Here is a 57671-nt window from a genome sequence, read left to right as displayed (position 1 = left end):
GAAATCGCTCCCCGCGGGCTTCTCATCCGCGAGCAGGTGCGCGGACAGTTCCTCGAGCGCCTGACGCGCGTAGCCCTGCCACAGCCTGCCGATCACCGGCACCGCGAGCGCGGCGGCACGGGAGGCCGGATGCAGCCGCCATTCCCAGGTCACACGGGTGCCGGTGCCGACCGGATCGAACGACCACCGGCCCGAGATGCGCTCGATGAGCGGTTTCAGCGGACCGGAGATGTCGGTGAGCTGGTAGGAGAAGGAGTGCGGCGCATCGACGGCGACCAGTTCTTCGTGCATGCTGCCGCCACCGACCTGGTTGACGACGCGGGACTGTCCGACCGTGCCCCACGGTTCGGGGCCGCTGGTCGACCGCACCGGCGCGATCGGTCCGTACCAGCGGCGGAAGATCACCGGCAGTGGAATCGGCAGCGTTCCACCGAACGCCGTCGCGACGTCGACCGGGATGGCGCGCGAACACGTGAGGACCGCCGGTGCTGTCATGGGCCCGATGATAGGCGCGGGCGAGGTCGATTCGGGGTTCTCCGGCCGACGACCTAACCTGTAGTCCATGTCCGACGCCCCCGCACAGCGCCCGGCTGCGGCGTCGCGCACGGCAGGCACATTCGCCGGTCGCGGCCAGATGATCCTGATCCTGCTCACCTCGCTGTTGGCCACGGCCGTCACGATGGCATGGAGCTACCACGCGAAGATCGCGTGCGGCGGACCGCCGTTCTTCCCGGACGGGCGGAGCAGGCGATGGCCCGTCGGTGATCCCGATGCCGTCATCCCCTGCTACTCGGACCTGATGTACCTGTGGGTCGGACGGGACATCAACAATCACGTCTTCCCGTTCATCCACGGCGGCATCACCCCGGACGGCAAACTGTTCGGCGGCGTCGTCGAATACCCGGTGCTGTCGGGCATGTTCATGTGGCTCGGCGCGATCGGCGCGGACACCGACGTCGAGTTCTTCCAGCATTCGGTCTGGCTGCTCGCACCCTTCGGATTCGCGATCACCATCCTGTTGGCCCTGATGACCCGCTGGTGGGTGCTGCTCTGGGCGGCGACACCTCCGCTGGTGCTCTACGCCTTCCACAACTGGGAACTGCCGGTGGTGTTCACGACGGTCGCCGCCGTGGCGGTGATGGCGTGGGGTGCGACGACCAGCCCGCGCACCGGGCAGCGACGACTATCGGTACGCACCGCCGCCGTACTGGCGGCGATCCTGCTGGCCGTCGGCTTCTGCCTCAAGCTGTATCCGGGGTTCTTCGTCCTGCCGCTCGCGATCTATGTGCTCACCTACACCGCCGAACCATCGGGCGCCGCAACGACTCCCGGCGATCGACGCGGGTTCCTCGACTGGGTCGGCGCGGCCTGGGTGGCCGGCGCGGCGACGCTCACGGTGATCGTCATCCAGGCGCCGTTCATGATCCTCGGCTTCGAGGGCTGGCGTGCGGCATTGTCCTTCCAGGGCAAGCGCAAAGCCGACGTCGACACCAACTCCATCTGGTACTGGGGGCTGCGCCATCTCACCGGCGGGCAGAACGACACCTATAACTCGCTGGTCGGCCTGCTCTCCCCGATGCTGATCATGTGCGCCTTCGCGGTCTCGGTCTATCTGGGCTGGCGGGTGTATCAGCGCACCGGCATCTATCCGTGGCTCGGCGTCGCGGGCTCGATGCTGGCGGGATTCATGGTGTTCCACAAGGTCCACTCCCCGCAGTACACCCTGTGGATTCTGCCGTTCTTCGTCCTGCTGCGCGTGCCGTGGCCGGTCATCTTCGCCTATCTCGCAGCCGATCTCGCACTCGACCTCACGATCTTCCGGCTCTTCGGCATCTACTCGTCCGGCTCGGAGATGAAGTGGTGGGTGATCACCGGAGTGAACCTCGGGGTGTGGGTGCACGCACTGCTGCTGTTCTACGGAATCCTGGGATTCGTGCGGACGCCGATGCGAGAACCCCTGGCCTCCTTCGGCCGTCGTGTACACCGTCCCGACCCCGCTCTCGTGCCGGCCTACCTGTCCGGGCGTTCATGAGTTCCTGGCTGGGTACCGAACCGATGACCGAGGGCCGGGTGTTGTTGCGGCCGTTCACCGTCGACGATGCCGAGGCGCTGGCCGGCGTCGTCGGCGATCCGGCACGCTTCCGGTGGACGAATCCACTGCCCCACGATCCCGCCTCCGCGCAGGCCTTCATCGAGACGGCGCAGGCACACCCCGAGCAGCGGGTGGCCTATGCCGTCGTCGACACCGCCGACGACCGGCTCGTCGGCAGCACCAGCTACTACGACATCGACGCCGATAACCTCACGGCCGCCATCGGTTACACCTTCTACACCGAGTCCGCACAGGGCACCGCGATCAACCCGACAGCGAAATACCTGTTGCTACGCCACGCCTTCGAGGACTGCGGTGCCATCCGGGTCGTCTGGCACACCCACGAGCACAACGCGCAGTCACGTGCCGCCATCGTGAAACTCGGGGCGAGCTTCGAAGGTCTGTTGCGCAAACACCGCCGCTTCGGTGACGGCTGGCGGACGACCGCTCAGTACGCCATGGTCGACGACGACTGGCCGGAGGCGAAAGCACGTCTCCTCGAACGGATTTCGCGCTACTCCTGATCGTCCTCCACGACGGAGGCGGCGAGAACCTGCCGGGCCTCGACGAGCCTGCGCAGGAATGCCCCCTCATCGAGTTTCTTGCGGCGCATCCACGTGGTGACCTCGGAATTGCACTTGCTGGCATTGCAGGACCGGCAGGCGGGCACCACATTGGTCACCGTGTATCGACCGCCGACCGACAGCGGCTGCACGCAATCCTTCTGCAGTACGACACCGCTGGTTCCGCAGTAGGCGCACGCACCCCAGGCCTGTTGCACCGCAAGCCATTCGGCGGGAGTCAGATCGTTGTTCGCGGCGCGCATACGCCGGGCCCGCTTCCGTCCTGCACGCGCACGACGGGATCGACTGACGGTCATTGCGGGACCTCGAAGGCGTCGACGGAGCCCGGATGCTGCGCAAGCGATGGCTGTCGGCGACCGATCTGCTTGCGGCTCACTCCGATTCGGTCCGGTGCGCCGTCGAGGACGCCGCCCGCGGGATCATCCAGCAGTCGGTCCGGCGCGGAACGCAACGGACGCCGCACGAGGTCGTCCTCGGGGTGCCAGATCTCCCAGATCACCACCGCACACAGGGCGAGAACCATGACGGCTCGCAGCACGATGGCCGCGGTGAACCATTCATCGGGCAACCAGCGACGACCGGGATCCAGGTACAACCCCATCCGCGGCACCCACACCAGGGCATCGATCACCATCCACGCCATCAACAACCGCGTGTGCGGAATCGCCAGCACCGCAAGCGGTACCAGCCACAGCGAGTACTGCGGACTCCACACCTTGTTGACGAGCAGAAATCCGGCGACGAGCAGGAACAGGATCTGCGCCAGTCGCGGACGCTGCGGCGCGGTCAGCCCGATGGCCCCGACGGCCCCCACCACGAGCAGCAGGAGTCCGACGAACAGCGCGTTGATCACGGTGGTGTTCCACGCGAATCCGGCGGCATCGCTGATGACCCGGTACAGGCTGTCCTGCTCGGGCGCGCGATCGGAGTTGAAGCCGAAGAACTCCCACCATCCGCGGCGGTAGAGCACGAAGATCGGCAGATTGACCAGCACCCAGGTCACTAATGCCGCGCCGGCGGCCGCACCGAATTCCCGCACCTTGCCCGATCGCAGACACAGGATCAGCAAGGCCACCAGCAGCAGTACCGGGTACAGCTTCGCCGCGGTGCCCAGGCCGATGAAAACGCCTGCCAGCCACGGCTTCCGGCGCGCCCAGCAGAGGATGGCGACGGCAACCGCGGCGGTGGCGATGGCGTCGAAGTTGGTGAACACATGGACGATCACCAGCGGCGACAGTGCGGCCAGCCACGTCGACCACACCCGCGTCCGGGCCGTCCGCGCGGTCGCCCAGATGGTCACGAGCCAGAACAGTGCGAGCCCGAGCGCCGCGAGATTGAAGAACAGCACCACGTCGAGCGCGCCCGGAACGCCCCAATTCGTATGTGCCGCACCCCATTGCTGCGCCAGCCAGGCAACGCCGTACATGTAGAGCCCGGTGATCACCGGATACTCCATGTAGCGCTTCACCTGGTTGCCGTCGGCATCCTTCTGATACCAGTAGGTGCGATACGGGAAGGCCCCCTGATCGAGTCGCTCGGCGCCGTACAGTCCGATCACGTCGGAGTAGCAGAGATTGGTGTACTGGCGCTGGTCGTCCCAGTCGAGCCGGAGCGACACCCCGGATTCGGTGTTCCGGTCCGCCGGCGCCTGCTGGAGACATCCGGCCTTGCCGAACCATCCGAGCGCGAGGGCGCACAGCGCGAGCGCGAACAGCACGCGCAGAGGCGTCCACAGCCGGCTCCGCCCGACGGCCGCGTGGCGACCTACCGGTCCGCCGACGGCGTCGGAGGCCTCACGAACCACCACATCGGTTCTACTCGGCAGCACCCGGTCGGAGTCGACACGCAGGTCCGACGCCAGGGGTGCCGGGGAGTCAACGGGAGTCGTCTGTGATTCGTCGTCTGCCACGGTCGCCGATCGGCTCAGCCCATCGGGGGTTCGGGAACGTCTCCGCCATTGGCACCGGGGCCCGCATCGCCTGCGCCACCGCCGTTTCCGTTGCCGCCGTTCCCGTTGCCGTTTCCGCCACCGTTTCCGCCGCCACCGTCGCCGTTGTAGTTGCCGGCACCACCGCCGGGGTTACCGGGAAGGGGGATGGTCACGCCGGGAGCCAAGGTGATGCCACCTCCGCCGCCTCCGCCGCCGTCACCGCCGGGAAGACGCGGGAGAGGAGGCAGCTGGGGGCCGCCGCGACCCGGGTTGCGGGTCGTCGGTCCCTGGTCGTAGGTCTGCGCGGGCGCCTCATACGGCACGCCGGCCTGACCGCCGACCGCCTCGGGCTCCGGGAATTCCTCGATCGGTTTGCCCTCGAGCGCACCGTTCATGCCCTGACGCCAGATCTGGGCGGGCAGCCCGCTGCCGTAGATCGATGCGCCGCCGTAGTTCACCAGTGCGGTGCCCTTGTCGGTGCCCACCCAGACCGCGGTCGCCAGCTGCGGCGTGTAGCCGACCATCCAGGCGTCCTTGTTCTGACCGGTGTCGCCGAGCTGGGCGGTGCCGGTCTTCGCGGCGGAGGGCCGGGAGCCGAGATTGGGATCGGACAGGCCGTTGCCGTTCGAGTACGACGCGATCGGCTGCAGGGCCGCGGTCACGTTGTCGGTGACCTTCTTGGGGAAGACCCGCTTGCCCTGATTCGGCTGATGCTCGAAGAGCACGTCACCGTCGGAGGTCTCCACCTTCTGCACCATGTACGGCTCGCGGTAGACACCGGAGGCGGCCAGCGTCGCGTACGCGGACGCCATGTCGATGACCCGGGACGGATACTGTCCGAGCACCACGCCGCCCTCGACGCCGCCGTCCTTCTGCTGCAGCGTCTGCGTGACGTTGCCGAAGCTCTTCGCCACACCCGCCTTGTGCGCGGCGTCGGCCACTGCCTGGGCCTGGCCGTCGAGGTCCATCATCAGCCGGTAGTACACCGTGTTGAGCGACATCTTCATGGCGGTGGCCAGATTGCAGCTGCCGCAGCTCTCGCCGTCGGAGTTCTCGACGACCAGTCCGCCGGCACCCTCGTAGGGAGCCGAGCTGTAGACCTTGGAGAGCGGGATGCCCTGCTCGAGTGCCGCGACGAGGGCGAAGACCTTGAACGACGAACCGGTCTGCAGACCGGCCTGCGCGTAGTCCCAGCCGCTGCCCTGGTTGCCACCGAAGTAGCCCTTCACCCCGCCGGTCGCGGGATCGATGGACACCGAGGCCGAGCGCAGCTTGGCCGGTTCGCCCTCGAGCTTGTCCTTCGACGCCGAGACCAGGGACTTCTGCACCTGCGGATCGATGGTCGTGGTGACCTTCAGGCCTTCGGTGCGCACCTGCTGCTCGGTGATGTTCAGCTTGCCGAGTTCGGCGAGTACCTGCTGCTTGATGAGTCCGTTCGGACCCGGGGTGTCGTCGGTCTGCGCCTTCGCCTCGAACACACGCGGGTACTTCTGGTTCGCGCGATCCGCGGGTGCGAGCGCACCGATGGACACCATGCCGTTGAGCACGTACTCCCAACGATCCTCGGCGGCCTTCTTGTTCACCTCGGGGTCGTAATAGGACGGCGACCGGATCGACGACGCGAGGACCGCGGATTCGGCGACGGTCAGCTTGCGGACGTCCTTGCGGAAGTAGGCCTGGGCGGCCGCGGAGACACCGTAGGCACCGCGACCGAAGTAGATGGTGTTGAGGTAGGCGGCCATGATGTCGTCCTTGGACCATTCGTTGGACATCTTGGTCGCGATCGCGAGCTCGTTGAATTTGCGTTTGAAGCTGCGTTCGTCGCCGACGAGGGCGTTCTTCACGTACTGCTGGGTGATCGTCGAGCCGCCGCCGGCCTCGCCGCCGTTGCCGGTGATCTGGCCGATCACCGCGCGCGAGAGTCCGCGGATCGAGAAGCCGGAGTTCGTCTTGAATTCGCGGTCCTCGGCCGCGATCACCGCGTCCTGCATGGACTTCGGGATGTCGGAGATCTTGACGTCGCTGCGGTTGCCCTCGGGCGGGACCACCCGCGCGATCGTCTTCCCGCTGCTGTTGAGGATGGTGGCGACCTGGTTCTGCTTGATGTCACCGGGTGCGGGCACGGATGCGCCGAGATAGGTGAAGGCGAAGACCAGGATGCCGATCAGCATCACGGCGGGCACGATGCCGCCGATGAGGCCGAACACCCAGGCGATGAGCCGATGGCGGCTGCGGGTCTTGTCGTCCGGGGAGGCCGAATCACGGCCCGCGTTCCCCCGCGACGACGTCGGTGTGCTGCTCATCGCCCCACCGTTCCTTTCCTGCGACTTCCTGCGACCGGCCCGCGCATACGCACGGCGGTCGCGATGAACCTTCTCGTCAGGTCACTGCGCCTCGCCCGACCACGGACCGTCACCAATTTGTTATCTACCACTGTGACGCATGCGGGGCCGGTCCGGCAAAACTCTTCACACGTCGACGGACCTGGTGCCGACTACTTCGCCACGCGCCGGGTGCGCGTGGATCGTGGCGGCAATCCCGCAACGTACGACAGAACGAGATGGTTCCAGCTGCAGGTCCGGCACACCTCGACGACGTGTACCGAGAACTCTTCGGCCGTGGCCGCGAGGCGACCGATCTCCTCGTTGGTCCGCGCGGAACCCGACACCTGCCCCAGCTTGTCGCCGAAGACCCAGGACACCAGGGTGACCTGTTCCTTCCGGCAGATGGGGCACACGGTTTCCGATTGCCTGCCATGGAATTTCGCGGCTCGCAGCAGGTACGGACTCGCATCGCACACGTCCGCCACGGCCGTCCGGCCCGCGTGGACATCAGACAGCCGTGACCGCCGTTGCAGGGCGTAGTCGACGATCTGGCGTTGCACGTATTTCAGGGTACGTGGTCGGTCGGCACCGGTCTCGACGACGGCCGACGCGTCCCGGCGTTTCCTCATCCGGCACCCCATAGTGGCCACGGTTATATCGGTGCGATACATTGGGAACTACATCACGACGAGATGTCGTGCCGATCTGTCACGGAGACCACGAGGAGAGGGGTGATCGTCGATGCTCGAACTGGCCATCCTCGGATTGCTCCTCGAATCCCCCATGCACGGCTATGAGCTGCGCAAACGACTGACCGGTCTGCTCGGCGCGTTTCGTGCGTTCTCCTACGGCTCGCTGTACCCGACGCTCCGCCGCATGCAGGCCGACGGCACGATCGACGAGGCCAGCACACCGGCCGGAGTCAAGGTGCGCCGCGGCCGGCGGGTCTACCAGCTCACCGATGCCGGACGGGAACGTTTCAGTGAACTCGTCGCCGACACCGGCCCGCAGAACTACACCGACGACGGGTTCGGCGTGCACCTCGCGTTCTTCAGCCGGACACCGGCGGTGGCGAGGATGAGGATTCTCGAGGGTCGTCGACGTCAGGTCGAGGAACGCCGTGAGGGGCTGCGCGAGATCGTCGGCCGCTCCAACCGCGCCGTCGACCGGTACACCCGTCAGCTCCACGAGCTCAGCCTCGAGTCGAGCGAACGCGAGGTCCGCTGGCTCAACGAGCTCATCGCCGCCGAGGCCTCCGAGACACACACCGACGACCTGCCCGCCGACCAACGGTCGGCCTCCGACGAACCCGGTCATGACCTGATGACCGACACCGTCGACACAGACTTCCGCGTCACCGGCTCGACGAGCCATGACCGGGAACACCAGAAAGAAACCGAGAAAGAACCGGTGGCGCAGCAGACTGCGACGCCCCGAGTAGAAGGAGAGCCCGACCATGGGTGAGCCCAATAAGGTGCGCGTGGCCATTGTGGGCGTAGGAAACTGCGCTTCATCCTTGGTCCAAGGCGTGCAGTACTACAAGGATGCCGACGAGAACTCGACGGTGCCCGGCCTGATGCACGTGAAGTTCGGGCCGTACCACGTGAGCGACGTCGAGTTCGTCGCCGCCTTCGACGTGGATGCCAAGAAGGTCGGCTTCGACCTGTCGGACGCGATCTTCGCGAGCGAGAACAACACCATCAAGATCGCCGACGTGGCGCCGACCGGTGTCACCGTGCAGCGCGGCCACACGCTCGACGGCCTGGGCAAGTACTACCTGGAGACCATCACCGAGGCCGACGGCGACGGCGTCGACGTCGTGCAGGCACTCAAGGACAACGAGGTCGACGTCCTCGTCTCGTACCTGCCCGTCGGTTCGGAGCAGGCCGACAAGTTCTACGCGCAGTGCGCCATCGACGCGAATGTCGCGTTCGTCAACGCCCTGCCGGTCTTCATCGCCTCGGACCCGGAGTGGGCGCAGAAGTTCACCGACGCCGGTGTGCCGATCGTCGGCGACGACATCAAGAGCCAGGTCGGTGCGACCATCACCCACCGCGTGATGGCCAAGCTGTTCGAGGATCGCGGCGTCGCCCTCGACCGCACGTACCAGCTGAACGTCGGCGGCAACATGGACTTCAAGAACATGCTCGAGCGTGAGCGCCTGGAGTCCAAGAAGGTCTCGAAGACCCAGGCCGTGACCTCGAACCTGAAGGGTTCGCTGGCCGGCAAGGTGCAGGACAAGAACGTCCACATCGGCCCGTCCGACCACGTCGAGTGGCTCGACGACCGCAAGTGGGCCTACGTCCGCCTCGAGGGCCGTGCCTTCGGCGACGCACCGCTGAACCTGGAGTACAAGCTCGAGGTCTGGGACTCCCCCAACTCGGCGGGCATCATCATCGACGCCGTCCGCGCCGCGAAGATCGCCAAGGACCGCGGCATCGGCGGACCGGTCATCCCGGCCTCCGCCTACCTGATGAAGTCCCCGCCGGAGCAGATCGCCGACGACGTCGCGCGCGCTCAGCTCGAGGCGTTCATCATCGAGGCCTGATCTCGCGGGCCTTCGCTCGACCGACCACGTCCCCGCCGCATCCCACAGGGCACTCCGCCCTCGACGGATCCGGCGGGGACGTCGTCATCTCATGACGACGACTCACCGCCCCCGAAGGCGATATCATCGAATCCGCCACTCGCGACAACCGGTTCCCCGATGTAATTCGATTGACTGACCACCGGAATTCTTGACAACCGGCCGAGCGCTCCGTCGTAAACCAAATGGCAATCACCCGATTAATGACAGACATCGATAGTGCGGCCGGGCAAACAGCACTCTGATTCGGAACCTGCTGGGGTGCAGACACTTTCAGAACCGACGGATGTCTCCGTACGCATCGCGAAAACTCCGGGGAAATTAATTTCCTGACTCGGGAACACGCTTCCAGTGGGGAAGCACTCTTCGTTTTGTCCCAACCGACACAAACGAAGGACCACTCCGATGACACAGAGCATCACCCGGCGGACCGGCCTCGACTGCGCCACGGACATCGCCATCCGGGCGGCACATCAGGTCGACGCCTACGGGCAACTCCTCCGCCGAGCCGGAATCGATCCCGAATCGATCCGCGGAGTCGAGGATTTCTCGCGGCTGCCCATCATGACCAAGGACAACTACCTGTCCGCACACCCACTGCCCGCGCGGGTGGATCGTGGCGCGGTCAGTACGGTCACCCACATCGCCGGCAGTTCCGGATCGACCGGCAAGTATTCGCTGTACGGCCGCGGAAAGGTCGCGCGCGACCAGGCCGCGACGATGTTCGACCGGATCTTCACGCGCAGCTACCAGAGCCACACCAAGTCGACCCTGCTGATCGTCGGATTCGCGATGGGCACCTGGATCGGCGGGGTGTACACACTGCAAGCGTCGGATGAACTCATCGAGCGCGGCCACATGCTGACGATCTCGACACCCGGCATCGACGCCGACGCCATCATCCGGGACCTGGGCGAACTCGGCCCGTTCTACGAGCAGGTCGTGATCGCCGGCTACCCGCCGTTCGTCAAGGACGTCCTGGACCAGGCTCCCGATCATCTGATGGCACAGGAGATCAGCCTGCTCCTGGCGGGCGAGGCGATCACCGAATCGTGGCGCGATCATGTGCTGGAGCGGCTCGGCCGGCCGGGCGAGGCCCACCGCATCTGCCTCAAGTACGGCACCGCCGACGCCGGCCTGATGGGTTACGAGACACCGGAAACCATTGCCATCCGGCGTGCCGCCACCCTCGATCCGCATCTGAACTCGGAACTGTTCGGCGCCTGCGGTCCGACACAACCCACCTTCGTCGAGTACCACCCGGAGTTCCGCTACGTCGAGACCGACCGGGACAACAACCTGCTCTTCACCGTGGACGGTCCGGCACCCCTGATCCGTTATCGCATCAACGATCGCGGACGAGTACTCGACGGCGTCCAGCTGCAGAACGAATTGCACGAACTCGGCTATACCGATCTCGCGCACCGGGTCGAGCCGACGGCCAACTTCCTGGTCCTCAGCGGACGCCCGGACGTCGCGGCGATCTTCTACTCGCTCAACGTCTATCCGGACAATGTGCGTCCCGCACTGGACGATCCGTCGGTGACGGATTCGGTGACGGGACGCTTCGCCATCGAGACGGCCTTCGACGACGAGCATTCGCAAACCCTGAAGGTCCGGGTGGAACTGGGCGCGCACGTCGCGCCGTCGGAGAACCTGCGGAAGCGCCTGACCATCCGGTGCCTGGCATCGATGCTGGAGACCAACTCCGAATACCGCGCTCTCCATGCACAACTCGGCGAGCGTGCCGAACCCCTCATCGAATTGCACCTGCACCGGTCGCCGGGCTTCGGCGACGGCATCAAGCAGACCTACATCAGGAGGAACCAGTGATCGAGATCCTGCACCCCGACACCGATCGGGCACGCATCGAGGAACTCCGCCTGCCGGACAGCGGATTCCGGTTCAGCGACGCCTGGGAGCACGCACTGCCGGAATTGCAGGAGCTCGCCCGGTTCTCCGGCGAACCGATTCCGGCCGAGGCGGATCTGGAGAAGGTCAGCCGTTACGTCGTGTATCCGTGGCGGGCCACCATGGTCCGCGTACCGGAAAGCGCACTGTTCCACCGGCTTCGCACGGCACGCAACCGGTGGCTGATCACCCAGGAGGAGCAGGATGCCTGGTCGTCGGCGACCATCGCGATCGCCGGGCTGAGTGTCGGCGCGTCGGTGCTGCATGTGTCGGCACTGACCGGGGCCCGGCGGTTCCGGATCGCCGATCCGGACGTGCTCGGGCCGACCAATCTCAATCGGCTGACCGGCTCGGTCTGCGACCTCGGAGTACCCAAGGCCGTTCTGGCACAACGCCGGACACTGGAGGCGGATCCGTACGCGACGATCGAGGCCTTCGAGGAGGGCTACTCCCCCGAGGCGTCGGATGCCTTCCTCGGCGGCGAGGGCACCGAGCAGGCCACGGTGCTGATGGAGGAGATGGACGACCTCGCGATGAAGGTCGCCATCCGGGTGCACGCCCGTGCGGCGGGCATACCGGTGATCATGGTGACCGATGACGGCGACAACGTGATCGTCGACGTCGAACGCTACGATCTGGACCCGGATTATCCGCTCTTCCACGGACGCGCGGGCGACGTCACCGAACTCGACGCCGACGCCCTCCGGGATCCGGCCCAGCGGGTGCGGTTGGCGGGGGCGATCGTCGGCGACGACGTCGCGCCCCGTCTGACCGCATCGCTCGCGGAGGTCGGGCACACCTTGCCGTCGTGGCCGCAACTCGGTACGGCAGCAAGCCTGGCGGGTGTCGTCGGTGCGATGGTCGCGCGAAAACTGGTGTGCGGGGACGATGTTCCGTCCGGCCGGCACCATATCCGGATCGATGCCGCGGCCGGTTTCTGATCCGTATCGCCTCGCTCGGCCGTCGACCCGACGGTGGGTCGGCCGGCATGTGCCGGTCGACCCACCGCGGCCTCGGTCCCGCTCCTCCCTTCGGGACCGAAGATCACGCGCAGTCGCGAATGTCGATGACACCCCCGATGCCCTCGAGCCGGATGGCGCCTCGCGTCTCGACCACCATCTGGCCGTCCAGCGTCTCGTCGTAATGCTCCCAGAGCTTGTGCAGCACATCGGGATCGTCGATGCCCTTCCGCATGAGTACATCACCGCGGAGCAACGTGCCGAGATGTTCGGTGTAACAGCGGAGTGCGACCTGACCGTCGATCGCGTGGCGCGATGTCTGGTCGGCCAGGAATGCATGCACGGTGGCCTCGCTCGCGAGCACGTCGTCGGCCGGATCGATCATCGCCGCCTGTACCACCGGGGGGATCTTCCTGATGAGCGTGCGTACCACGTCGATCACCCTGTGCGGCAGCGGTTTCACGCGGTAGTCGAGAAGACTGGTCGCCCAGCCAGCCGTGTAGCGACTGAGTGGATCGATCAGATCCGCGCACAGTCTGGACACCGCATTCCAGCCGTCGGCCTCGGCCGAGGCCATCTGCGCCTTGGTCAACAGCGTGGGAACCGTGGGATGCAGATCCCCGGACCACGGCCGCCTGCCCATGTGACCGGACCAGCTCTTGAGCTGATCGGCGTAGGACTTGGACTCGCGGATCGGGCGACCCACGCCGTCGCGCCATGCCATCAGCAGATCGTTGCGGGTCACGGTGGCGTCGTAGCCCGTGAACCACCAATCGCGCGCCGGCCGGGGCGCGGGAGTCGAAATGTCCGGCGGTCTGAGTATCACTCCGATCCCCCTCGGCTCGGTCAATGCCCGCACAGTGTAGGACTCCCCAGCGGCTGTGCACCGACTTGATCGAGAGGACTAGTACGAAAGTACTAACGCCGTGATTCACCCGCGTCGCGCTTCGTCCGGCACACGACTCCGGCGTCGGTTGCCGGAATCGCGGCCGGCGACACCGGCGCTGTCACACCGGAATTCGCAAGCGGGAGTTGAGAATGAGTGCGGTCGACTCAGTGAAAGTTCTCGGACAGCACATCGACGTGGCCGTGCCTGCGACACCAGCTGGTGATGTACCGGGCATGCAGTCCGCACCAGCGGTAGACCGCGGCCTGAGTCAGCGGCATGCGCTCGTCGCATTCACCGCGCTTGCGCATGATCGGTCCCAGGTAGTGGGTGGCGACCTTGTTCGCGGTATTCGGCGACACCTTCGCGGCCACCGCCAGCCCGGCATTGTCCGTGGCATTGCCCGATGCGATGGCGCCGGCGAGACGTGCCGCGGTGACGCCGCGGCGACCGGTGAACATCTCGTAGAGGGGCGCCCGCGAGGTGGGGATCTCGGTCTTGAGCCGCTGCCCGAGCGCCACCCGCCGGATCGCGTCCGTGAGCTCCGGCAGACCGTCGGACTTAGCGACGACCCCGCAGACCTCCGGGCGTAACCGCGCCTCCTCGAGGTAGTCCTGCTCCAGGGTGTGCCCCTGCGTCGCGAGCAGGATCGGCGCCATCCGATTCGACGCGAGGAGGCTGTCGATGACGTCGAGTCCGTCGAAGTGCCATTCCACGTCCGGGCGGTTCCAGACCAGGTCCGCCGCCACCACGTCGAAGCGAACCCGGCCGTTGATGCTGCTGACGAACTCATCGCGATCCCGGGTCACGACGACGGTGACGTCGTCCTGCGCTTCCTGAAATGCGAGCCGCAATGGTCCAGCCACCACATGACCCAACGGGGATGCGAGCAGAATACGAATGCCGATGGTCATATGCGTAATCATGCCTGAAACAGGACTCTCATGCACAATGCGACATTTAGGAAACTTAGCGTTGGGTCAAGTCACCCAAATTTTCCTTGCGCCTGTCGAATACTGCGCTGATCTACCGCCGATCTCTGACAACCATGGAGATTGCGACACGCGCCAAGGCTGTCGCGACGAGCGGAGGGACCAACACGTGACAAGTCGTACTGGCTTGGATACCCACGACGTGATCATCGCGGGAGATGGCACCGCAGTCGATCAGGCGGTGCTGGCCCTGGTGGAGAAGTGTGGCTACCGCGCAACCGTGGTGACAACCTATGCAGAACTGGGTGCGCGCCACGCGCCGGGCGTCGTCGTGTTCCGCGACGAGATCCAGCTGGCCCGCGTGGTGCGGGCACTGCCGTCGACCAATGCCGTCCTCGTCGGCATCGGCGCGCCGGCACGCTGGAAGACCGTCCGCGGACGCACGGTGCACTGGCTCACCGGCAGGCAGGCCGTCAACGGCCTCGGCCGAATCCTGCACGCCACCCTGGGTTCGGCGGGACCGGTCCGGGACCGCGTCCACATCACACCGCGCGAACGCGAGGTCCTGCGGACCTACCTGCTCGGTTCGACCGTCGCCGAGACGGCTGCCGAGCACGGCATCTGCCACAGCACCGTGAAGGCGCATTACCGTCGTGTCGCCAACCGATACCTGCTGGCCGACCGCCCGGTGAACAACCGGGTCCAGCTTCTCCTGGAGATGGTGGCCGACGGATGGATCAAGCATCGTTCGGTGCCGGGCAGCGCCAACCCCGACACAGACCTCATCCATGATCCCGAGATGACGTCGGTCGACGCCGAGTCCGACATGGACAGCGAGGTGCCCGATGATTACGGACAGCGCCTCCACGCACCAGCGGTCGGGTGATCCCAAGACCCCCGAAGACGCCGGATGCAGCTCGATACTGACATCACACCCCCGACCAGTGATGTCGACATGAGCTGAACCCCTCGATCCGGCACTTCTCGGGTTCCCCGAACGCCGGGACCGTCCCCGTCACGTTCCGTCCATGCGACGCGAACGTGGCGGGGGCGCCTCCATGTCACCAGGTGCGGCAATCACCCTCCCGACGCGCACTCGTCGTCGTGGCCTACCTGCCGACCCCCTATCGTCGATCCCGTTGCGCACCCGAGGGTCTCACACTCAGTCGGGGATACGATTGCCGTCGTCGTCCCAGTGCGCCGCGACCTTCTTGCTCGGCTGCACCCGCGGCGGTTCCCCCGGCATCTTCGGATAGCTCGGCGGATACGGCATGTCGCCCAGGCCGTCCTGGTCGTCGCGGGCGACCATGTCCAGCAACGGCGCCAGATCGCGCCGGTAATCGGCGATATCGGCCATCGGATCTCCGCGCCGCGCAACGAGATCCGGCACGGTGGCGATGGTGCAGTCATCCGGGTTCACATCCGCGAGCTCATCCCAGGTGACCGGAGTCGACACCCGCGCGTTCGGACTTCGTCGGGCCGAATACGGCGACGCCATCGTCCGGTCGCGCGCGTTCTGATTGAAATCGATGAAGATCCGCTCGCCGCGCTCCTCCTTCCACCACGAGGTCGTGACGGAATCCGGATCGCGCCGTTCCATCTCACGGGCGATCGCGATCACCGCCCGTCGCGTTGCGATGAAGTCGTGGTCCGGGACGATCGGCACGTACACATGGACCCCACGCCCTCCGGAGGTCTTCGGAAAGCCCGTGTACCCCAATTCATTCAGCAGCGGATTGAGCACCTCGATGGCGACGCGACGCACATCATCGAAGTCGGTCCCCGGCTGCGGGTCCAGGTCGATCCGCAGCTGATCCGGATGATCATTGTCGGGTGCTTTGGTCGGCCAGGTATGGAACGTCACGGTGCCGAGGTTCGCGGCCCAGACGACATCGGCGGGAACCGTCGGCAGGATCGCGTCGCCGGTGCGTCCGGACGGGAACACGATGCGCGTGGACTGCACGTGCTCGGGTCGCTTCTTGGCGATGTGCTTCTGATAGATCTCGTCGCCCTCGACGCCGTCCGGGAACCGTTGGAGGAAGGTGGGGCGATCGCGCAGCGCGGCCATGATCGGACCGTCATGGCCGTCCCGGGGCAGCGCCATCGTGCGGTAGTAACCGACGAGATCCCTTTTGCGGCCGCCCTTCTCGCCGAGTTCCGGAAAGTAGATCTTGTCCGGATTGCTCAGTCGCACGGCTATGCCGTCGACGTCGAGTTCTTCGGCAGGCGCTCGCGATGCCATGGTGATCAGCCTTCCAGCACGTCGTGCAGGTCGTAGGTCAGGGGAACCTCGAGCTGGTCGTAGCCGCAACTGCGCGGATCACGGTCGGGTCGCCAGCGCAGGAATTTCACGGTGTGCCGGAAACGATGGTTCTCCATCTGGTCGTACGCCACCTCGACGACCAGTTCCGGCCGGATCGGGATCCACTCCCCGGACTTCTCGGAGCGCCACCGGGTCGGCTCGCCCGCGGCGGGCTTGTCCGGGTCCAGCCTCATCGGTTCGAACATCTCCTGCAGTTCGATCCGTGTGGCGTCGGAGAACGCACCTGCGCCGCCGACCATCCGGAGCTCGCCGTCGTCGTGATACAGCCCGAGCAGCATCGAGCCGAGTCCGGTTCCGCTCTTGTGCACCCGGTACCCGAAGACCACGCAGTCCGCGGTGCGCTTGTGCTTGATCTTCACCATCTCGCGCTTGTTCTGCACATACCGGCCGGCCACGCGTTTGCCGACGACCCCGTCGAGTCCGGCGCCCTCGAAGGCCGAGAACCAGTCGCCGGCCACGTCCGGGTCGGTGGTGACCCGGCTGACGTGGAAGGAACCGCCGGTACCGGCGGGATCGATGGCTTCGGTGAGCACCTCTCGTCGTACCGAGAACGGTTCGTCGAGAACACTTCGCGACCCCGATGCCAGAGCGTCGAATCCGATGAAGATGGCGGGGGTCTGCTCGGCGAGCATCGTAACCCGCGACTCGGCCGGATGAATGCGCTGCGCCAACGAGTCCCAGTCCAGTCGGCGGGTCCCGCCGATGGTCGCCGGTACGCCGATCTCACCGTCCAGCACGACCTTGTCGGGCAGCTCCGCGCGCGCCGCGTCGACGAGCTCGGGAAAATAGCGTGCCAGATCTTTTCCGCCACGGGAGCCGATCGCCACCTCGTCGCCGTCCCGAAAGATCAAGGCCCGAAATCCATCCCATTTCGGCTCATACGACCACTCGATTTCGCCGGCGGGCTGCTCCGGGACGGAGGGCACGGCCTTGGCGAGCATCGGGGCGATCGGCGGCATTACCGGAAGATCCACCCCACCATGGTGTCACGGCTCGCGACGCAACTGTAGAGGTGACGTGCCGTGATGTTGCCGGACGGTAATGTCGCAGGCGATGAACCGCGCAGCACCGGCACCGACCGATCACCTATCGGCCGGGCGATTCGCCCCGTCCCCGTCGGGCGATCTACACGTCGGCAACCTGCGCACCGCACTCCTTGCCTGGCTGTTCGCGCGCCACGAGAACCGGCGGTTCCTGATCCGCATGGAAGACCTCGACCGGACGGCCGTCGGTTCGGACCGTCGCCAGCTCGACGACCTCGCCGCCATCGGGCTCGACTGGGACGGTGACGTCGTCTACCAGTCGGATCGCCTCGATGTGTACCGGCAGATCATCACCGAACTCACCGACGCCGGACGGACATTCGAGTGTTTCTGTACCCGTCGGGAGATCTCCGAGGCCCCGTCCGCTCCACACGCACCGCCCGGTGCGTATCCGGGAACCTGCCGTGATCTCGATGCGGCACAACGTGATCGACGACGGCGAGAAGGCCGTCCACCCGCGCTCCGCATCCGATCCGACGTCGACGAGTTCACCGTCGACGACCGGTTGCAGGGCCGATTCACCGGAGCTGTCGACGATTTCGTGATCCAGCGCAACGACGGCACTCCCGCCTATAACCTCGCGGTCGTCGTCGACGATGCCGCACAGCACGTCGACCAGGTGGTGCGCGGCGACGATCTGCTCTCGTCCGCGCCGCGGCAGGCCTACCTGGCGACCCGGCTCGGGTATTCGCCGCCGCGCTACGCCCACGTACCGATGGTCCTCAACACCGAACGGGTGCGGCTGAGCAAACGGGACGGCGCGATCACCCTGTCCGATCTGGCCGATCACGGTCTGTCGGCCGCCGACGTCCTCGCCCGTCTCGCGTACTCGCTGGGGCTCGCCGACGCGGGCGAATCCGTCGACACCCCGACACTGCTGCATCGCTTCGATCCCGGCGCGCTGCCCCGGGAGCCGTGGATTCTGGCTCCCGGGGACCTGGTCGACCGCTGACTCAGGCCGTCGTCGCGAGCAGTCGTTCCAGCACGTCGTTGAGGGTCAGCAGACCGGTCACGGTGCCGTCGTCGGCGACCGTGGCGACGTGCTGGCGCCGCTCACGCATCAGGCCCAGTGCCTCATAGACGGGCAGCTCCGGTGCCAGTGAGAGCACCGGTCGCATCAGGTCCCGGGCGGTCGTCCCCGGCGCCGCCCCCAGGCTGTCGCGAACGTGCACCACACCCAGGACACCGCTCTCGGAGGTGTCACCAGGTGTGCGCCACACCAGGATTCGCGAATGACCACTGTTCACGGCGACCGCCTGGATCTCGTCGGCATCCGCATCCGGTGTGACACCCCGCGGCGTGCCGTCGGTGGCCACCTCGCCGACCGTCAGCGACTGCAACTCGAGCGCACTCGACAGCGGCATGTGATAGCGCTCGTCGAGTGTGCCCACCTCGGCCGAATGATCGACCAGATGCCGTAGCGCCTCCGAATCCTGACCGCTGCCAACCTGATCCACCGGCTCCACACCCACACGGCGCAGACACCAGTTGGCGATCCGGTTGAGTTGCACGATCAGCGGGCGAGTCACCCACATGAAGGCGCGCATCGGCAGGGCGAGCATCGTCGCCGAGCGCTCCGGATGTGCGATGGCCCAGGACTTCGGCGCCATCTCACCGATCACCAGGTGCAGGAAGGTGACGATGACCAGCGCCAGGACGAAGCCCGCCACGTCGGCGACCCACAGCGGTGCGCCCCAGTCCTCGAAGAGCGGCGTGAGCCAGTGGTGCACAGCGGGTTTCGTGATCGCACCGAGCGCAAGCGTGCACACGGTGATGCCGAGCTGCGAACCCGCGAGAAGTACCGACAGTTCCGACGCGCTGCGCAGCGCCGCCCTGGCCGAACGGCTCGTCGGTGCGGCGTCCTCGAGCCGGTGGCGGCGCGCGGCGATCAAGGCGAATTCCACCGCGACGAAGAACGCGCTCGCCGCGATGAGAGCGATGGTGATCGCGACGATCACCCAGGGGTTACTCATCGTCGGCTCCGTCCTTCGGTGCGGACTCGTCATCGATGGTCAGGCCGACCAGCGACGGCACCCGCTTGTCGACGGCCAGCACCCGGGCCCGCAGAACGGGCGCTTCCGGGGAATCCCCGTGCGCCGCTGCGGGCTCGGGATCGAGCGTCATCACGACCTCGTCCCCGACCTCGGGCAACCCGACGAATTCGGAGATCACCAGGCCGGCGATCGTCTCGTGATCACCGTCGGGCAGATCATGGCCCAGCGCACGCGACACCTCGTCGAGGTGTGCGTCGCCGCGGACCGTCCAGCCGCCGGCGCTGCGCTCGATCTCCGGCGGCGCCAGGTCGTCGTGCTCGTCGTCGATCTCCCCCACCAGTTCCTCGGCGATGTCCTCAACGGTCACGATGCCGGCGAAGCCGCCGTATTCGTCGATGACGATCGCCATCTCGTCGCCACGCTCGTCGATGCGAGCCAGCGCCTCGGGCAGGGGCAGCGACGACGGCACGACCACGGCGGGCCGGGCAAGGTCCGCAGCCACCGTCGTACGGTCGTGCGGGTCCTCCGCGGACCATCGGAGCAGATCGTGCAGGTGGATGACGCCTTGGATGTCGTCGCCCGAACGGTCGATGACCGGGTAGCGCGTGTGTCCCTCGCGCATCCGGGCCAGCACGTCGACGGCCGGTTCGTCGGCGGACACCAAGTCCACTCGCAGGCGCGGGATCATCGCGTGTTCCGCTGTGCGGGTGGGGAAGTCGAGAACCCGGTCGAGCAGCATGGACAACTCGGCGGGCAGCTCGCCGGTTTCCCGGGACTCGGCCACGATGTGTTCGAGGTCCCGCGGGGTCGCGGAATGCTCGACGTCGTGCACCGGCTCGATGCGCAGGAGGCGCAGCAGCAGGTTCGACGACTTGTCGAAGAGCGCGATCAGCCAGCCGAACAACGCGAGGTAGATGGTCGTGGAACGGGCCAGCCAGCGGGCCACCGGCTCCGGACGGGCGATGGCCAGGTTCTTCGGGAACAGCTCACCGAGCACCATCTGCACGATGGTGGAGAAACCGATCGCGATGAAGGCACCGATCGCCACTCCCGCGGCGACCGGGACGCCCACGTCGCCGAGGAGATCGCCGACACCGCGTCCGATCAGCGGTTCGGCGACGTAACCGACGAGCAGGCCCGTCACGGTGATGCCCAGTTGGGCGCCGGAGAGCATGAAGGAGGTGCGGCGGGTGACGGACAACGCGCGTTCCGCGGCACGGTCACCGGCCTGGGCGCGCGCTTTGAGCCGTGACCTGTCGACGGCCATGTAGGCGAATTCCTGCGCCACGAAATAGCCGGTCAGAGCGGTGATCGCGAGAACGATCAGAATACCGAGGACGATACCGAGGAGAGTCAGCACGACACCCTCCGATTGTCGGCGGCGTCAGCACGGGGCGAACTGGATCTTCGGGGTTTTCGGCGCTTGGCGCGTCTCATCACTGCTTTCTCGGTAGAGGTGGTCACCAGAATACTGGCGCTACCAGAGTGCCGACAGTTCGCACGTTGCGCAAATGGCCGGCAACCGGACTGGGACGGCAACGACAATCTGGCCGCGTCGACCTCTCCGCGTGTATGTCCGGTTCAGCGCGTACCTGCGTAGTACCGGCCGAGGAACTCGTCGCGGTACTCGGTGTAGTTGCCGTCCTCGATGGCCTGCCGCGCCCGATCCACCATCGTCACGATGAAGGACACGTTGTGCAGCGTCGCCAGGGTCGCCGCCAATCCTTCCTTCGCCTTGAACAGATGATGGAGGTAGGCGCGCGAGTACTGCGAACTGTAGTTCTCCATCTCCGGATCGAGAGGGCGGAAGTCCCTGCGGTACTTGGCATTCGTGATGTTGTAGCGGCCGTCGAGTGAATAGATCGCCCCGTTGCGGGCGACTCGCGTGGGCGATACGCAATCGAAGGTGTCGGCGCCGTTCTCGATGGCGGTGAAGATGTCGTCCGGCTCGCTGATGCCGAGTAGATGCTTCGGCATGTCCTCGGGCAGTTCGTCGTTCACCCAGCCGACAATCGTGCCGAGGTTGTCCTTCTCCAACGCACCCCCGATACCGAATCCGCCGAAACCCAGACCGCCCTCGGCCTGATCGGCGCGGCCGAGTTCGGTGAGGTCCCGTGCCGCCTTGCGCCGCAGATCCTCGTACTGGGCGCCCTGGATGACGCCCCACAGGGATTGGCGCGGGCGATGGGTGCGTTCGGCGGTCAGCCGGTTGTGTTCGGCGAGGCACCGGATCGCCCACAGCCGCGTCCGCTCCAATGAATTCTCCTGATAGACACGAGTATTCATCAGAGTGGTGAGTTCATCGAAGGCGAAGATGATGTCCGCACCGAGTTGATGCTGGATCTGCATCGACACCTCGGGGGTGAATCGGTGGGCGGAACCGTCCAGGTGGGATTTGAAGGTGACACCGTCATCGTCGACCCGCGACAGGCGCTCCTTGCCGTTGGCGGTCAGGTCGTCGTCCGGCTCGCCGGTCGCGGCCATGGAGATGACCTTCTTGAAGCCTGCGCCGAGCGACATCACCTGGAAGCCACCGCTGTCGGTGTAGGTGGGGCCCGGCCAGTTCATGAACGCACCGAGGCCACCGGCCTCGTCGATGATCTCCGGCCCGGGCTGCAGATACAGGTGATAGGCGTTGGCCAGCACGGCCTGCGCCCCCAGTTCGCGCACCGCCTCGGGCAGCACGGTCTTCACCGTCGCCTTGGTACCCACGGGTACGAACGCGGGCGTCCGGATGTCGCCGTGCGGGGTATGGATGACGCCTGTTCGTCCACGGCCTCCGGGCAGTGTGGTCCCCACCGTGTAGCCGTGGTCGACGCGACCGTCCGAGGTCGGAGGGGCAGAATCGGCGTGCAGGTCGTCGGAGCTCACCGATGCATCTTCGCAGGTCGCGACCGCGCTTCCCAAACCCGGTACGGTAAGCACATGTCGCGAAACCGCCACCGGATCACGCTCGCCGTCGCCGCCGGAATGCTCGGCCTCGCACTCACCGCCTGCGGAGGTGAACAGGAGGCCGACTCCACGTCCACGTCGGCCGCCACCTCGGCGCCTGCCGCTGCCTCGGCCGAATCCCCGACCACCACGGTGTCGGAGAACTCCAGCGCATCGGTCGTCGGCGGCCCCAAGCCGGCCAAGCCGACCACCGAGGTTCCCGATCACCACGACGGCCAGAAGGCCTGCGGTACGGTGCCCGGACCGGACGGCGCGTTGCGAGTACTCCTGCTGGCAGGCGATCTCGAGTGCGATGCCGCCAAGGAGGTGGCCACCGACTACGCGCCGAAGATCGCGACCGGGCAGCGACAGACCGTCCGGGACTGGACCTGCGGTCCGTCGGAGGTCCAGGGACTGCTCGCGGCGTGCCAGAAGGACAACTCGGTCATCGGGTTCGCACCCTGACGCTTGACCCTGACGCGACGTGAGGCACCACAGTGGCCGATGTGAGCGTAGGAGACACCACCCGGCCACGCGGGCGGACCGTCGGTGAGACGGCTCGACTCGTGGGCGTCAGCGTCCGGACACTGCACCACTATGACCGCATCGGTCTGGTCGTGCCGTCGGCCCGCAGTACCGCCGATTACCGCCTCTACGAGGATGCGGATATCGAACGGCTGCACCGGGTTCTGACCTACCGGGAACTCGGATTCTCCCTCGAGCAGATAGCGACCCTGCTCGACGATCCGCACGCGGATGCGATCAAGCATCTCCGTGATCAGCTCGACCTGCTCCACGAGCGGATCGATCGCTTGCACCGGATGGTTGCGGCAGTGGAGGACATGATGAATGCGAAGAAACAGGGTATGCAACTGACCGCCGAGGAGCAGGTGGAGATCTTCGGCGACAACTGGCCCGGCGAGGAGTACGCCGAAGAGGCGGAACAGCGCTGGGGCGACACCGATTCCTGGAAGCAGAGCCAGGAGCGGACCGCCACGTGGACCAAGGACGACTGGCGGCGCATCAAGGCCGACACCGATGAGTTGGAGTCGGCCTTCGCCGACGCCCTGCACACCGGCGTCGCACCCGGTACGCCGGAAGCCGACGCCCTCGCCGAACGGCATCGGGCGCAGATCAACGAGTTCTACGACTGCGGGTACGAGATGCAGACCTGCCTGGCCGAGATGTACATCGCCGACGAGCGCTTCACCAAGCACTACGACGATCTCGCTCCGGGACTGGCGCAGTACGTCCGCGACGTGATCGTCGCGAATGCCGAACGCATGACCCGAGAGTCGGCGTCAGGCGAGTAGGGCTTCGGCCACTCGCTCGAGGGCGGCCACGCGGCTTCCCTTGACCAGCACGGCATCTCCGGCCTGAAGGTCGGCCAGGGCGGCGGCCGCCTCGTCGACTCCCCCGACGTGGCGGGCCGCCGGCCCGTAGTGCGGTTCGTCCACCGCGATCACGTCGATACCGAGCGCCCGGGCCTCGTCCGCGACAGCGCTGTGCTGGGCCGCGGACTCGTCGCCCAGTTCGGCCATCGTCCCGAGCACCGCCACGCGACGGCGAGCATCCAGTGCGGCAAGGGATTTCAGCGCCGCCGACATCGACGTCGGATTCGCGTTGTAGGCGTCGTTGAGGATCGTCACGCCGGCTGCGGTGGTGCCGAATTCCATACGCAGACCGGACAATTCGGCTCCGAGCAGACCGTCGGCGAGCGCTTCGACGGGCACTCCGAGCCAGCCCGCGGCAGTGGCGGCCGCCAGGGCGTTGGGCACCTGATGTTCGCCACGCGCGCCGAGACGGATGTCGGTCTCACCCCACGGAGTGTGCAGGCGGAACGACGCGCGCAATTGGTCGTCGAGGGTGATGGCCGTTGCGTGCACGTCCGCGGACGGGGTCAGTCCGTAGGTGAGGACTCCGGCATCGGTGCGGTCGGCCATGCCGGCGACCACCGGATGGTCGGCGTTGAGGACGGCGAGACCGTCCACCGGAAGTGACTCCACCAACTCCCCCTTGGCGCGGGCCACCGCGTCCAGGTCACCGAAGAGTTCGAGGTGGACGGCTTCGACGCGCGTGATGATGCCGACGGTGGGCCGTGCGATCCCGCACAGGAGGTCGATGTGCCCGATGCCGCGAGCGCCCATCTCGACGACGACCGCCTCGGTGTCGTCGGCCGCATTCGCCAGTGTCAGCGGCAGTCCGAGTTCATTGTTGAAGGATTTCTGGCTCGCCGTTGTGCGATAGGTCGTCGCGAGGGCACCGGCCAGCAGATCCTTGGTGGAGGTCTTCCCGACCGAGCCCGTCACACCGACGACCCGATCCGGAAGTCGGTCACGGGCTGCACCACCCAGATCGGCGAGAGCCGCGGCGGTGTCGGTCACCTCGACGGCGGTGGCCGCGACATCGGCGAGCGGCGGTTGCGCGGTCAGATACGCGGTGGCACCGGACTCCACGGCACCGGGGATGAAGTCGTGCCCGTCGCGGTCCGCGACGATCGGCACGAACAGTTGTCCCGAGGTCACCGACCGCGAATCGATGGACGCACCGTCGACCGGAACGTCGTCGCCCACGAGCCGTCCCCCGACAGCGGCTGTCACCTCATTCGCTGTGAATCGCACAACGCAACGATACGGCCAGGAGAAATCCCGTTGCCGGGGGCCGTATCGTGACTGCCATGGCTGCACCCCTCCTGCGACTGGTGGTCCTCTACGGCGGCGTATCCGCCGAACACGACGTTTCCCGTGTGACTGCCGCACATGTGCTGGCCGCGGCGAACCGCACCACCTACGACCTGGTTCCGATCGGGATCACCCGCGAGGGCGCCTGGGTGCGCAACGACGAAGCCCTCGACGCATTGCAGGACGGCACGCCGCTGCCGGACGCGCTGTCGACCGACGGCACCCCGATCGAACCGATCGCCGTTCTCCGGGACGCGGACAATCCGGCCACCGGGGCCGCGAAAGCGGTGACGGTGGTACTGCCCCTGCTGCACGGGCCGCACGGCGAGGACGGCACCGTCCAGGGGCTGCTCGAACTGCTCAAGATCCCCTACGTCGGTTCGGGTGTGCTCTCGTCCGCGCTGTGCATGGACAAGGCGATGGCGAAGATCGTCACCGAACAGGTCGGCATCCCGCAGTGCCGCTGGATCGAATTCCGCGACGGCGTCGACGACGCACGGACGATCGTCGAGCGCGCCGTCGACGAACTCGGGTTGCCGGTCTTCGTGAAGCCCGCGAATCTCGGGTCGTCGGTGGGCATCTCCAAGGCCCATGACGTCTCCGAACTGGACAAGGCCATCGATGTGGCCCTGCGGTACGACGACGTCATCGTCATCGAGGAAGCCGTCTCGGCGCGGGAGATCGAGGTCGCGGTGCTCGGCAACACCGCACCGGCGACGTCGCTGCCCGGTGAGATCAAACCGGCCAGCGATTTCTACGACTACGCCGACAAATATCTGACCGGCTCCGCCGAACTTGTCATCCCCGCCGAATTGTCCGACGATGCGACTGCCGAGGTCCGCGAGCTCGCCGCACGCGCCTTCCTCGCGCTGCGGTGTGCCGGGATGGCGCGCGTCGACTTCTTCTATGAGGAGGGCGGACGCGGCTGGCTCCTCAACGAGATCAACACGATCCCCGGATTCACCCCGGCCTCGATGTATCCGAAGATGTGGGAGGCCTCCGGTCTGGCCTACCCGGACCTGATCGATCAGCTCGTCACCTTCGCACTCGACGGACACCGCCGCCGCGCTGGATTCTCCATCGATCGCTGATTCGCGCCCGATCGCCGGTAGCATCAACCGCGTGACCGATCCGAACGCGCCGAAAGTGGTGCGCGTGCTGGTCTATTCGGATCATTCCGACACTCGCGCGCAGGTCATCTCCGCGCTCGGCCCGCGACCCGATCCCGCATTGCCGGAGTTGAGCTTCGTCGAAGTGGCCACTGCACCGATGGTCTTCGCGCAACTGGAGGCCGGGGTCGTCGATGCGGTCATCCTCGATGGCGAGGCCGCGCCCGCCGGTGGGATGGGTGTCGCGAAGCAGATGCGCGACGAGATCGATCCGTGCCCGCCTATCCTCGTGCTCCTCGGCCGCGCCGATGATCGGTGGCTCGCCGACTGGTCGCGCGCCGACGCCACAGCCACCCTCCCGGTCGACCCGCTCACGCTGCCCGGAACCTTCTCCGACCTGCTGAGAAACGCCGAAGCCTAGAAAGTTCGGCGCCTCACCCACGGCACTTGTAGGCTATGTGTCACAGCTCACATCGATGGCGTCAGTGGGGAGGCCCACACCATGAACGCGTACGTGCCGATTCTGGTCCTCGGCGCAATTGCGGTGGCATTCGCGGGATTCTCCGTGTTCGTCGCAATCGCGATCGGCCCGAAACGGTACAACCGCGCCAAATTGGAGCCCTACGAGTGCGGCATCGAACCGCTCACCGAAACGCACGCTGTCGGGAGCACGGGCGGCGCACTGACCGTCGCCGAACGAAGCAGGCACATCATCCAGCGTGTGCCGGTGAAGTACTACCTCACCGCGATGCTGTTCATCATCTTCGACATCGAGATCGTCTTCCTCTATCCGTGGGCGGTCGCCTTCGACATGCTCGGCTGGTTCGGCTTCCTCGCCATGGCGCTGTTCGTCGTCAACGTGTCGGTGGCCTACGCCTACGAGTGGCGGCGCGGAGGACTCACCTGGGATTAGCACCGCACAACAGCGGTGTACGGACGCAAGGAGGATTCGCGACGTGGGACTCGAGGAGAAACTGCCGAGTGGCTTCCTGCTGAGTACCGTCGAAGACCTCGCGGGCTTCATGCGCAAGGGCTCACTGTGGCCTGCCACCTTCGGACTCGCCTGCTGCGCCATCGAGATGATGGCCACCACCTCGGCACGCTACGACCTCGCCCGCTTCGGTATGGAGGCCTTCCGCGCATCACCCCGGCAGGCGGACCTGATGATCGTCGCGGGCCGGGTCAGTCAGAAGATGGCGCCGGTGCTCCGCCAGATCTACGACCAGATGTCCGAGCCGAAATGGGTTCTGGCCATGGGGGTTTGCGCATCATCGGGCGGCATGTTCAACAACTACGCGATCGTCCAGGGCGTCGACCACGTGGTGCCCGTGGACATCTATCTGCCGGGCTGCCCACCGCGGCCGGAGATGTTGCTGAACGCCATCCTCACCCTCCACGAGCAGATCGCGCAGATGCCCCTCGGCGTGAATCGCGAGCAGGCCATCTGGGCGGCCGAACAGGCTGCGCTGCAGGCAAAGCCCACCATCGAGCTGAAGGGATTGCTGCGATGAGCGAACCCGAACAGATCAGCACACGCCACGGACTCTTCGGCGCGCAGGGCACCGGCGACACGTCGGGCTACGGTGGCCTCGTCCAGGCCGTCACCATGCCGGGCCGCACCGAACGTCCCTACGGCGGCTACTTCGACGAGATCGCCGACGAACTCACTGCCGGGCTCGCCGACATCGGCGCCGCCTGGGACGACGCCGTCGAGATGGTCGTGGTGTTCCGGGACGAGATGACCCTGCACGTCCGGCGGGACCATCTCCGCGCAGTCGCGCTCACGCTGCGTAACCGTCCGAGCCTCCGCTTCGAATTGTGCCTGGGCGTCAACGGGGTTCACTATCCCGACGACATGGGCAGCGAACTGCGAGCGGTCTATCCGCTCTGTTCGATCACCCACAACCGCCGGGTGCGGCTGGAGGTGTCCGCCCCCGATGCCGATCCGCACATCCCGACGCTCACCGACATCTACCCGACCAACGACTGGCACGAGCGCGAGACCTTCGACTTCTTCGGCATCATTTTCGACGGACATCGATCGCTGACCCGCATCGAGATGCCCGACGACTGGCAGGGGCACCCGCAGCGCAAGGACTACCCCCTCGGCGGAGTTCCCGTGGAGTACAAGGGGACCCGCATCGCGCCACCCGATCAGCGGAGGTCGTACAGCTGATGACGACCACCGATGACCCCAACACCCACACCTACACGGTCGCGGGCCAGGACTGGGACGAGATCGTCACCGAGGTCCGGGCGCGGGCGGCGGCCCAGCCCGGCGACGAACGCATCGTGGTCAACATGGGTCCCCAGCACCCGTCGACGCACGGTGTGCTGCGCCTGATCCTCGAGATCGAGGGCGAGACCGTCACCGAGGCGCGCTGCGGTATCGGATACCTGCACACCGGAATCGAGAAGAATCTCGAATACCGCAACTGGACGCAGGGGGTCACCTTCGTGACCCGCATGGACTATCTCTCCCCTTTCTTCAACGAGACCGCCTACTGCCTCGGTGTGGAGAAACTGCTCGGCATCACCGACGACATCCCGGAGCGCGCATCGGTGATCCGCGTCCTCCTGATGGAGCTCAACCGGATCTCCTCGCATCTCGTCGCATTGGCCACCGGCGGAATGGAACTCGGTGCCGTCACCGCGATGTTCCTCGGCTTCCGCGAACGCGAGATGATCCTGGACATCTTCGAGTACGTCACCGGCCTCCGCATGAACCATGCGTACATCCGCCCGGGCGGCGTCGCGCAGGACCTCCCCGCCGATGCCGTCGAACGCATCGGCGAACTGCTCGACCTACTACCCGGCCGTCTCGACGAACTCGGGAACCTGTTGAACGACAACTACATCTGGAAGGCCCGCACCCAGAACGTCGGCTATCTGGACCTGACCGGTTGCATGGCTCTCGGCATCACGGGTCCGGTGCTGCGATCCACCGGCCTGCCGCACGACCTCCGGAAGACCGAACCGTACTGCGGTTACGAGAACTACGACTTCGACGTCATCACCGATACCACCGCGGACAGCTACGGCCGCTACCTGATCCGGGTGAAGGAGATGCGCGAATCGCTGCGCATCGCCCGGCAATGCCTGGATCGGCTGGAGCCGGGACCGGTGATGGTGTCCGACCGGAAGATCGCGTGGCCCGCCGACCTGGCACTGGGCCCCGACGGCCTGGGCAACTCACCCGAACACATCGCACGCATCATGGGCACCTCGATGGAGGCCCTCATCCACCACTTCAAGCTGGTGACCGAGGGCATGCGGGTCCCCGCAGGCCAATGCTATGTGGCAGTGGAGTCACCGCGCGGCGAACTCGGCGTCCACATGGTCAGCGACGGTGGTACCCGCCCCTACCGGGTGCACTTCCGCGATCCGTCGTTCACGAACCTGCAAGCCGTCGCCGCGATGTGCGAGGGCGGCATGGTGGCCGACGTGATCACCGCCGTCGCCAGCATCGACCCCGTGATGGGAGGAGTCGACCGATGAGCGACCCGGTGTTCGTCGACCTGAATGCACCACCTGCCGAGGGGGTTCCGGTCATCCCGCCGGAACCACATCCGGTCATCACCTTCGACGGCCCCGCCGCGTATCCGGCCGCCATCGAGGAACGGATGGCCGCCGAGGCCGCCGGCATCATCGCCCGCTACCCGGTGGCCCGATCGGCGCTGCTGCCGCTCCTGCATCTGACGCAGTCAGAGGACGGGCAGGTCACCCGCGCCGGTGTTCGCTTCTGCGCCGACCAACTCGGGTTGAGCACCGCCGAGGTGGCGGCGGTGGCAACCTTCTACTCGATGTACCGGCGGTCGGCGACCGGCGAATACCTGATGGGGGTCTGCACCAACACCCTGTGCGCGGTGATGGGCGGCGACGAAATCCTCGCGGCCCTCGTCGACCATCTCGGCATCGAACCGGGGCAGACCACTCCCGACGGCCGCATCACGCTCGAGCACGTCGAATGCAATGCGGCCTGCGATTTCGCGCCCGTGGTGATGGTCAACTGGGAGTTCTTCGACAACCAAACCCCGGGTGGCGCCATCGAATTGGCCGAAGATCTGCGGGCAGGTGTTTCGGTGACACCGGCCCGCGGCACCGGCACGGTGTGTTCGTTCCGGCAAACCGCCCGCCTTCTCGCAGGCCTTCCCGAACAGCCCGATGCCTCATGACCGCCGCCATGCCACCGGTGCTCAGTAGACACTGGGGTGAGCCGGAATCCTGGACGCTGCGGAATTACGAAGCACACGATGGATATTCGGCGCTGCGCACCGCACTGGGGCAGTCACCCGACGAGCTCATCGCCACCGTCAAGGCATCGGGACTCCGGGGCCGTGGCGGGGCAGGCTTCCCGGTCGGGACGAAATGGTCGTTCATCCCGCAGGAACCGGACAATCCGCACGCGCCGCCGCACTACCTGGTGGTCAACGCCGATGAATCCGAACCCGGCACCTGCAAGGACATGCCACTCATGCTGGCGTCGCCGCACACCCTGGTGGAGGGGGCGATCATCGCGGCGTACGCGATCCGCGCGCACTATGCCTTCGTCTATGTGCGCGGCGAGGTGGCGTCGGTGATCCGCCGCCTGCGTACGGCGGTCGACGAGGCTTATGCGGCAGGCTATCTCGGGGCGAACATCCTCGGCTCCGGTTTCGACCTGGAGTTGATCGTCCACGCCGGGGCAGGCGCCTACATCTGCGGCGAGGAGACCGCGCTGCTCGACTCCCTGGAGGGTCGTCGCGGACAACCTCGTCTACGCCCGCCGTTTCCGGCGGTTGCCGGGCTCTACGCGAGCCCGACGGTGGTGAACAACGTCGAGTCGATCGCCAGTGTGCCCGCGATCATCCGTAACGGCGTCGACTGGTTCCGCACGATGGGCACCGAGAAGTCACCGGGTTTCACGATGTACTCGCTGTCCGGGCACGTGACGCGTCCCGGGCAGTACGAGGCGGGGCTGGGAATCACGTTGCGCGAGTTGCTGACACAGGCAGGCGGTGTCCGCGCGGGGCATCAGCTGAAGTTCTGGACGCCCGGCGGCTCGTCGACACCGATGTTCACGCCCGAACACCTCGACGTACCACTGGATTACGAAGCCGTCGGCGAGGCGGGGTCGATGCTGGGCACCAAGGCATTACAGATCTTCGACGAGACGACCTGTGTGGTGCGGGCCGTCCTCCGCTGGACCGAGTTCTACGCCCACGAATCCTGCGGCAAATGCACGCCGTGCCGGGAGGGCACGTACTGGCTGGTGCAACTACTGCGCGGCATCGAGGAGGGCTCGGGCCGACCGGAAGATCTCGATACGCTCGCAGACGTCACCAACACCATCGTCGGTAAGTCCTTCTGCGCCTTGGGGGATGGTGCGGGCAGTCCGATCGTCTCGTCGCTGAAGTACTTCGCCGACGAGTACCGGGCACATATCGAGCAGGGCGGCTGCCCGTTCGATCCGCGGCTGTCCACCGTCTTCGAGGAGGCCCGATGACCGAGGACCGGATCAGCGCCAGCATCGACGGTGTCGAGGTGAGTGTCACGCCCGGCACCCTCGTGATCCGCGCCGCCGAGCAGATCGGCGTGCAGATCCCCCGGTTCTGCGATCATCCGCTTCTCGATCCGGTGGGCGCCTGCCGCCAATGTTTGGTGGAGGTGGAGGGACAGCGCAAACCGCTCGCCTCCTGCACCACGGTGGTGACGGACGGCATGGTCGTGAAGACCCAATACAGCTCGGAGATAGCGGAATCAGCTCAGCGTGGCGTGATGGAGTTGCTGCTCATCAATCATCCGCTGGACTGTCCGGTCTGTGACAAGGGCGGCGAATGCCCGTTGCAGAATCAGGCCATGTCGTCCGGCCGGGCGGATTCCCGGTTCTCCGGAACCAAACGCACCTACACCAAGCCGGTGCCGCTATCCGCCGAAGTGCTCCTCGACCGGGAACGCTGCGTGCTGTGCGCACGCTGCACCAGATTCGCCGACCAGGTGGCCGGCGATCCACTGATCGACCTCGCGGATCGCGGTGCTCTGCAGCAGGTTTCCGTGTATCAGGACGATCCGTTCGAATCCTACTTCTCCGGCAACACCGTGCAGATCTGCCCGGTGGGCGCGCTCACCGGGACCGCCTACCGCTTCCGGGCGCGTCCCTTCGATCTGATCTCCAGCCCCAGTGTGTGCGAACACTGCGCGAGCGGGTGCGCACAGCGCACCGACCATCGGCGCGGAAAGGTGTTGCGGCGACAGGCCGGTGACGATCCGGAGGTCAATGCCGAGTGGAACTGCGACAAGGGTCGCTGGGCCTTCGCCTATACCTCTGCCGACGATCGGATCACCACACCGCTGGTGCGCGAGGCCGACGGTCGGATGCGGGAGGTGCCGTGGTCGGCGGCCCTACGCCGCGCGGCGGAGGGTTTGCGGGCGGCGCGCGGCCGGGCCGGCGTGCTCACCGGCGGACGGCTCACCGCCGAGGACGCCTACGCCTACGGCCGTTTCGCCCGCACCGTGCTGGACACCAATGACGTCGACTTTCGTTCCCGTGCGCTGAGCGCTGCCGAAACCTCCTTCCTGGCAACCCATATTGCCGCTCGCCCGGATGACGTCACCTACCAGGAACTGTCCACCGCCCCGTCGGTGTTACTGGCCGGCTTCGAACCCGAGGAGGAGTCGCCTATCGTCTTCCTGCGGCTCCGGCGTGCGGTGCGCACCGCAGGGCAGCGAGTCACCGCGATCGCCGCCTGGCGCAGCCCCGGGGTGACGAAACTGAACGGCACGCTGCTGCCCGCGGTCCCGGGCACCGAAGCGGCGGTGCTGAATTCGTCGGCCGCCACCGACGCGTTGACCGCTCCCGGATCGGTACTCGTCGTCGGTGAGCGGCTCGCCACGATTCCCGGCGCCCTGGACGCCGCGGTTCGGCTCGCATCCCGCACCGGTGCGCGCCTGGCCTGGATTCCGCGTCGCGCGGGTGAGCGGGGCGCGCTGGATGTCGGTGCGGCGCCGAGACTTCTGCCCGGCGGCCGCCCGGTCGACGACCCGGCGGCACGGGCCGAGGTGGCCGCCGCGTGGCAGGTCACCGACTTGCCATCAACCCCGGGGCTGGACACCCTCGCGATGCTCGCCGCCGCCCGGGACGGCGAACTCGGAGCGCTCCTCGTCGGCGGCGTCGACCCGGACGACCTGCCCGATCCGGACGCCGTACTCGGCGCGCTGGATACGGTGCCCTTCCTCGTCAGCCTCGAAATACGCAGCTGCGCAGTCACCGAACGTGCCGACGTGGTACTCCCGGTGGCGCCGGTGACGGAGAAGGACGGCATGTACGTCGACTGGGAAGGACGCGCGCGGCCGTTCACCGCCGCGCTGCCGCAGGTGGGTTCGATGCCGGACCGTCGCGTCCTGACCGCCCTGGCCGCGCAATCCGGCGTCACTCTCGACTGCGACGACCCGATCCGGATCCGCACCGCACTCGAACGGCTCGGCCGGTGGTCGGGTGCCCGCCCGGTCGCGGACGAACCGTCCGTCGACATGGCCGCGACTCCCGCCAGCATCCCTGGCTCGTTGTCGCTGACGCCCGGCGAGGCTGTTCTCGCGACGTGGCGGATGCTCCTCGACGACGGTCGACTCCAGGACGGTGAACCGAATCTGAAGGGCACCGCACGACGTCCGGTCGCCCGGATGTCGGCGCACACCGCGGCCGGCATCGGTGCGGGCGACGACGTGCGAGTCACCATTGCGAGCGAACGCGGCGCGGTGACCTTGCCGCTCATCATCACCGAGATGCCCGACGGCGTCGTCTGGGCACCGACGAACTCCCCTGGCTCGCATCTTTATCCGGATCTCGGCGCCCAGGCCGGGGATGTTGTCACGATCGCCGTCGGCGAGGTGCGGCGATGACCACCACCGCACTGGCCACCGACTTCCCCACGCTCGTCGACTTCGGTCGTGATCCGTGGTGGCTGATCCTGCTGAAGGCCGTCGCCGTGTTCGCCTTCCTCGTCGCGAATCCGCTCGTCGCGATTCTCGCGGAACGAAAGATCATGGCGCGCATGCAGAGACGCGTCGGGCCGAATCGTGTCGGGCCGCGTGGACTGTTGCAGAGTCTTGCCGACGGCGTGAAGCTGGCCCTCAAGGAGGGCGTCATCCCGACCGACGTCGACAAGGTCATCTACCTGCTGGCACCGATGCTCGCGGTGATCCCGGCGGTCATGGCCTTCGCGGTGATCCCCTTCGGCCCGACCGTATCGGTCTTCGGGCATCACACGCCGCTGCAACTCACCGACCTTCCGGTGGGTGTCCTCTACGTCCTCGCCGTCACCTCGGTCGGCGTCTACGGCATCGTCCTCGCGGGCTGGTCGTCGGGCTCCACCTACCCATTGCTGGGCGGTCTACGGTCAACGGCCCAGGTCATCTCCTACGAGATCGCCATGGGCCTCACCTTCGCCGCGGTCTTCCTCGACGCCGCCACGATGTCGACGTCCGGCATCGTCGCTGCGCAGGAACATCATTGGTACGTCCTGCTGTTACTGCCCTCGTTCCTCATCTACGCCATCTCGATGGTCGGCGAGACCAATCGCGCGCCCTTCGACCTACCGGAGGCCGAGGGCGAACTCGTCGGCGGCTTCCACACCGAATACTCATCGCTGAAGTTCGCGATGTTCATGCTCGCCGAATACATCAACATGGTGACCGTGTCGGCACTGGCCACCACCCTGTTCCTGGGTGGCTGGCAGGCGCCGTGGCCACTGAGCATGTGGGATGGCGCGAATTCCGGCTGGTGGCCGGTGCTGTGGTTCACCATCAAGGTCTGGGTGTTCCTGTTCGTGTTCATCTGGCTGCGGACCAGCCTGCCCCGACTCCGGTACGACCAGTTCATGAATCTGGGCTGGAAGGTCCTCATCCCGATCGCCCTCGGCTGGGTGATGGTGGTCGCGCTCATCCGCGTCGCCCTCGGCGGGGAGGCCGACACCGCACGCGCCTGGGTCTCGGCAGGCGCCGGAATACTCGTCACCGCCCTACTGGCCTACGCGATCTGGCGACTCATGCGACTGCCCAAGAAACGCGGGCCCGCTGCGGAACCCGAACCCTTCGATGCGATGAAAGGCGGCTTCCCGGTGCCGCCGCTGCCCGGCCAGATCGTCGACAAGCACACGTCCCCGACCGTCAAGGAGTCCTCGGATGCCTGATTTCCTCAAGCCGGTCAACGGATTACGCGTGACCTTCGGCGGCATGTTCCAGCCGACGATCACCGAGTCCTATCCGGAACAGAAGACGCCCACCGCGGCGCGCTATCACGGCCGTCATCAGTTGAATCGCTATGCGGACGGTCTGGAGAAATGCATCGGGTGTGAGCTGTGCGCCTGGGCGTGTCCCGCCGATGCGATCTATGTGGAGGGCGCCGACAACACCGAGGAGGAGCGGTACTCGCCGGGGGAACGGTACGGGCGCGTCTATCAGATCAACTATCTGCGCTGCATCGGTTGTGGTCTCTGCATCGAGGCCTGCCCGACCCGGGCACTCACGATGACCAACGACTACGAGATGGCCGATGACAATCGGGCCGACCTGATCTACGAGAAGCAGCAGTTGCTGGCCCCGCTCGAACCGGGCACGCAGGCGCCCCCGCACGCGATGGCTCCCGGTTCCACCGATGAGAACTACTACCGCGGCGAGGTGCGCAGCGACGGCACTCTGAACACCGGAGCGGACGCATGACGACGCTCGTCGCGGAGGCCGCGCGAACCTCGACCCCGGAGGCCGTGCAGTTCTGGATTCTGGCCGTCGTCGCGGTGGCCGGCGCGCTCGGCGTCGTGTTCGCGACCAAAGCCGTCTACTCGGCGCTGTTCCTCGCGACGACAATGATCGTGCTCGCCGTCTTCTATGTCGCGCAGGGCGCGTTGTTCCTCGGGGTCGTCCAGGTCGTCGTCTACACGGGCGCAGTGATGATGCTGTTCCTGTTCGTGCTCATGCTCATCGGCGTCGACTCGTCGGACTCACTGGCGGAAACGCTGCGCGGACAACGCCTCTACACCGCGCTCATCGGCATCGGCTTCGGTGTGCTGCTGATCGCGGGTATCTCGAACGGCGTGGTCGCAGCCACGCGCCCCGGAGCCGCGCCGCCCGGCAGCACCGCCGGGGACGGCGACGTCGAGGCCATCGCCGAGTTGATCTTCGTGCGGTACCTGTGGGCCTTCGAGCTGACCGGCGCGCTCCTCATCACCGCCACGCTCGGCGCGATGGTGCTCGCGCACCGGGAACGGTTCGGCCCCAAGCGCAGTCAGCGGGAGCTGTCCGTCGAACGCTTCCGCCTCGGGGCCGACATGACACCGCTGCCCAGCCCCGGGGTATTCGCCCGCCACAATGCCGTCGACGTACCCGCCCTCCTGCCGGACGGGTCACCGTCGGAACTGTCCGTCAACGCGCTCCTGCGTCCGGAATCCGGGGACGACCGATGAATCCCGAGAACTACCTGTACCTCGCGGCGCTGCTGTTCACCATCGGTGCCGCCGGAGTCCTGTTGCGGCGCAACGCGATGGTGGTCTTCATGTGCATCGAACTGATGCTCAACGCAGCGAATCTGGCGTTCGTGACGTTCGCGCGTATGCAGTCGTCGGTCGACGGTCAGGTGATCGCGTTCTTCACGATGGTCGTCGCGGCCGCCGAGGTCGTCATCGGTCTCGCGATCATCATGACCATCTTCCGTGCCCGGAGATCCGCCTCGGTGGACGACACCGATCTGCTGAAGCGCTAAGGAGGCTCCGATGAACGCCGACACGACCGCCGGCCTGCTCTGGCTGGTGCCCGCCCTGCCGCTGCTGGGCGCGGTGGTGCTGCTGCTCGCCGGTCGCCGCAGCGACCGCGGTGGGCACCTCCTCGGAACCGCGATCGTGTTCGCGTCGTTCGGGCTGGCGCTGGCGATGTTCTTCGGCATGCTCGGCCGCAACGGCGATGACCGTGCTGTGCAACAGGATCTGTACACCTGGGTGCCGGTCGGCGAGTTGCAGGTGGACTTCGGTTTTCAGCTCGATCAATTGTCGATGGTGTTCGTCCTGTTGATCACCGGCGTCGGATCCTTGATTCACGTCTACTCGATGTCCTACATGGCCGACGATCCCGACCGTCGGCGCTTCTTCGCGTATCTCAACCTGTTCGTCGGAGCGATGCTGATCCTCGTGCTCGCCGATAACTTCCTCGGCCTCTATCTCGGCTGGGAGGGTGTGGGTCTCGCGTCCTATCTGCTCATCGGCTTCTGGCAGGACCGGCCGTCGGCGGCCACCGCCGCGAAGAAGGCCTTCGTGGTGAACCGGGTCGGCGACATGGGGCTGGCCATCGCGTTGATGATCATGTTCGCGACCTTCGGTTCCGTCGGCTTCGGCACGGTGCTCGGCGATGCGGGTGCGGCGTCGGAGGGCACGCTCACCGCACTCGGTTTCATGTTGCTGCTGGCAGCCTGCGGCAAGTCCGCTCAGGTACCGCTGCAATCGTGGCTGGGCGACGCGATGGAGGGCCCCACGCCGGTGTCCGCGCTGATCCACGCGGCGACCATGGTGACCGCGGGCGTCTATCTCATCACCCGGTCCGCGCCGATCTTCGATCTGGCTCCGGCCGCGCAGGTGGGCGTCGTGGTGGTCGGCGCGGTGACACTGCTGTTCGGTGCGATCATCGGCTGCGCGAAGGACGACATCAAGAAGGCGCTCGCGGCGTCGACGATGAGCCAGATCGGCTACATGGTGCTCGCCGCCGGACTCGGTCCGGCCGGGTACGCCTTCGCGATCATGCACCTTCTGACCCACGGATTCTTCAAGGCCGGACTGTTCCTCGGTGCCGGTTCGGTGATGCACGGGATGGACGACGAGACCGACATGCGGCGCTTCGGCGGTCTGCGCACCGTCATGCCCATCACCTTCGTGACCTTCGGCCTCGGGTACCTCGCGATCATCGGGGTGCCGCCGTTCGCGGGTTTCTTCTCCAAGGACCCGATCATCGAGGCCGCGTTCGCCTCCGGTGGCGCGAAAGGCTGGTTACTCGGTGGCGCAGCACTTCTCGGCGCCGGCATCACCGCCTTCTACATGACGCGGGTGATGCTGCTGACCTTCTTCGGCAAGCGCCGGTGGCGCGAGGGTGTTCATCCCCATGAGTCCCCGGCGGCCATGACGCTGCCGATGATCGTGCTGGCCGTCGGCTCGGTGGGGGCGGGTCTGCTTCTCGCACAGGGGGATCGACTGGTGCACTGGCTCGAACCGGTCGTCGGCCATGCGCATCACGAACTGCCGGTTCCCGCCTGGGTGATCACCGTGGTGATCCTCGTCGTCGTCGCAGCGGGTATCGCCGTGGCGATCCGGCAGTACGCACTCTCCGAGGTCCCCGACACCGCGCCGGTCGACGTCTCGGGTCTCACCTCGGCAGCGCGGCAGGACCTGTACGGCGACGCGTTCAACGAGCGCACCCTCATGCGGCCCGGCCAAGGGCTGGTCCGCGGCCTGGCGACGGTCGAGAAGGGCGGCGTCGACGGAGCCACCGTCGGTCTCGGCCACGGTATCGCCGGATTGTCGCAGCGAATACGTCGCTGGCAGAACGGCTATGTGCGGTCGTACGCACTGTCGATGTTCGCCGGCGCCGTCGCGGTCGTCGCACTCGTGATGGTGGTGAATGTGCTGTGAACGTTCCCTGGCTGACGATTCTCTGGCTCGTGCCCGCGATCGGCGCACTCGCCATCCTCGTGTTCCCCACCGGACGAACCGATCTCGCCAAATGGGCGGGGCTCGCGATCTCGCTCGCCGTGCTGGCGTTGTCCGTCGGTCTGGCAGCCGGATTCGACGCCGACGGGAATCGGTACCAGTTCGTCGAAGATCACTCGTGGATTCCGTCCCTGGGCATGCGGTACACCCTCGGTCTCGACGGCATCGCGCTCGTCCTCATACTGCTGACGGCGGTGCTGGTCCCGATCCTGCTCGTCGCGGGCTGGCGCGACGCCGATCACAGTGGCTCCCTGGATCATTCGGGTGGTCGCCGGGAGAAGGGCCCGCACACCTACGTGGCTCTCACGCTGGCCGTCGAGTCGATGATGCTGATGAGCTTCCTGTCCCTGGACATTCTGCTCTTCTACATCTTCTTCGAGGCCATGCTCATCCCGATGTACTTCCTCATCGGCGGCTTCGGCACGGGACCCGATCGCGCTCGTGCGGCGGTGAAGTTCCTGCTGTACAACCTCTTCGGCGGTCTGATCATGCTCGCCGCGGTGATCGGGCTGTACGTGGTAACCGCACGCTCCGACCTCGGCACCGGCGGCGGCACCTTTGACCTGCGGGTCGTCGCGGACGCGGTGGCCGGGGGCGGACTCGATGCGAGCCCGGAGTTGCTGCGCTGGCTGTTCCTCGGATTCCTGTTCGCGTTCGCCGTGAAAGCCCCACTGTGGCCGTTCCATTCGTGGCTACCCGATGCCGCGGTTGCCGGCACCCCGGCAACGGGTGTGCTGATGATGGCGGTCGTCGACAAGGTCGGCACCTTCGCGATGCTGCGATTCTGCCTCGAACTGTTCCCCGAGGCGTCGAGGTTCTTCGCTCCGGCGATCGTCACCCTCGCGGTGATCGGCATCATCTACGGTGCGCTGCTCGCCATCGCGCAGACCGACATGATGCGTCTCATCGCCTACACGTCGATCTCCCATTTCGGTTTCATCATCCTGGGTATCTTCGCGATGACCACGCAGGGACAGTCCGGTGCGACGCTCTACATGGTGAATCACGGAATATCGACCGCCGCACTGTTTCTCATCGCCGGATTCCTCGTATCGCGACGCGGGAGCCGGATGATCGCCGACTACGGAGGCGTGCAGAAGATCGCACCCGTACTGGCGGGCACCTTCCTGATCGCCGGGCTCGCCACCCTCTCGCTCCCCGGATTGTCGCCATTCATCAGCGAATTCCTGGTACTCATCGGCAGTTTCACCCGCTACCCGGTGGCGGCCGTCGCGGCCACCAGTGCCCTCGTGCTGTCGGCCATCTACATTCTGTGGACCTATCAGCGGGTCTTCGGCGGGCCGGTGCGCGATCTGCCGTCCACGGCCACGGGCGGTCCCGGCGCGGCGACTCGCCCACTGCCGGATCTCCGGCGACGCGAACTCGCCGTGGTGACACCACTCATCGCACTTCTCCTGGTGTTCGGGATGTACCCGAAACCGCTACTGGACGTCATCAATCCGGCTGTGGAACACACGATGACGTCGGTGGGCGTCAAAGACCCGCGGCCCGCGGTGACCGCTCCGAGTGAAGGGGGATCGCGATGACCATCCCGGCGCCCAGCATCGCCTATGGCGCCCTGTCCCCGATGCTGATCGTTTTCGGCGTCGGTGTGGTGGGTGTGCTGATCGAGGCCTTCGTACCACGCGCCCGGCGGTTCACCGTCCAACTCGCCGTCGCCGCGGCGGGACTCGTGGCGGGCTTCGCCGCACTCGTCGCGGTCGCGATGGATGCCTTCGGTGATGGCGGGCAAGGACAGTCGGTGATGTCGGGGGCCGTGGTGTTGGACCGGCCCGCGCTGTTCCTGCAGGGTCTTCTACTGATCGTCGGGCTCCTCGGCGTGGCCTTCATGGGTGAACGGCGACTGGAGAAGGTCGTCGCACCACACCCCATCGAGCTGCGGGTCAGCGACGGACCGGGCGCTGCAGCGCAGGCGACGCTAGGTAGCACTCCGGCCGACATGTTCACTCCCGCCGGTGCGGTGGTGCCCAATACCGACGCCGAATTCGAGGCGACACGCGTGGGCGCGGTGACCACCGAGGTGTTCCCGCTGACGATGCTGGCCGTCGGTGGACTGATGTTGTTCCCGGCCTGTGGCGACCTGCTGACGATGTTCGTTGCGCTGGAGGTCTTTTCGCTCCCGCTGTATCTGTTGTGCGGTCTGGCCCGCCGTCGGCGGCTGATCTCCCAGGAAGCCTCGCTCAAGTACTTCCTGCTCGGCGCCTTCTCATCGGCCTTCTTCCTCTTCGGCGCCGCCTTCGCCTACGGTGCCACCGGCTCACTGACGCTCACCGAGTTCGGCGCGGCGCTGAGCATCCCGGGCGCCGATCACGTGCTGCCGCTGATCGCGTTGGCTTTGCTGGCCGTCGGTCTGCTCTTCAAGGTCGGCGCCATTCCGTTCCACTCCTGGATACCCGACGTGTACCAGGGAGCACCCACACCGGTGACGGCGTTCATGGCGGCGGCGACGAAAATCGCGGCCTTCGGTGCGCTGCTGCGGGTTTTCCGCACGGGTTTCGGTGCGCTGGAAGATGATTGGCAACCGATCCTGTGGGCGGTGGCGATCGCCACCATGGTCGTCGGCGCGATCATGGCGGTGACACAGACCGACGTGAAACGTCTGCTCGCCTATTCGGCGATCACCCACACGGGCTTCATCCTGTTGGGGCTCATCGCCTTTGACGATGCGGGTACGTCCGCCACGTGGTTCTATCTGTCCGCGTACGCCTTCTCGACCTTCGGGGCCTTCGCCATCGTCGCTGTCGTGCGCGAGCCCGAACGTGCCTCCGGTCCGCACCTCTCCGGTCGTGAGGCCACCGACATCACCCAGTGGGCCGGACTCGGCAAACGCTATCCGCTCGTCGGCGCGATGTTCTCGATGTACTTGCTGGCCTTCGCCGGGATTCCCCTCACCAGTGGCTTCATCGCGAAGTTCGACATCTTCGCGGCGGTCGGGGGAGCCGGTGGCGCCGCGCTGGTGATCGTCGGTGTGATCAGCAGCGCCATCGCCGCCTACTTCTACATCCGCATCATCGTCGCGATGTTCTTCGCCGACGTCCCGGCCGACGCCCCCGGCGTCGTGAAGCCGAGTCCGCTCACCACCATCCCGATCGCCGTCTGCACCGCAGCGACCATCGTGCTCGGCATCTTCCCGCAGCCGCTCCTCGATCTGACGGAGAACGCGGCACGCTTCCTGACCTAGATCGGGCCTCGAATTGCGTGCTCGCTGATTCTAATTCGAACGGCCGCACCTCGGTGGCGCAAATGCCGACCCGCCATGGATAGTCCATGGTCAGCGCGCCGATCGGCGCGCTGACGGTGGCGGAATCGTCGTCGTCAGCCCCACCGATGAACAGCGCTCTGCCCACAGACCGACAACAGCACTACTGTCCACTCCATGCAGCCCAGAACCACCGGAGCCGGACGTCTGCGGGCCGAGAACGCCCGCATGGTCGCCGACGTGCTGCGCCGCCAGATCCACGACGGCGACATCGTCGGCGCCCTCGACGAGCGCGCACTGATCACCGACTTCAGTGTCTCCCGCAACACCATTCGCGATGCTCTCGGCATCCTCACCGACGAAGGGCTGATCGAGCGTGCACCGCGTGTCGGGACGCACGTCGTCGCACGCAAACTGGACCACGGGCTCGACGCGCTTCTCGGACTCAAGGAAACGCTGCGGATGCACGGCGAGGTCCGCAACGCGGTGAAGGTCGCGACACTCGTGAACGCACCGCGCGCCGTGGCGCGACGGCTACAGCTCGGTGAGGATGCCCAGGCCGTCTACATCGAACGCCTGCGTTATCTCGACGATGAGCCGATCAGCCTCGATATCACCTATCTCGTACCGGATCTCGGTATTCCGCTCCTGGAACATGATCTCGAGTCCACCGATGTTTTCGTATTGCTCGAACAGATCGCGGGCGGACCACTTGGTCACGCATCGATGACGGTCGAGGCCGTGGATGCGGATCCGCATTCGGCCGCCCACCTCGAAATCGCCTCGGGCAGTGCCCTTCTGCTGCTGGAACGCCTCACCCATCTGGCCGACGGGAATCGCCCCGTCGACCTCGAATACATCCGCATGCGCAGCGACCGGATCTGCTTGCGCAGCACCGCACAACGGAGGCAGCCATGAGTCAGGTCAGCCAGCGCGTCGACGTACCCGTCACCATCGACGAATCACTCTGCATCGAGGGCTGCACCCTCTGCGTCGAGGTCTGTCCCCTCGATTCCCTCGCCATCAACCCGGACAGCGGCAAGGCCTACATGCATGTCGACGAATGCTGGTATTGCGGCCCGTGCGCGGTCCGCTGTCCCACCGGTGCGGTCACCGTGAACATGCCGTATCTCCTGCGCTGAATCCCCTCACACACGTTCCACCCGTGCGCCACCCGGCGGACGGTCACCTTGTCGGCCCCAAGGACATCCCATGAGATCTCATCGACCACGAGCGAGCCGTGTCGCCGCCCTCCTCACCGCTACCGCCTGCGCAATCGGCGCCACCGCATGTTCGCTCGACGGTGCCGCCGACTCCGATGCCGTGCACGTCGTGGTCGGTTATCAGTCGAAAACGATCAACACGGTCACCGCGGGCACCCTGCTGCGTGCGGGCGGCCAGTTCGAGAAGCGGCTCGGCGAGCTGTCCGAGAAGACCGGTACCAAGTACGTCGTCGACTGGCAGGACTTCGACACCGGCGCACCGATCACCACCGGCATGGTGGCCGGAAAGATCGACATCGGTTCGATGGGCGACTACCCCCTGTTGATCAATGCCGCTCGGGCAGGTGCGCAGGCAGGCACCCGCACCGAGATGCTGTCGGTCACCGGGTCGAGCGCCCGCGGGTCGCTGAACATGATTGTGGTGCCGCCTGATTCGCCTGCGCGAACCCTGTCCGACTTGCGCGGACGAACCATCTCGGCAAGCGTCGGTTCCGCGGGTCACGGCACCGCCGTGCAGGCCCTCGACCGTCTGGGCATCGACCCGACCAGCGGAGTCCGGGTGCAGAATCAGCAGCCGCAGGTGGGCGCCTCCGCTCTGGAATCCGGCAAGGCCGATGCGCTGGCACAGTTCGTCGCGTGGCCGGGACTGCTGGTTTTCCAGGACAAGGCGCGGCTGCTCTACGACGGCGCCGAACTCGGTGTGCCCACTCTGCACGGCGTGGTGGCCCGAGCCGCGTTCTCCGAGCAGCATCCGGATGTCACGACCGCTTTCCTCGCTGCGCAACTCGACACGACGCGCACGCTGACCGAGCAGCCACTGACAGCCGCCGAGACGGTCGCGAAGCAGACCGGTCTGCCCGCCGAAGTCGTCTACCTGTACAACGGGCCGGGCGGCACCGATTTCAACACGGCGCTCAAACCCTCGCTGATCCAAGCACTTCGAGGGGACATCCCGTACCTGAAGTCCATCGGCAGCTTCGAGCACGCCCCCGATCTTGAAGCCTTCGTCCAGCCGAAGTATCTGGAACAGGCCAGCCGTGCGGCCGGCGCCGACTACAGCCAAGCCCTCGCGCAGACCGAGAGCACCTCGGTGATCCGCGGGCACGATCCGGTGTGCAACACAGAGGTTCAGGCCTCCGCATCCGCCGAGTTGTGGCTCGACGGCCGCAAGGGCACCCAGCCGGCCGCCGGTCCCACGTGCCTGTTGAAGGCCGTCAAAGCCGCCCGGACCGACGGGACCACGGTGCGCGCGGCCTACATCATCGATCCCGTTCTGCGCACACGCTGGTTCGCCGACGAGGCCATCTGGGTGCGCGACGGTGCCGAGTTCGTCGGATTCACCACCGAGGACGGCGCGCGCCGCTACCGGGAGCGGCATCCGGGCTCTACCGAACTGTCCTTCGATCAGGCCGTCGCGCAGGTGTCCTGATGACCACCATCACCGCCGATCCACTCCTCGCCGACCGCACCGACGCGGTCGACAGGTCCGCTCCGAACGATTCGCGGCGCACACCACATCGCTGGTGGCAGTGGCCGATCCGGGTGACCGTGCTGCTCGTTGCCGCCGGTCTCTGGCAGTTGCTCACCACCAACGACGTGGTGTTCTGGGCCCGCTTCGACACCGTGCCCTCCGTGACCGACATCGCCCGGTCCTTCTGGAGCAGCCTGGCATCCGGCCAGTACTACCTCGACATCGGCCAATCGCTGATCCGTATCGGGACGGGCTTCGCGCTCGCGGTGGTGGTGGGCGTACCGATCGGAATCGCTGTCGGCCGCTCCACCGCAGCACGCCTCGGCATAGGCACACTCACCGAAGTCCTGCGGCCCATTCCGGCCATCGCCCTGGTTCCGGTCGCGATCCTCGTGCTCCCCACCGATGAGGCCGGAATGGTGTTCATCACCTTCACCGCCGCCTTCTTCCCGATCATGGTCGCCACCCGGCATGCGGTGCGCGCGCTGCCGACAATCTGGGAGGACTCGGTGCGCACGATGGGCGGCGGACGGCTCGCTGTCCTGCTGCGCGTGGTACTTCCGGGGATCGCTCCCGGTGTGTTCAGCGGCCTGTCGGTCGGCGTGGGTGTCGCCTGGATCTGCCTGATCTCCGCGGAGATGATCTCCGGACGCCTCGGCATCGGCTATCGCACCTGGCAGGCGTACACCGTCGTCGACTACCCACAGGTCTTCGTAGGCATGCTCACCATCGGGGCATTGGGCGCCGCGACATCGGGCGCCATCGAACTGCTCGGCCGCCGGCTCACCCACTGGTTGCCCCGAGGACAGGAAACCCGATGACCGCCACCACTTCTCGCGAGGCCACCACCGCCATGGGGCTGACCCTGCGCGATGTCTCGATCGGCTACGGGGACACCACCGTGATCGACGGACTGGACCTCACGGTTCCCGCCGGACAGATTCTCGTCCTGACCGGCCCGTCGGGCTGTGGCAAGTCCACGGTGCTGCGCGCCCTCGCGGGACTACTCCCCGTGCAGTCGGGTTCGATCACCGCCGACGACACACCGGTGACCGGGACGTCCCGCGATCGCGCCATGGTCTTCCAGGATGATGCGCTGCACCCCTGGCGCACCGTCCGCGGGAACATCCTGCTGGCGCTGACACTTCGCGGAGTGCCGCGCGCCGAACGCGACTCCCGGGCCGACCAGTGGATCACCGAGATCGGCCTCGACGGCTTCGCCCGCTTCCTGCCCAAGTCGCTATCCGGTGGGATGCGGCAACGGGTGCAACTCGCCCGCGGCCTGGCCGGCGCTCCGCGAGCGGTGATGATGGACGAGCCGTTCGGGGCACTCGATGCCCAGACCCGAACCACCATGCAGCAGTTGCTGATCGACACCCTGGCGACACATCCGTCCACCGTGGTCTTCGTGACCCATGACGTCGACGAGGCGATCCTGCTCGGTGACCGGATAGTCGTCCTGGGACGATCCGGCGAGCCGGTCCGCGCGGTCGTCGACATCCCCGAACCGCGCAGCACCGAACGCGACCCCGCGGTCACCGCACGGCTGCGGACCACCATTCTCGACGCATTGGAGAACCGTTGAACGACATGCAGATCCCGGACATCGCGGAGCGGAGCAGATTGTCCTGCGACGTCCTGGTGATCGGTGGCGGCACCGCGGGCACCATGGCCGCACTCACCGCCGGCGAGAACGGCGCCTCGGTTCTGCTGCTGGACAAGGCTCACGTCCGGCATTCCGGCGCCCTCGCCATGGGGATGGACGGCGTGAACAACGCCGTGATCCCCGGCAAGGCAGAACCCGAGGATTACGTCGCGGAGATCACCCGGGCCAACGACGGCATCGTCAATCAGAAGACCGTGTACCAGACGGCAACCCGCGGCTTCGCCATGATCGGACGGCTGGAGCGCTACGGCGTGAAGTTCGAAAAGGACGAGTACGGCGAATACGCGGTGCGGCGCGTCCACCGGTCCGGTTCCTATGTGCTCCCGATGCCGGAAGGCAAGGACGTCAAGAAGTCGCTCTACCGGGTACTCCGCAAGAAGGAGATGCGCGAGCACATCACCATCGAGAACCGGTTGATGCCCGTCCGCGTCCTCACCGAGAACGGACGGGCCGTCGGCGCCGCCGCATTACACACCCGGACAGGGGAATTCGTCGAGATCGCGGCGAAGACCGTCATTCTGGCCACCGGGCCCTGCGGCCGGCTCGGGCTGCCCGCGTCCGGATATCTGTACGGCACCTACGAGAATCCGACCAACGCCGGTGACGGCTATTCGATGGCGTTCCACGCGGGCGCCGAACTCAGTGGCATCGAATGCTTCCAGATCAACCCGCTGATCAAGGATTACAACGGTCCGGCGTGTGCGTACGTCGCGAATCCCTTTGGCGGCTATCAGGTCAATGCCGACGGCGAACGATTCGTCGACTCCGACTACTGGTCCGGCGACATGATGTCCGAGGTGCACTCCGAGATCGAGTCGGCACGTGGACCCATCTATCTGAAGGTCAGTCATCTGCCCGAGGAGACACTCGACGCCCTCGAATCGATCCTGCACACCACCGAGCGCCCGACGCGCGGCACCTTCCACGAGAACCGGGGACACGACTACCGCACGCACGACATCGAGATGCACATCTCGGAAATCGGTTTGTGCAGTGGGCATTCCGCATCCGGCGTCTGGGTTGACGAGAACGGACGCACCACCGTCGACGGACTTTATGCGGCAGGGGACCTTGCCTGCGTGCCGCATAACTACATGATCGGCGCCTTCGTCTACGGCGAGCTGACCGGTCAGCACGCCAGCAACAGCGCGAAGGAACTCGAGGCACCCGACGACCTACCGCTCGATCAGCTGCAGGAGGCGCACGACCTGATCTATCGGCCGCTGCGCAATCCGGACGGTCCACCGCAACCGCAGGTGGAGTACAAGCTCCGCCGATTCGTCAATGACTATGTGGCACCGCCGAAGACCGGGAACAAGCTGGGCATCGCGATCGAGACCTTCGAGCGGATGCGTGAGGAGATCGCCGGCATGAGTGGTCGCACGCCGCACGAACTGATGCGGTGTGCGGAGGTCTCCTTCATCCGTGATTGTGCCGAGTTGGCCGCTCGCAGCTCGCTCACCCGCACCGAAAGCCGTTGGGGCCTCTATCACGATCGCGCCGATCTGCCCGAACGCCGCGACGGTGAATGGGGCTATCACCTCAATGTGCGCAAGGCTGCCGACGGCTCGATGGAGTTCCTCGGCCGGCCGGTGGAGCCCTACTTCGTGGATGTACCGGGGCTGGAACATCTTCCGCCGTCGGATCGCTCGGTCATCGCCGTCGAACAACCGGAGGTCACCACCGGCCCCGGTTACCGGGGCATGGAGAGTCCCGAGCGGGAGCGCAGGGCTGCCGACGCCCCCGCGGCGCAGGTGTCGCCACGGATCGTGTCGCTGCTGAGCATGCCGGTGGACCACGCCGACGATGTGTCCGGCTACCTGTCGGATGCCGACCCGGTGGTGCGGCGCACCGCGATCTCGGTGCTGACCGAGAACACGCCGGACGGCTTCGAACCGGTGGTCGTCGATCGTCTGGGCGACGAGGATCCCGATGTCCGTCGTGCCGCGGCCGAGGGACTGCGTGAGCTGGTGGAGATTCTCACGGCGTCGGACGTGTTGTCGGACGGGCTGCGCCGACACCTGTCATCCCCGGATCACGTGGTGCGCGCGGCTGTGCTGGATCTGCTACGTAGCCTGCGCATCGGCGCGGTCGAGGACTTCGGTGCGGCGACCGCCGACACCGATCACCGTGTCCGGATCGAGGCCATTCGGGGTCTCGTCTCACTCGATGCGCCAGAGGGCATTGCCGCCCTTGCGGACGACCCGAACCGGGAGGTCCGGGTAGCGGTGGCCGACGGCCTGGCACGCGTCGCGCGCGGTGAGTCCGATGCGGTGCGCGCGTTGGCCGTCGACCGTGATCCGCTCGTGCGGGCCGCGGCACTCGCAGCTCTGGCCGTGCTCGGTGACGCGGACCGCGACGAACCGACGCTGGTGAAGGCGCTCAAGGACACCGCATGGCAGGTGCGGGTGGGTGCAGCCCGCGGTCTGGCCGTGGCGCGCACCGCACGCACCGTCGACACCCTCGCGCAGGCCCTCGGCGACGCACACGGCGATGTCCGGAAGGCTGCTGCCGTCACACTCGCGGCGTGGTCCGACGATCCGCTGGTACGGGACGCCCTCGAGCGGGCGGCCGGCGATTCGGATGCCGATGTCCGGGCAGCGGTACGCCGCAGTCTGGTGGACGCCTGAACCTCGCTGTATACGGTTCGGCGGACGGCTGCGGAGTGATTCTCCGGGATGCCGCGTCGCGGACGACTACCCTTCACTGCATGATCCGGCACCGCGCGGTCGCATTCGTGAGTTCTGTCCTGCTGGGCTCGCTGCTCGTCGTCGGGTGCGGACCGGAGGACATTGAACCTGCCCCGACTTCCCCGGATTCCGGCACGAAGACCACGGTGCACTCCACAACGACCCGACAGACGGCCGAATTCCAGTGGGCCACAGCACAGATCACCGAGAAGCGTGGCCCGGTATCGCTCGATCTCGGCCTGCCTGCGATCACCACCGGCCCGGCGGCCGCCCGCGATGCGTTCAACGCGGCGATCACTGCCGGCGTGGATCAGATCGTCACTGGGGCGACCGAGGAGACCACGCTCCGTGATGGCGGACTCCTCGGGGACGAACGCAGTCGCGTGACCACACCCGGCCCACGGATCGTCGCAGGCGTCGCGATCATCTCCGCGTACACGATGGCCGCCGCCCATCCCAGCAACATCGTGAACACGGTCGTCATCCGCGTCGACGACGCGAAACCCATCACCTTCGACGACGCGTTCACCGATCCCGCGGCCGCAGCACGCCGACTGTCCGAAACCGTCACCAAGCTCGACGCCCGCATCGGCGAGGTGGCGCCCACACCGGACAACTTCCGCGCATGGCTCCCCCTACCCGAGGGGCTCCACGTTTACGTCCCCGTCGCCCATGCCCTCGGCGACTACCTTCCCGTCACCGTGCCCTGGGATCAGATAGAGGAGCTGCTACGACCCGAGGCTCGGTCCTTGTTCATCAGCTGACGGCTGCGCGGTCGATCTCAGTCGTATGCTCGTCAGTACACATGCGGATCGCCTCCAGTACTCCTCAACGACTCACTCCTTCTCCGGATCGACACGATTGAAGACACCGAAGACGAGCTGTCCCCCTGCGCAGGCGGTGGGTCGGTATGTCGCCTGACCTCAATCGGCGTGTCGGTAGGGATGCGGGCTACCGCTTCGACGAAGTCACGGTAGCTCGCCTCCGTATCGGCATCCGGGTCCGCGTCAAGGCACGCGTCAACATAGATGACGTCCGAATTATCCAGATCCAGCACCACCAGGTCCCATTGCCTGGTGATCACCCCCCGAAGTGCCGAACCCACGGAGGAGAGGCAAGCGAGGTAGTAGTGAAACCAGCGTGTGCCCGCCTTCTTCGGTATTCGACACCACTGTTCAAGCTGCGGAATCGACTGGCCAGCATGGCGATTCAGATAGACGCAACGCCCGGAGATCACGTCTGGTCGGCCAACCCGGAAGTTGACGTCGACTGCCCCATCATAATTTTCGATCAACATACCAGCGTCGTTGATGTAGCCGGCAAGCTCTGTGACGATTTCCTCGCCGGGAGACAGCGGCTCTGATGACCACACAGTCGCACTAATGTCGGCCCACGCGCGGTCGGCCGACTCTCGGCCGACTGCCTCAACAGCATTAATGCGGTCATCTACCACAGCCAACAGACCTTGAAGCGTCGTCGTGGTTACTCAGTATTGAAGACGATCCGAAAGCAGCAGGCCCCCTTGCTCGCGGGCGAGCACTGACACGGTCAAGTCCATTGAGCGCGCAACCGCACTGAGTTGCCGACCAGCGCGTACGGGTTCGGATCGAGGAACCGTCTCAACCGAACAGCTGCCTTACGCACATACGGATCGATATGCCTACACCATTCATAGAACGTCGATGTCAGGCCCGGAACATAGTTCTCGTCACTGGGTGCCTCTTCGAGTTGTGTGGCCAACTCCTCAAGAACGGCCACCTGTTCACCAGTGGACAGCCCCGAAAACACCATCACAAGCGATACCGCATCGAACGTGCCGTGAGGCGCCAGCGCCTGCCGCACCACAGCAGGCAACTCGCCACCACGAACCCTGTGCACGATATCGCTGCGATAAGCAGCTATCTCACGAGGACCATTGGTTCGATTTTTCACTATTCAATCACCGCTATTGTGCGCGCTCGAATATATAAATATAGTTATCAGATACGGGCACCGAACGTGGGCCGGCATGGCGATTAATTCGCACGGTCATTTCACTCGGAATATGTTGGACTGTTTCACAGAACATTCGGTAACCAGCTTCCGTCTCGGGAGTGGAAGGCGCATTCAAGTATACTTCGATCACAATGCCCTCCGACCCCTCCAGGTCAAGCAAGACCAAGTCCCACTGCTCGGTTATCACACCGCGCAAAGCGGCGGTCACCGCGGAGCTGCAGATCGGAAAATACTGATGTTTGGTCGTAATCATCTTATCAGGAAAGATGCACCAAGTTTCGAGAGGAGGCGGGAATTGACCGTCCCGATGTTTCAGGTATACGCATCGCTCGGTAACAACCTCGGGCCAACCTATCTGAAATTCGACCGAGACTCTCGCATAGTTGCCTATCGACATACATCTTTCGTCGATATAGGGACCCAGTTCCTCAACTATCTCTTCGTCAGAGGATAGGGTCGTTGCGGCCCAGACGACCACATCTACGTCTACATAGTCGGAGTAGGTTGGCCGACTGGAAGCCTCTACGGAATTGATGCGGTGATCAATCAAACCAAGGAGCGCCTGGCCTGTTTGAAGCACTATCATGTACTGCTGCTGTATCGAGGATGCTTCTTCATTCACAGCGATACCTCAACACCAACGTCGATATCAATTATCCTCGAAAACGAAGTTGGGGTCACCCCGCTTGAAGATACGGATAACATTCTCACCAAACGGTGATGAATCAGACGTTTGATTCCTATTGATACGGATCGGCATATCGCTAGGAATGCTATCGACTGCCTCACGGAAGATCCGGAAGCCGTCTTCAGCGCCCGAGGATGCAGGAGCATCTAAATAGACATCTACGACTATTCCGTCGGTGCTGCCTAAGAATAGGTCGACCATGTCCCACTGTTCCGTTATCGCGCCGCGTAGCGCGGCGGTGATTGTCGCACTACAGACCGGATAATACTGATACCGCGAGGTCTCTCTCGCAGCTGGTATTCGACACCAGTAATCTAGAAGCGGCGGGTATTCGCCGGTGCGCCATTTAAGATACACGGTACGGCGGGTGACGGCCTGAGGCCATCCTATTCGGTATTCAACCTCAACAACCGGATAATCACCCGCAGAACTACACGCCTCATCAACGTAGTCGGCGAATTCCTCGGACATTTCACCGTTCGGCAATAGCGATTCGGAAGTCCAAACAACAACATTGACCGCTACGTCTCGCGAATCAATTTGCCTACTAACGACTTCAACCGCATTGATTCGATCGTCAACTAGCCCGAGGAGCGCCTGCTTCGTCTGAATAGTGATCATGTACTGATGACGAATCGAACGCAACAGGGCAATCTGCTCGGTGGCCAGCGACGCAAGCTCAACGTCGGATTCTGCGATTGCTTCGAGCTGTCGACTGGCGCGCGCATGATCCGGGTCGGCAAATCGGGCGAGACGTACAGCAGCCGCCCGCACCCCAGGCTCAGGGTGCCTAACCCAATCATAGACGGTGGCCGTTATTCCGGGCACGAAGTTTGAATCGCTCGGCGCCACTTCAAGCTGGCTCGCCAACTCTGCCAAAAGGACTACACGGTCGGCCGGCGAGAGGGTGGGCAGTAGCCCCACCAGCGATACCGAATCAAAGACCGTGCGCTCGTCCAGCGCTTCACTCACAACCAGAGCAAAGTTGCCTGACTTCATCTCATCCAGAATGCTCTGATAATAGATGTCTGCTTCATGCGCTTTTCCCATTGCTAGCGGGGCTCCCAGTTCGGATTCATCGGAACAACACTAGGGCTTCTCGTTCCTTTAATTCTAAAGACGTTAGTTGGCTGGTCCCTGATTCCTTTATCTGAATTGTTGTTAAAACCAGTCACCGAACGGACCCGAACGACGGGGCTGGGTGGATTGCCCCCGTATCCGAGAATCTCGGCTTTCCCCGATTTATACGCTTCGAGGACCTTCTTGGCATCGTCGAGAGACGTGAGATATCCGCCGCCTTTGTAGTTGTCATCCGGCTTCTGACCTGGAACCACCAGATGACGCCCCTGTCGCTGCACGCTCAGCTTGTCGCTGATCCCCGGATCTGGAGCCTGGAAGTCTTTCGGTTTGATCGTTCGATTCCGGGTGATCGAGTCGACCACCTCGCGGACAATGGAAGCGTCAAGCCGGACGCGGGAAACGACCGTCGCTCGAACCTGGTGACGGCCTGGCGAAATCGTGTAATTGACCGTGCAGACGACCGGAGGGGCAGCACTGTTCGGAGGCATCGTGACGTTGGCTTCGCACCCCGGGAGTGGCGCTCCATCCAATGTCATCGAGATTCGAATCGCTGCCGTCACCGATCGAATCACGACTTTCCCGGTGACGTCGACCTGATTCGACAACGTGTACGTCAACGTGCAAGTGGTCGGCGTGCAAGGCCCCAACACACCGTTGCCTCGGGCCCGAAGAGTGACCGCAGAGTCAGAGGCATCGCCCGCGGCAGCGGCGGCCGCAGCCTCCAGGGCTTCGTAGAGTGCATCGCGATCGGCAGGCTCGACACCAAGGTCGAAGGACGTGTCGTTGCGCTCGCCCACCCCGTTCGCGTCGATCCGGACGACCTCGTCGTTGCCATTGGCGACAGGTCCGAGGTCGTCGAGATCGAGGGGCTCTTCGGGCTCGTCGTCCGGCTCGTCACCCGACGACGCGGGCACCACCGGATCGTCGGGCGCGTTTGCGGGGCGCGTGCTGGGACCCAAGTAGGTGGTCACCTGGCCGCTGCGGGCCGGTATGGCGTCAATACCATTGACCGGCACCGGTTTTCCGAGAGTGACCTCGCCGGAATCATCGTGGTAGTTGGGATCGAGGCGTCCGGCAAGGACGCGAGGTGCCAGGTCGGTGCCGAAGTCGATGCCGAACAGGTCCGGCGTGATGCGGGTCCACCGATTGTTGAAGCCCGCCGCCTGCTTGGGCGTGAAGCCAAGACCGACCCATCCGTCGGGGGGACCTTTGAGGAATGAGTGTCCGCCCGCGGCCAGGTAGTCGAACGACCGGCCATGGACCTTGACCGTGCCGGTCGCATCTCCCTCGTTCGAGACCTTCAGGTCGATATTCGCGAGACCGGCCTGCGAGGTGACCGTGCCGCGATACTGCTGCGCCGGCGCCCCCGACAGGGCCACCTGTGCGGTGTACAGACGGTTACGCGCAACGACGGAGGCAGGTGCGGTATTGGTGCCGTCGGTCGATATCGGGACGAGCAGGCCGGCGATCACTGCGACGACCAGAGCAAAGCCGCCGATCCCCAGTGCGATGAGTGGCGCCTTCAGCGATCGCCGCGGCGCAGGTGGTCCCGCGAGTGGAGGGTGGGGCGGTGCCGTCCCCGTAGGCGCTCCGACGGACGGATGCGGAGGGACAACCGGTGCGCCGGGCATCCGCTGAGCAAATGGCGGCGCGGGCACCTGCTGAGGTCGATGGGGCGGAGGGCCGGGAAAGCCACCCGGGCCGGGTGGACCGATGGTCATGGTCGGAGATTATCCAGCAGGTCGCGCCCGCTGCCATGCCATGTCATTCGTTCGGCGGAGCGTTCGTCGACACCCGGAACACGAGAATGGCCCCCTGTCTCGGAAGACAAGGGGCCATTCGCTGCGGTGGCGGAGGGATTTGAACCCTCGGTACGGGGTTACCGCACACAGCATTTCGAGTGCTGCACCTTCGGCCGCTCGGACACGCCACCGCGGAAGACTGTACCGCAGTCCGGCGCCTGGCCTAAATTGACTGGTCAGCGGCCGTTCAATGGACGTTCATCGGTGCAGCGGGGCAATCAGTTGCCGGACAGCTTGTCCTTGATGTCGTCGACCTTGCCCTTGACGGCGTCGGCAGCTTCGCTGATCTTCTGCTTGCCCTGGGCGACGCCCTGCTCGCCCTTGCCCTCGTTGCGGAGCTCGTCGTTGTTGGTCAGTCCGCCGGCAGCTTCCTTGCCGCGTCCCTTGAGTTCTTCGGCCTTGTTCTTGGCATCGTCGCTGATTCCCATGGAACATCACCTTTCTGAAGATGGAGTAGTTCGAAGACGTCGTCTCCGGACCCCCGACGACCTCCACGTTGCCATGAACTGCGGTTATCGGCCACCGCTCAGCTTTCGCGCCGGACCCCGAAGAACTCGAGCAGCAGGTCACGGCACTCGGTGTCGAGTATTCCCCCGCGGACCTGTGGGCGATGACTCAATCGCGGGTCGCGGACCACGTCCCACAGGGAGCCGACGGCGCCCGTCTTGGGCTCCCAGGCACCGAAGATCAGCTCGTCGATGCGCGACAGCGTAATGGCGCCCGCGCACATGGTGCAGGGTTCGACGGTCACCGCGATGGTGCAGCCGGGCAGGCGCCAGCCGTCGCCGAAGTTCGCGGCGGCGGCGCGCAGCGCGAGGATCTCGGCGTGCGCGGTGGGGTCACCGTCGGCTTCGCGGCGATTGGTGGCGCGAGCGATCTCCACGCCCCCGGGATCGAAGACCACGGCACCGATCGGCACGTCGGCGGGATCGGTGGTGCGGGCCGCGTCGAGGGCGAAACGCATCATCGATTCCCAGCGCACCTGCAGCTGCTCGGCACCCATGCGCGTGCTCAGTGACCGATGGTGTCGAGCACCTTCGACAGTTCGTCGGCGAATCCGAGCCGTGCGGCGATCATGCCGATTTGTTCGTCGGCGTACAGGTCGGTGTCACCGACGATGATGCTCATCACGGCGTCCGGCAGCCCCAGGTCGGCGAGGACGGCGAGATCGCCCTCCTCCCAGGGGTCGATGTCGTCGAGTTCGTCGGGATCGAAATCCGGGACGTCGACGTTCATCGCCTCCAGTGCGTCGGCCGCGATGTCGTAGTCGACGCCCGCCGTGGCATCGGAGACGAGCAGCTGTGTACCCGATGGTCCGGGACGGAGGACGATGAAGAATTCGTCGTCGACGTCGAGCAGGCCGAAGACCGCGCCGGTCGCCCGGAGTTCGCGGAGCTGACGTTCGGCGTCGGACAGATCGAACAGCGCAGACGGCTTGAGCGCGGTCACCTTCCAGGCGGTGTCCTCCCGGACTACGGCGACCGCGAAGCCCTCGATGTCATCGTTGACGTCCTGGTTGTGCGAACCACGCGATGCACCTGCGCCGCCACCTGCTGCCATGCAGGTCACCGTAGTCGCAATCGTCCGACCGCCCAAGTCCTGCGGCGTGGGCACGCAACCGTCACCGCACACGGTGTGGAACTCTGGATACGTGACTGCCTCGCCGGCCGCTGCCGACCCCCGCCCCGTCTGCGTCCTGGGCCTCGGCCTGATCGGCGGCTCCCTGATGCGGGCTCTCGCCGACCACGACTCCGACGGCTCCGCGGTGTACGGCTACAACCGCTCCCCCGAGGGCGCCGAGGCGGCGCGGGCCGATGGCTTCGACGCCTCCACGGATCTGGTCGCGACGTTGCGGCGCGCGGCCGACGACGACGCGCTCATCGTGTTCGCGACTCCTGCGACGACTCTCGACACTCTGCTCCCGACGATCGCGGAGCATGCACCCGACTGCCTGCTCACCGACGTGGTGAGCGTCAAGCAGGCCGTCGCGGAGGCGGTGCGCCGCCTCGCGCCCCGGCAACGCTACGTGGGCGGGCACCCGATGGCAGGTACCACTCAGTCCGGTTGGGCGGCAACCGATCCCACGCTGTTCCGGGATGCGATGTGGATGGTCACCACCGAGGACGACACCGATCCCGGGGACTGGTTGCGGGTCGCCGCGCTGGCCCGGCTCGTCGGTGCGAATGTCGTGCCCGCGGCCGCCGACGCACACGATCGGGCGGTCGCGGCGATCTCCCATCTGCCGCACCTGACGGCGGCGGTGACCGCGACGGTCGGCGCCGGGGAGAGTGACCTCGCATTACGGCTGGCGGCCGGCAGCTTCCGGGACGGGACACGCGTCGCGGGCAGCAACCCGGCATTGCAGCGCGCCATGCTTGAGGCCAACGACATCGCCCTCCTGAACGTCCTCAGCGAGACCATCGACCGCCTGATCCAGGCACGCGACGAACTCCGCGATCACGGAACGGTCGAGGTGGCGATCAACGACGGGCATCGCGCACGACTGGCCTACGAGGAGATCGCGGGCACCGAACCGCAGCCGATCACAGGCGTGCGCATCGGTGACCCGGGCTGGGCCGAGGAATTGCGTCGCCAGGCACATCAGGCCCGTGTCTGGCTGGGCTGAGACGCGCAGATCAGACGCGGTGGGCCAGGCCGGAATAGTCGACGACGAAGCCGTTGTCGTCGACGGTCAGGTGCGCCGAGCCGAGCGGTGACACCACACCGACGGCGTCGTCACCCGCGGAGTACCGCATGGTGGCGGCCTCAACCTTGGCCTCCGGCAGGTACAGGTACACCACGGGCACCTCGACCGAGCCGGAGCCGCCGTG

Annotated in this window: 54 protein-coding genes, 1 tRNA gene and 1 pseudogene (2 of these 56 cut by a window edge); 33 read left to right on the top strand and 23 right to left on the bottom strand. The window is 65.9% G+C overall.

Annotated elements, in window-relative coordinates; translation table 11 throughout:
- Positions 1 to 495, bottom strand: partial view of an SRPBCC family protein gene (locus AC4JJG_RS12380; RefSeq protein ID WP_495401568.1) — the 5' portion only. 15 nt of this gene lie to the left of the window's left edge; only the first 495 of its 510 coding nucleotides appear in the window; the start codon lies at positions 493 to 495; its stop codon lies off the left edge, out of view.
- A 67-nt stretch (positions 496 to 562) separates the two neighbouring features.
- On the opposite strand from AC4JJG_RS12380, the gene AC4JJG_RS12375 reads away from it, so the two are divergent.
- Positions 563 to 2032, top strand: a complete 1470-nt coding sequence (locus AC4JJG_RS12375; protein WP_495401569.1) for a hypothetical protein — start codon at positions 563 to 565, stop codon at positions 2030 to 2032.
- Positions 2029 to 2616, top strand: a complete 588-nt coding sequence (locus tag AC4JJG_RS12370) for a GNAT family N-acetyltransferase (protein ID WP_495401570.1) — start codon at positions 2029 to 2031, stop codon at positions 2614 to 2616. The genes AC4JJG_RS12375 and AC4JJG_RS12370 overlap by 4 nt, the downstream gene beginning before the upstream one ends.
- Here the strand turns inward: AC4JJG_RS12370 and AC4JJG_RS12365 are convergent.
- From AC4JJG_RS12365 to AC4JJG_RS12350, 4 genes are all read right to left on the bottom strand, one after another.
- Positions 2607 to 2972: an HNH endonuclease gene (locus AC4JJG_RS12365; protein ID WP_495401571.1), complete on the bottom strand. Its 366-nt coding sequence runs from the start codon at positions 2970 to 2972 to the stop codon at positions 2607 to 2609. The two genes, AC4JJG_RS12370 and AC4JJG_RS12365, sit on opposite strands and share 10 nt — an antisense overlap.
- The gene (locus AC4JJG_RS12360; protein ID WP_495401572.1) at positions 2969 to 4585 is read right to left on the bottom strand and encodes a glycosyltransferase family 87 protein; all 1617 of its coding nucleotides are present in this window, start codon (positions 4583 to 4585) and stop codon (positions 2969 to 2971) included. The genes AC4JJG_RS12365 and AC4JJG_RS12360 overlap by 4 nt, the downstream gene beginning before the upstream one ends.
- 14 nt (positions 4586 to 4599) lie before the next feature.
- Positions 4600 to 6909, bottom strand: a complete 2310-nt coding sequence (locus tag AC4JJG_RS12355) for a transglycosylase domain-containing protein (protein WP_495401573.1) — start codon at positions 6907 to 6909, stop codon at positions 4600 to 4602.
- A gap of 191 nt (positions 6910 to 7100) precedes the next feature.
- Positions 7101 to 7490 (bottom strand): DUF5318 family protein, encoded by a 390-nt coding sequence (locus AC4JJG_RS12350; protein ID WP_495401689.1) that lies wholly within the window; start codon positions 7488 to 7490, stop codon positions 7101 to 7103.
- A gap of 181 nt (positions 7491 to 7671) precedes the next feature.
- Between AC4JJG_RS12350 and AC4JJG_RS12345 the strand changes: the two genes are divergently transcribed.
- The 4 genes from AC4JJG_RS12345 (at position 7672) to AC4JJG_RS12330 (ending at position 12369) form a co-directional block, all read left to right on the top strand.
- Positions 7672 to 8394: a PadR family transcriptional regulator gene (locus tag AC4JJG_RS12345; RefSeq protein WP_495401574.1), complete on the top strand. Its 723-nt coding sequence runs from the start codon at positions 7672 to 7674 to the stop codon at positions 8392 to 8394.
- The gene (locus AC4JJG_RS12340) at positions 8387 to 9478 is read left to right on the top strand and encodes an inositol-3-phosphate synthase (RefSeq protein WP_495401575.1); all 1092 of its coding nucleotides are present in this window, start codon (positions 8387 to 8389) and stop codon (positions 9476 to 9478) included. The genes AC4JJG_RS12345 and AC4JJG_RS12340 overlap by 8 nt, the downstream gene beginning before the upstream one ends.
- A 444-nt stretch (positions 9479 to 9922) precedes the next feature.
- Positions 9923 to 11350 (top strand): phenylacetate--CoA ligase family protein, encoded by a 1428-nt coding sequence (locus AC4JJG_RS12335; RefSeq protein WP_495401576.1) that lies wholly within the window; start codon positions 9923 to 9925, stop codon positions 11348 to 11350.
- The gene (locus AC4JJG_RS12330) at positions 11347 to 12369 is read left to right on the top strand and encodes a ThiF family adenylyltransferase (RefSeq protein WP_495401577.1); all 1023 of its coding nucleotides are present in this window, start codon (positions 11347 to 11349) and stop codon (positions 12367 to 12369) included. Before AC4JJG_RS12335 ends, AC4JJG_RS12330 begins: the two co-directional genes overlap by 4 nt.
- 103 nt (positions 12370 to 12472) lie before the next feature.
- Here the strand turns inward: AC4JJG_RS12330 and AC4JJG_RS12325 are convergent, their stop codons facing one another.
- Both AC4JJG_RS12325 and AC4JJG_RS12320 read right to left on the bottom strand, forming a co-directional pair.
- Positions 12473 to 13132, bottom strand: a complete 660-nt coding sequence (locus tag AC4JJG_RS12325; protein WP_495401578.1) for a hypothetical protein — start codon at positions 13130 to 13132, stop codon at positions 12473 to 12475.
- Positions 13133 to 13440: 308 nt separating this feature from the next.
- Positions 13441 to 14187, bottom strand: coding sequence for an MSMEG_1198 family transcriptional regulator (locus AC4JJG_RS12320; protein WP_495401579.1), 747 nt, complete (start codon positions 14185 to 14187; stop codon positions 13441 to 13443).
- A 187-nt stretch (positions 14188 to 14374) separates the two neighbouring features.
- Between AC4JJG_RS12320 and AC4JJG_RS12315 the strand changes: the two genes are divergently transcribed.
- Complete coding sequence (locus tag AC4JJG_RS12315; RefSeq protein WP_495401580.1) at positions 14375 to 15091, top strand: helix-turn-helix transcriptional regulator; 717 nt, start codon at positions 14375 to 14377, stop codon at positions 15089 to 15091.
- A gap of 276 nt (positions 15092 to 15367) precedes the next feature.
- Here AC4JJG_RS12315 and AC4JJG_RS12310 read toward each other — a convergent pair whose 3' ends face one another.
- Both AC4JJG_RS12310 and AC4JJG_RS12305 read right to left on the bottom strand, forming a co-directional pair.
- Positions 15368 to 16447, bottom strand: coding sequence for a DNA polymerase domain-containing protein (locus AC4JJG_RS12310; RefSeq protein WP_495401581.1), 1080 nt, complete (start codon positions 16445 to 16447; stop codon positions 15368 to 15370).
- A gap of 5 nt (positions 16448 to 16452) precedes the next feature.
- Positions 16453 to 17502, bottom strand: coding sequence for an ATP-dependent DNA ligase (locus AC4JJG_RS12305; RefSeq protein WP_495401582.1), 1050 nt, complete (start codon positions 17500 to 17502; stop codon positions 16453 to 16455).
- A 79-nt stretch (positions 17503 to 17581) separates the two neighbouring features.
- Here AC4JJG_RS12305 and gluQRS point away from each other — a divergent pair, with 79 nt between their 5' ends.
- Positions 17582 to 18523, top strand: coding sequence for a tRNA glutamyl-Q(34) synthetase GluQRS (gluQRS, locus tag AC4JJG_RS12300; protein WP_495401583.1), 942 nt, complete (start codon positions 17582 to 17584; stop codon positions 18521 to 18523).
- A 1-nt stretch (position 18524) separates the two neighbouring features.
- Here the strand turns inward: gluQRS and AC4JJG_RS12295 are convergent, their stop codons facing one another.
- From AC4JJG_RS12295 to tgt, 3 genes are all read right to left on the bottom strand, one after another.
- Complete coding sequence (locus AC4JJG_RS12295) at positions 18525 to 19544, bottom strand: hemolysin family protein (protein WP_495401584.1); 1020 nt, start codon at positions 19542 to 19544, stop codon at positions 18525 to 18527.
- On the bottom strand, positions 19537 to 20925 hold the full coding sequence (locus AC4JJG_RS12290) for a hemolysin family protein (protein WP_495401585.1): 1389 nt from the start codon (positions 20923 to 20925) through the stop codon (positions 19537 to 19539). The genes AC4JJG_RS12295 and AC4JJG_RS12290 overlap by 8 nt, the downstream gene beginning before the upstream one ends.
- A gap of 221 nt (positions 20926 to 21146) precedes the next feature.
- Positions 21147 to 22436 carry a tRNA guanosine(34) transglycosylase Tgt gene (gene tgt, locus AC4JJG_RS12285; RefSeq protein ID WP_495401586.1) on the bottom strand — a complete coding sequence of 430 codons (1290 nt, stop codon included), beginning with the start codon at positions 22434 to 22436 and terminating at the stop codon, positions 21147 to 21149.
- A gap of 54 nt (positions 22437 to 22490) precedes the next feature.
- Between tgt and AC4JJG_RS12280 the strand changes: the two genes are divergently transcribed.
- Positions 22491 to 22961, top strand: coding sequence for a hypothetical protein (locus AC4JJG_RS12280; protein WP_495401587.1), 471 nt, complete (start codon positions 22491 to 22493; stop codon positions 22959 to 22961).
- 41 nt (positions 22962 to 23002) lie between these two features.
- Positions 23003 to 23809 (top strand): MerR family transcriptional regulator, encoded by an 807-nt coding sequence (locus tag AC4JJG_RS12275; protein WP_495401588.1) that lies wholly within the window; start codon positions 23003 to 23005, stop codon positions 23807 to 23809.
- Here the strand turns inward: AC4JJG_RS12275 and AC4JJG_RS12270 are convergent.
- On the bottom strand, positions 23798 to 25117 hold the full coding sequence (locus AC4JJG_RS12270; RefSeq protein WP_495401589.1) for a UDP-N-acetylmuramoyl-tripeptide--D-alanyl-D-alanine ligase: 1320 nt from the start codon (positions 25115 to 25117) through the stop codon (positions 23798 to 23800). The two genes, AC4JJG_RS12275 and AC4JJG_RS12270, sit on opposite strands and share 12 nt — an antisense overlap.
- A gap of 56 nt (positions 25118 to 25173) precedes the next feature.
- On the opposite strand from AC4JJG_RS12270, the gene AC4JJG_RS12265 reads away from it, so the two are divergent.
- From AC4JJG_RS12265 to AC4JJG_RS12160, 22 genes and pseudogenes are all read left to right on the top strand, one after another.
- The gene (locus AC4JJG_RS12265) at positions 25174 to 26268 is read left to right on the top strand and encodes a D-alanine--D-alanine ligase family protein (RefSeq protein ID WP_495401590.1); all 1095 of its coding nucleotides are present in this window, start codon (positions 25174 to 25176) and stop codon (positions 26266 to 26268) included.
- A 31-nt stretch (positions 26269 to 26299) separates the two neighbouring features.
- Positions 26300 to 26707, top strand: coding sequence for a hypothetical protein (locus tag AC4JJG_RS12260; RefSeq protein WP_495401591.1), 408 nt, complete (start codon positions 26300 to 26302; stop codon positions 26705 to 26707).
- 81 nt (positions 26708 to 26788) lie between these two features.
- Positions 26789 to 27199 (top strand): NADH-quinone oxidoreductase subunit A, encoded by a 411-nt coding sequence (locus tag AC4JJG_RS12255; protein WP_495401592.1) that lies wholly within the window; start codon positions 26789 to 26791, stop codon positions 27197 to 27199.
- A gap of 43 nt (positions 27200 to 27242) precedes the next feature.
- Positions 27243 to 27797, top strand: a complete 555-nt coding sequence (locus AC4JJG_RS12250) for a NuoB/complex I 20 kDa subunit family protein (RefSeq protein ID WP_495401593.1) — start codon at positions 27243 to 27245, stop codon at positions 27795 to 27797.
- Entirely contained in the window at positions 27794 to 28462 is a 669-nt protein-coding gene (locus AC4JJG_RS12245; protein ID WP_495401594.1) for an NADH-quinone oxidoreductase subunit C, read from the top strand. The genes AC4JJG_RS12250 and AC4JJG_RS12245 overlap by 4 nt, the downstream gene beginning before the upstream one ends.
- Complete coding sequence (gene nuoD / locus AC4JJG_RS12240; protein ID WP_495401595.1) at positions 28462 to 29784, top strand: NADH dehydrogenase (quinone) subunit D; 1323 nt, start codon at positions 28462 to 28464, stop codon at positions 29782 to 29784. The genes AC4JJG_RS12245 and nuoD overlap by 1 nt, the downstream gene beginning before the upstream one ends.
- Positions 29781 to 31771 (top strand): annotated as a pseudogene (gene nuoF, locus AC4JJG_RS12235) (NADH-quinone oxidoreductase subunit NuoF). Before nuoD ends, nuoF begins: the two are co-directional and overlap by 4 nt.
- Positions 31768 to 34164: an NADH-quinone oxidoreductase subunit G gene (locus AC4JJG_RS12230; RefSeq protein ID WP_495401596.1), complete on the top strand. Its 2397-nt coding sequence runs from the start codon at positions 31768 to 31770 to the stop codon at positions 34162 to 34164. The pseudogene nuoF and the gene AC4JJG_RS12230 overlap by 4 nt, the downstream one beginning before the upstream one ends.
- Positions 34161 to 35453, top strand: a complete 1293-nt coding sequence (gene nuoH / locus AC4JJG_RS12225; RefSeq protein WP_495401597.1) for an NADH-quinone oxidoreductase subunit NuoH — start codon at positions 34161 to 34163, stop codon at positions 35451 to 35453. The genes AC4JJG_RS12230 and nuoH overlap by 4 nt, the downstream gene beginning before the upstream one ends.
- A complete protein-coding gene (gene nuoI, locus AC4JJG_RS12220; RefSeq protein WP_495401598.1) occupies positions 35446 to 35982 on the top strand; it encodes an NADH-quinone oxidoreductase subunit NuoI in 537 nt (178 codons plus the stop codon). The genes nuoH and nuoI overlap by 8 nt, the downstream gene beginning before the upstream one ends.
- Positions 35979 to 36722, top strand: coding sequence for an NADH-quinone oxidoreductase subunit J (locus AC4JJG_RS12215; protein WP_495401599.1), 744 nt, complete (start codon positions 35979 to 35981; stop codon positions 36720 to 36722). The genes nuoI and AC4JJG_RS12215 overlap by 4 nt, the downstream gene beginning before the upstream one ends.
- Positions 36719 to 37018, top strand: a complete 300-nt coding sequence (gene nuoK / locus AC4JJG_RS12210) for an NADH-quinone oxidoreductase subunit NuoK (protein WP_495401600.1) — start codon at positions 36719 to 36721, stop codon at positions 37016 to 37018. The genes AC4JJG_RS12215 and nuoK overlap by 4 nt, the downstream gene beginning before the upstream one ends.
- A 10-nt stretch (positions 37019 to 37028) precedes the next feature.
- A complete protein-coding gene (gene nuoL, locus AC4JJG_RS12205; RefSeq protein ID WP_495401601.1) occupies positions 37029 to 38927 on the top strand; it encodes an NADH-quinone oxidoreductase subunit L in 1899 nt (632 codons plus the stop codon).
- Positions 38924 to 40552, top strand: coding sequence for an NADH-quinone oxidoreductase subunit M (locus AC4JJG_RS12200; RefSeq protein ID WP_495401602.1), 1629 nt, complete (start codon positions 38924 to 38926; stop codon positions 40550 to 40552). Before nuoL ends, AC4JJG_RS12200 begins: the two co-directional genes overlap by 4 nt.
- The gene (gene nuoN / locus AC4JJG_RS12195; RefSeq protein ID WP_495401603.1) at positions 40549 to 42207 is read left to right on the top strand and encodes an NADH-quinone oxidoreductase subunit NuoN; all 1659 of its coding nucleotides are present in this window, start codon (positions 40549 to 40551) and stop codon (positions 42205 to 42207) included. The genes AC4JJG_RS12200 and nuoN overlap by 4 nt, the downstream gene beginning before the upstream one ends.
- Positions 42208 to 42402: 195 nt before the next feature.
- Positions 42403 to 43143 (top strand): GntR family transcriptional regulator, encoded by a 741-nt coding sequence (locus tag AC4JJG_RS12190; protein ID WP_495401604.1) that lies wholly within the window; start codon positions 42403 to 42405, stop codon positions 43141 to 43143.
- Positions 43140 to 43367, top strand: coding sequence for a 4Fe-4S dicluster domain-containing protein (locus tag AC4JJG_RS12185; RefSeq protein ID WP_495401605.1), 228 nt, complete (start codon positions 43140 to 43142; stop codon positions 43365 to 43367). The genes AC4JJG_RS12190 and AC4JJG_RS12185 overlap by 4 nt, the downstream gene beginning before the upstream one ends.
- Before the next feature lie 70 nt (positions 43368 to 43437).
- Positions 43438 to 44877 (top strand): ABC transporter substrate-binding protein, encoded by a 1440-nt coding sequence (locus AC4JJG_RS12180; RefSeq protein ID WP_495401606.1) that lies wholly within the window; start codon positions 43438 to 43440, stop codon positions 44875 to 44877.
- Complete coding sequence (locus tag AC4JJG_RS12175) at positions 44877 to 45740, top strand: ABC transporter permease (protein WP_495401607.1); 864 nt, start codon at positions 44877 to 44879, stop codon at positions 45738 to 45740. The genes AC4JJG_RS12180 and AC4JJG_RS12175 overlap by 1 nt, the downstream gene beginning before the upstream one ends.
- Positions 45737 to 46504: an ABC transporter ATP-binding protein gene (locus AC4JJG_RS12170; protein WP_495401608.1), complete on the top strand. Its 768-nt coding sequence runs from the start codon at positions 45737 to 45739 to the stop codon at positions 46502 to 46504. Before AC4JJG_RS12175 ends, AC4JJG_RS12170 begins: the two co-directional genes overlap by 4 nt.
- A 5-nt stretch (positions 46505 to 46509) precedes the next feature.
- Positions 46510 to 49215: a fumarate reductase/succinate dehydrogenase flavoprotein subunit gene (locus AC4JJG_RS12165; protein ID WP_495401690.1), complete on the top strand. Its 2706-nt coding sequence runs from the start codon at positions 46510 to 46512 to the stop codon at positions 49213 to 49215.
- Positions 49216 to 49295: 80 nt separating this feature from the next.
- Complete coding sequence (locus tag AC4JJG_RS12160) at positions 49296 to 50039, top strand: hypothetical protein (protein ID WP_495401609.1); 744 nt, start codon at positions 49296 to 49298, stop codon at positions 50037 to 50039.
- Between the two features lie 32 nt (positions 50040 to 50071).
- On the opposite strand, the gene AC4JJG_RS12155 is transcribed toward AC4JJG_RS12160, so the two are convergent.
- The 9 genes from AC4JJG_RS12155 to AC4JJG_RS12115 all read right to left on the bottom strand — a co-directional run bounded on the left by AC4JJG_RS12155 (position 50072) and on the right by AC4JJG_RS12115 (position 56400).
- Positions 50072 to 50728, bottom strand: a complete 657-nt coding sequence (locus AC4JJG_RS12155; RefSeq protein ID WP_495401610.1) for a hypothetical protein — start codon at positions 50726 to 50728, stop codon at positions 50072 to 50074.
- 95 nt (positions 50729 to 50823) lie between these two features.
- A complete protein-coding gene (locus AC4JJG_RS12150; protein WP_495401611.1) occupies positions 50824 to 51207 on the bottom strand; it encodes a hypothetical protein in 384 nt (127 codons plus the stop codon).
- A 13-nt stretch (positions 51208 to 51220) separates the two neighbouring features.
- Entirely contained in the window at positions 51221 to 51892 is a 672-nt protein-coding gene (locus tag AC4JJG_RS12145; RefSeq protein WP_495401612.1) for a hypothetical protein, read from the bottom strand.
- A 27-nt stretch (positions 51893 to 51919) separates the two neighbouring features.
- The gene (locus AC4JJG_RS12140; protein ID WP_495401613.1) at positions 51920 to 53008 is read right to left on the bottom strand and encodes a hypothetical protein; all 1089 of its coding nucleotides are present in this window, start codon (positions 53006 to 53008) and stop codon (positions 51920 to 51922) included.
- A 2-nt stretch (positions 53009 to 53010) separates the two neighbouring features.
- Complete coding sequence (locus AC4JJG_RS12135) at positions 53011 to 54510, bottom strand: hypothetical protein (protein ID WP_495401614.1); 1500 nt, start codon at positions 54508 to 54510, stop codon at positions 53011 to 53013.
- A gap of 373 nt (positions 54511 to 54883) precedes the next feature.
- Positions 54884 to 54971, bottom strand: a tRNA-Ser gene (locus AC4JJG_RS12130).
- Positions 54972 to 55058: 87 nt separating this feature from the next.
- Entirely contained in the window at positions 55059 to 55268 is a 210-nt protein-coding gene (locus AC4JJG_RS12125) for a CsbD family protein (protein WP_495401615.1), read from the bottom strand.
- A gap of 98 nt (positions 55269 to 55366) precedes the next feature.
- Entirely contained in the window at positions 55367 to 55843 is a 477-nt protein-coding gene (locus tag AC4JJG_RS12120; protein WP_495401616.1) for a nucleoside deaminase, read from the bottom strand.
- A gap of 8 nt (positions 55844 to 55851) precedes the next feature.
- The gene (locus AC4JJG_RS12115) at positions 55852 to 56400 is read right to left on the bottom strand and encodes a tRNA adenosine deaminase-associated protein (RefSeq protein ID WP_495401617.1); all 549 of its coding nucleotides are present in this window, start codon (positions 56398 to 56400) and stop codon (positions 55852 to 55854) included.
- A 91-nt stretch (positions 56401 to 56491) separates the two neighbouring features.
- On the opposite strand from AC4JJG_RS12115, the gene AC4JJG_RS12110 reads away from it, so the two are divergent.
- Positions 56492 to 57466 carry a prephenate dehydrogenase gene (locus AC4JJG_RS12110; protein ID WP_495401618.1) on the top strand — a complete coding sequence of 325 codons (975 nt, stop codon included), beginning with the start codon at positions 56492 to 56494 and terminating at the stop codon, positions 57464 to 57466.
- A gap of 10 nt (positions 57467 to 57476) precedes the next feature.
- Here the strand turns inward: AC4JJG_RS12110 and AC4JJG_RS12105 are convergent, their stop codons facing one another.
- Positions 57477 to 57671 carry the end of a putative glycolipid-binding domain-containing protein gene (locus AC4JJG_RS12105; RefSeq protein ID WP_495401619.1) on the bottom strand. 423 nt of this gene lie beyond the right edge of the window, so the window shows 195 of its 618 coding nt (coding positions 424-618); the start codon falls outside the window, past its right edge; it ends in the stop codon at positions 57477 to 57479.

This window comes from Gordonia sp. B8661-1 (assembly GCF_059427765.1).
This window is presented reverse-complemented; position numbering and strand designations above follow the sequence as displayed.

Excerpts from the sequence above, each read along its gene's own strand:
- nuoL (WP_495401601.1), top strand. The coding sequence starts at position 37,029 with ATGAACGCCGACACGACCGCCGGCCTGCTCTGGCTGGTGCCCGCCCTG.
- AC4JJG_RS12375 (WP_495401569.1), top strand. The coding sequence starts at position 563 with ATGTCCGACGCCCCCGCACAGCGCCCGGCTGCGGCGTCGCGCACGGCA.
- AC4JJG_RS12255 (WP_495401592.1), top strand. The coding sequence starts at position 26,789 with ATGAACGCGTACGTGCCGATTCTGGTCCTCGGCGCAATTGCGGTGGCA.
- AC4JJG_RS12295 (WP_495401584.1), bottom strand. The coding sequence starts at position 19,544 with ATGAGTAACCCCTGGGTGATCGTCGCGATCACCATCGCTCTCATCGCG.
- AC4JJG_RS12160 (WP_495401609.1), top strand. The coding sequence starts at position 49,296 with ATGATCCGGCACCGCGCGGTCGCATTCGTGAGTTCTGTCCTGCTGGGC.
- AC4JJG_RS12170 (WP_495401608.1), top strand. The coding sequence starts at position 45,737 with ATGACCGCCACCACTTCTCGCGAGGCCACCACCGCCATGGGGCTGACC.
- AC4JJG_RS12320 (WP_495401579.1), bottom strand. The coding sequence starts at position 14,187 with ATGACCATCGGCATTCGTATTCTGCTCGCATCCCCGTTGGGTCATGTG.
- AC4JJG_RS12370 (WP_495401570.1), top strand. The coding sequence starts at position 2,029 with ATGAGTTCCTGGCTGGGTACCGAACCGATGACCGAGGGCCGGGTGTTG.
- AC4JJG_RS12365 (WP_495401571.1), bottom strand. The coding sequence starts at position 2,972 with ATGACCGTCAGTCGATCCCGTCGTGCGCGTGCAGGACGGAAGCGGGCC.
- nuoI (WP_495401598.1), top strand. The coding sequence starts at position 35,446 with ATGCCTGATTTCCTCAAGCCGGTCAACGGATTACGCGTGACCTTCGGC.
- AC4JJG_RS12215 (WP_495401599.1), top strand. The coding sequence starts at position 35,979 with ATGACGACGCTCGTCGCGGAGGCCGCGCGAACCTCGACCCCGGAGGCC.
- AC4JJG_RS12355 (WP_495401573.1), bottom strand. The coding sequence starts at position 6,909 with ATGAGCAGCACACCGACGTCGTCGCGGGGGAACGCGGGCCGTGATTCG.
- AC4JJG_RS12115 (WP_495401617.1), bottom strand. The coding sequence starts at position 56,400 with ATGGCAGCAGGTGGCGGCGCAGGTGCATCGCGTGGTTCGCACAACCAG.
- nuoK (WP_495401600.1), top strand. The coding sequence starts at position 36,719 with ATGAATCCCGAGAACTACCTGTACCTCGCGGCGCTGCTGTTCACCATC.
- AC4JJG_RS12230 (WP_495401596.1), top strand. The coding sequence starts at position 31,768 with ATGACCGAGGACCGGATCAGCGCCAGCATCGACGGTGTCGAGGTGAGT.
- nuoD (WP_495401595.1), top strand. The coding sequence starts at position 28,462 with ATGACGACCACCGATGACCCCAACACCCACACCTACACGGTCGCGGGC.
- AC4JJG_RS12190 (WP_495401604.1), top strand. The coding sequence starts at position 42,403 with ATGCAGCCCAGAACCACCGGAGCCGGACGTCTGCGGGCCGAGAACGCC.
- nuoN (WP_495401603.1), top strand. The coding sequence starts at position 40,549 with ATGACCATCCCGGCGCCCAGCATCGCCTATGGCGCCCTGTCCCCGATG.
- AC4JJG_RS12185 (WP_495401605.1), top strand. The coding sequence starts at position 43,140 with ATGAGTCAGGTCAGCCAGCGCGTCGACGTACCCGTCACCATCGACGAA.
- AC4JJG_RS12165 (WP_495401690.1), top strand. The coding sequence starts at position 46,510 with ATGCAGATCCCGGACATCGCGGAGCGGAGCAGATTGTCCTGCGACGTC.
- AC4JJG_RS12280 (WP_495401587.1), top strand. The coding sequence starts at position 22,491 with ATGTCGCGAAACCGCCACCGGATCACGCTCGCCGTCGCCGCCGGAATG.
- AC4JJG_RS12310 (WP_495401581.1), bottom strand. The coding sequence starts at position 16,447 with ATGGCATCGCGAGCGCCTGCCGAAGAACTCGACGTCGACGGCATAGCC.
- AC4JJG_RS12120 (WP_495401616.1), bottom strand. The coding sequence starts at position 55,843 with ATGGGTGCCGAGCAGCTGCAGGTGCGCTGGGAATCGATGATGCGTTTC.
- AC4JJG_RS12265 (WP_495401590.1), top strand. The coding sequence starts at position 25,174 with ATGGCTGCACCCCTCCTGCGACTGGTGGTCCTCTACGGCGGCGTATCC.
- AC4JJG_RS12125 (WP_495401615.1), bottom strand. The coding sequence starts at position 55,268 with ATGGGAATCAGCGACGATGCCAAGAACAAGGCCGAAGAACTCAAGGGA.
- nuoH (WP_495401597.1), top strand. The coding sequence starts at position 34,161 with ATGACCACCACCGCACTGGCCACCGACTTCCCCACGCTCGTCGACTTC.
- AC4JJG_RS12175 (WP_495401607.1), top strand. The coding sequence starts at position 44,877 with ATGACCACCATCACCGCCGATCCACTCCTCGCCGACCGCACCGACGCG.
- gluQRS (WP_495401583.1), top strand. The coding sequence starts at position 17,582 with ATGAACCGCGCAGCACCGGCACCGACCGATCACCTATCGGCCGGGCGA.
- AC4JJG_RS12335 (WP_495401576.1), top strand. The coding sequence starts at position 9,923 with ATGACACAGAGCATCACCCGGCGGACCGGCCTCGACTGCGCCACGGAC.
- AC4JJG_RS12140 (WP_495401613.1), bottom strand. The coding sequence starts at position 53,008 with ATGGGAAAAGCGCATGAAGCAGACATCTATTATCAGAGCATTCTGGAT.
- AC4JJG_RS12345 (WP_495401574.1), top strand. The coding sequence starts at position 7,672 with ATGCTCGAACTGGCCATCCTCGGATTGCTCCTCGAATCCCCCATGCAC.
- AC4JJG_RS12180 (WP_495401606.1), top strand. The coding sequence starts at position 43,438 with ATGAGATCTCATCGACCACGAGCGAGCCGTGTCGCCGCCCTCCTCACC.
- AC4JJG_RS12245 (WP_495401594.1), top strand. The coding sequence starts at position 27,794 with ATGAGCGAACCCGAACAGATCAGCACACGCCACGGACTCTTCGGCGCG.
- AC4JJG_RS12340 (WP_495401575.1), top strand. The coding sequence starts at position 8,387 with ATGGGTGAGCCCAATAAGGTGCGCGTGGCCATTGTGGGCGTAGGAAAC.